This is a genomic window from Geminocystis sp. CENA526, assembly GCF_050753365.1.
Classification (GTDB): domain Bacteria; phylum Cyanobacteriota; class Cyanobacteriia; order Cyanobacteriales; family Cyanobacteriaceae; genus Geminocystis.
In genome coordinates, this window is record NZ_JBLZFY010000011.1 from 1 (window position 1) to 57,671 (window position 57,671).

Sequence of the window (57,671 nt, forward strand, 5' to 3'; positions counted from 1 at the left end):
GAGAGGAGCTGTGTGAGGTGGAAACTCTCATGCACAGTTCTGAAGACGAGTTCAGATGGTGACATCTGAGCTTAGTTTAACTGTAAGTGAAAATCTTACCCGTTATTGTCAACGTGACAGCATAGCCCTTACTGACTTGGCTTTGGTAAACCATACGGTAAAGCAGGGTTAAAAGGTGGTAACTCCTAGCCTAAAAGGGGAATCCCATCGAGCCAATTAACTATGACTACGCAAGGAATCCTTGTTTGAACCATCGTAAACCGCAACTAGCTAAATAAGGCTGATAAGCTAGACCAAAAGGTAATACTCTAACGTACCAGCAGATTGCTAACTCTGAACTGGAGGCAAATACACAGAGTCGATGGAGAGAGGAGGTCTAAGGTTAAGTAATACCGCAATCAAATGATTGACGGAAGGATATAGGGAACGGGATAACCTCTCATAATCTCTCAAAGAGGTCGAAAACTTTGAGTAGTAACCAGCGTAAGGTTATGGGAGGCGGGATTGTGTAAGAAGCCAACGCTTTTATGTAATGTAAGAGATATGCTGACGTACACACTTTGATAAACAATGTAAAGTCAATAAAGTAATAAAATTATGACAACGAGAAAATCGATTGATAAAGCAAATAACTGGAACACATGGTCTTCTATTCAATGGAAGATTGTGGAAAAACAGGTGTTTCGATTACAGAAGCGAATTTACAGAGCGAGTCAGAATGGCAATGTCAAGTTGGTTCACAGCTTACAAAGATTACTCATAAAATCCTATTACGGCAAACTTCTAGCAACCAGAAAGGTAACTCAGGATAATCAAGGCAAGAAAACGGCTGGTGTGGATGGAGTTAAATCTCTAACCCCGAAGCGACGCCTAGAGATTACAGGTCGACTAAAACTAAGAGGGAAATGTAAACCGACTCGCAGAGTCAACATACCTAAACCTAACGGAGAAACAAGACCACTGGGAATACCTTGTATGGAAGACAGAATAAAACAATGTCTGGTCAAATTAGCCATTGAACCCCAATGGGAAGCAAAATTTGAATCAAACAGCTATGGATTTCGACCAGCAAGGTCATGTCAAGACGCAATAGAAGCCATATTCAACGCCATAAGGTATCAACCGAAATATGTATTAGACGCTGACATTGCTAAGTGCTTCGACAGAATAGACCACTATAAATTACTTGCAAAACTCGAAACTTATCCACAATTGAGACGTGAAATCAAATCATGGCTAAAAAGTGGATACATGGATGGTAAGCAACTATTCCCTACCAAAGAAGGTACACCACAAGGAGGTGTAATTTCCCCATTATTAGCAAATATAGCCTTACATGGTATGGAAATAGAAATCAAAAAATTTGCCAGAACATGGAAAGGTAATAAACGAGATAATGAAAATTCCCTTAGCATAATCCGATATGCAGATGACTTTGTGATATTACACAAAGACATCAAGAGAATCATCCAATGTAAGGAAATCATAGAAAACTGGTTAATGGATTTAGGTCTCGAATTAAAACCAAGTAAGACCCGTATCTCACACACACTCAATGAGTATGAAGGAAATATAGGTTTTGACTTCCTAGGATTCAATATCCAACAATATGAAGTGGGGAAAACACATACTGGAAAATGTGTCGGTATGCCACTTGGTTTCAAAACTATTATAAAACCATCAAAGGAAAAAATCAAATCTCACATCAAAAGAATTGGGGATATAATCAGGAAACACAAATCATCACCACAAATAGCATTAATTAAAGAGCTCAATCCCATCATCAGAGGTTGGGCAAACTATTATAGCTCAGTGTGTAGCAAAGAGACTTACTCGAAATGTGACCACCTACTATATCAACAACTCAAAAGATGGGCTGAAAGAAGACATCCTAATAAATCCAAATCGTGGGTAGCCCGTAAATACTGGCACACCTATGGATTAAGAAATTGGGTGTTCTCAACCAAAGATGAAGATGGAATAAGTCTCCTAAGCCATAGCGAAACGGAAATCAAAAGACATACCAAGGTCAGGGGAGAGAAATCACCGTTTGACGGGGACTGGATTTACTGGACATCCCGTATAGGAAAACATCCTGAAGTTTCAACCAGAATGGCTACTTTGCTTAAGAGACAGAAAGGGAAATGTAATCACTGTGGACTCAATTTCAAAAGTGATGACTTGTTAGAAATCGACCATATCATACCAAAGTCAAAAGGCGGAAAGGATATGTATAATAATCTACAGGTACTTCATAGACATTGCCACGATGATAAGACTGCTAAAGATGGTAGTCTGAATCGTACCCATGACAAGGGGTTTATCGGAGAGGAGCGGAATGAGGTGAAAGTCTCACGTTCCGTTCTGAAGACGAGTCAGAATCGTGAGGTTCTGGCTTAGTTTAACCCGTGCGACAAATTGCCTTTGGAGGGGATGTGACGGGGGGAGTGCAACTAAGTCTTTTTGACTCTAGGTTGTACTCCCTAGTTGGCACCCATTGAGAAAGGAATCCCCACCCTCAACGAAGTAGGGTGAGGTAATTCAACTTTAGGGTAAACTGATTTTAGAAAAATAGGAGAACTATATTAAGTTTTGTAAAAAATGAGTCAACATCAAGAGTCACAAATTCCTGATAGTATCGCCAATGAAGTTTTAGAAAAGGCTTCTGAATTATATGCTCAAACAAATACTGAAGGATATTCTTTAACGGAGTTACAAGAAATAGGGGAAAAGGTAGAAATTCCCCCCGAAATTATGTCTGAAGCCTTGAATCAGGTAAGAGAAAAACATCGTCAACTGCAAATTATTAAGGAAAAAAAAGAACAACAATTAAAAATTATTAAACTTAGTGGTTTTTTTCTGGCTCTATTAATTACTATAGCAACGATTTTTAGTTATAACACTCTTAATAGTCAAAGAGAAGAAGTCAAGGCAAGATGGGCGCAAGTAGAAAATCAATTACAAAGAAAAGCTAATTTAATTCCCACTTTAATTAATTTAACTCAAGCTCAGGCTAATCAAGAAAAACAACTAATATTATTGTTAGAAAATGCTCGTCAAGAATATTTAAAAGCTGATAATTTTGAGAACAAATTAGTTTCTACTGAAAAAATTAATGAGGCTATTAATCAGTTTAATCAATATGCTTTAAATAATCAAAATTTAGCATCTTCTCAGGCTTTTATTAATTTGCAATATGAAATTGCTGGAACTGAAAACAGAATCGCAACGGAAATAATGCGTTATAATCAATCTGTACAAAAATATAATCAAAGTGTTCGATCATTTCCTTTCTCAATTATTGCTAATTTAACTAATTTTCAAGAGGAATCTTTTTTTAAATAACTCAAAAAATTGGCTATTAAATTCAAGTTACCGTTGAGTCATGGCTTTATAATAATTTATTATACTCAAAGAACCGATATTTTTAATTTGTTTAAGTACCCTTAAGAAAGGAGTCTATTTCATCATAAACTCTTTGATCAAATAACATCCATTTATGAAATAAAACGGGAATATTAACTTCTTTTCCTATGGATAAAAGGGAACTATTTGCTGGAATAATCATGGCATCAAAAGGAGTCCATAAAATCAAGGATTTAATTTGTCCTAATGTTTCTTTTATATCTTTATTTAAGTCTTGTAAAAACTCGCTATTAGGGCGCATTTGCATAATCCCTTCTAAGGGTAAAGTATAGGCTAAATTAGTGCCATTATTGGGGGCTGAGATGCTAATATATCGATCGATCCTTTCTAATCCGTTGAGGCGTTGGAGATAATAACGAGTAACTAATCCTCCCATACTAAAACCGAGTAAAATTATCTTTTCTTGGGGTAAAAATTGAGTATCAATATAAGTTTTTAATTGTTGTGCTAAATCCCTTAAATCTGCTGTACCAAGATTGGGAATTAAATCAATAGTATAGATTTTATATCCTTTTTTTTCAAAATAAGATGCCATGTCATTAAAAATATTTCCTGTATCGGTAATGCCATGAACCATTAAAATAATATTTGAGGATTGCTTCATAATGATAATATTAAAAATTTTTTTGATGACAAATATACTTGATTTTTCGATTTTTGATTATATCTCTAGTGAGGATGCTTTGGTGGCGGGAGTTGATGAGGTGGGGAGAGGTTGTTTATGTGGTAGTGTGGTTGCCTGTGCGGTGGTGTTGCCTTATAACAAGGCTTATTTATTGGAAAATATAGGGGTGACGGATAGTAAAAAATTGACGGCAAAACAACGAGAAAACAAGGTTTCAGCCATTAAAGAGATTGTGACGGATTGGTGTATTGTTGAGGTTGATAATAGCACGATCGATAGGATCAATATTCATCAGGCTTCTTTGTTGGCAATGACTCAAGCGATTCAGGGGTTATCGGTGTCTCCTGCGGTGTGTTTGGTGGATGGAAAGTTTTGTTTACCTGATTTGCCTTATGCTCAAGTTAGTTTGATTAAGGGGGATGCTCGATCGAGTATCATTGGCAGTGCTAGTATTTTAGCTAAAGTCCATCGGGATGAAAAAATGATGATTTATGATGAACAATATCCCGAATATGATTGGAAAAATAATAAAGGCTACGGTACAAAAAAACATTTATTAGCCTTAGAAAAATATGGCGTGACTCCGTTACATCGTCTCTCTTTTTCTCCTTGTCATGGCTGAGTTTCTGTTTGTCGATCGATAATGTCCTTACAACCCCCCGGTATGGTCGATCGAGTGAACTCCCCCCCCCAAGTGCAACAGTAATAACGATTCTCCTCACTGAGATTTTTCACTCCTGTTAAGTTCGCTTTCTCAATCACTACTCCAGTAAACTCGCCCGTTGTGTAGTTTGGTTCATCGGTTTTCGTGCGAGGACTAGCGGTTTTGTAATCTCCATAAAATAATCGGACTGCTTTTAAATCCGCCCCTTGCAAATTAGCTTCATAAAGTATCGTGCGAGATAAATTAGTTTTGACTAAATCACAGCTAGACAAATCCGCTCTCACCATATTAGCTTCACTTAAGTCTATCCACCGTAAATCTTCCTTCTGAAAGTTACATCCTGCTAACACTACTCCTAAATTAATTACCCTCATACCGTTTTGACGATCTTCTTCATAACCGCCACTACCATCTAAAATTGGTCGTCCTAAATGAGTATCTCTGCGTAAAGGGGTAATAAGACGAGATCGAGATAAAAAACGTAATATTTTTGCTTTTCCAGATGGATCAACACTACCTAAAATAGCCGCCGTCCTACCTTCAGCGATAACCCTTTCTTGAGGCCAGTCTTCGAGTAATCCATCGGGTCCTAAAACTAAATCAGAGATACCTTGAAAGTAAGCATCAATGGTTTGTTGTTGGGTAATGCGATTTTGTTGAATTGTTAAATCTTTGGAAATAACGTATTGTTGCCACGCTACATAAACCGCTAAAACGGCGATCATAATTTGTCCTAATGCACCCACCCATTCTGCCCAAGAGCCAAATTCATCATATTTGAATTGATTTAACCATAAACCAATACGATGATAAACCCCTATATATTTGAATAAAATTCCCACACTCAAAATTAAACCCACAAAAGCGACTAAGGTTTTTCTTTCTTCGGGGGTGAGAAAAAAACGAATCCAACCAATGGCATAGGGAATTACTTGAATTAAGGCAAAGGTAAAGGCTAACAACGAGCCTGTTAATCCTAACCAAGTATTGTTCGAGAATACTCCAACAATGGCAATGATAAGGGCAATGATAATGTAGAGAGAATAGGATGTTTTCGATCGTTTGATATAGGTAAGTTGCTTCGGCGGAATTTCCGCTACTGTTAATTCTCCTTGAGGTGTTTTAGAGGTTCGATCGTTATTTTCATTCATAGAAAATTAATATGGTCTGCTGAGTAAGTCAAAAGGCTTGAAAAATAGTTAACATATCAATATTATCGTAATCGATCGATCTGCGCACATCATCTTAATTCCTAATTCCTATTAATTAATATATTCACTAATAATCTTCTGACATTCAGAAACAGATTGACGTTGTTTCATAGCTTCTACTAAGGCTAAATAAGCATTTTTATTTTGCTCAATAATGGTAGTTGCTTGTAAAATTGCTAGTCTTTTTTTCATTTCTAAATTACTAACTGTCATGGTAATATTGCGGTTAATTTCTTGGAATTTTTGATAGTCTTCTTCTCCTCCTTGACTATTGTTATAAATGATTTTTTCTCCTGCTATTCCAGCCATTAACACTACTCCAAATCGATCGATCTGTAAATTAAATTCTCTCATATCTTGACTTTTTTTCTCCAGAAAAGAGGTATTAAATATCACTCCTCCTAATCCCGAATTATTATTTTTGATTGCCTCCCATGCTGATAGGGTATAACCTTCTATGGGAATTTGATATAAATAAGCGGTGAGAAAATGTCCTGCTTCATGGTAAATAATGCGTTGTTTTTGTTCAGAAGAAGCAAAAATATTTAATAATAGGTTTACTCCTTGATTTTTCCATGATAAAGTATCGATCGTCACTAATCCCAACAAGATAAATGTTACTCCTGCGGGGATATAGGGAGAAAGATGTAAAAGAGGAGATAATAGTGCGGATAATGTAATAGTAAAAATGCTAACAGCGAGAATATTTAAACCTGTTTCTTGTTCCATAAATTGCAAGGTTAAGATAATTAAATTTGTAAAAAAAATTGATTAATAACTATTAGACTTCTCCAAAAATAAAGATATTTACACCATAGAATGGGCATCTTGTCCGTATTTCTGAAGATGTCTATTATATATTATCGTTTAATTTGCTCTGGAAAATCAGGTACTAAGATAGATTTTGCCAATAAACCTTGTTTATTATAAAAGGTTATATTCCCTTCCTCATCACATAACCATACTTCGATCGATCCTGCACAGAAATATAACTGTTTTTTAAACTGCATTTCTCCTTCTGTATTGCCACTTGATTTAACTTCTATACAAATTTCTGGGGCAATGGAAGCAGACACTTCTTCTTCAATTTGTTGAAATCGTTGTTCAGAACACCATACCACATTCGCAACTTTAACTCCATCGGATGTATTAATGGCACATTCTGGCATAACCTCACCAATTTTCAATAAAGACTCTAATAAAAGTAAAATTCTCCCCTGATAAAAAGAATGTTTAATTTTAACTGGACTCATAACAATTTGTCCCCATTTATTTAACTCTATTTTAAAAGGTAAATCTTGTAACTGTTTATTCTCGCAAACTTCTTTCCATTTCATAATTTATCAAGTAATTAATTTGTTGGATATTTTTGTACTTTTTTAAAATTTATTTTGAAGAAAAATATAGCCATTATTTATAACCTTTAGCCCATAAATCAAGGTTTTTTCCTTTTGTAACTTTTACATTTTGAAAACCTTGTTGTGTTATTTTTTCTGTTAAAGTTTCTTGGGTAAATCCAGTTTTATGAGCCATATAATAATTACCCCTAGCCAATGCCGTACCTAAACCATACAAAATATCAATAGCACAAATAGGACCAGCAGGAGAAATATAAAGAGGATTTTCTAAATTTCCTGAAGCAACATAATCAGCTACTTGTTGTATATCTGGTAACGTGATCATAATAAAACCATTTGGTTTCAAAACTCTTTTAAACTCAGCAAGGGCGATCGAAACTTCAAAATTATAAATATGCTCTAAATTATGGGAAGAATAAACTGCGTCCACACTATTATCCGGCACACCACTTAAATCTGTAATTGTACCAATAATATCAGGTTGTACGTTTGGATCAATATCTAAACGAATTTCCACCCAATCATCTCCTCGAAAATCTTGAGGTAAAGCATTGGGATTATAACCACCACAGCCAACATGAAGAAGGGTTTTTTTGTCATTTTCTGTGGCGTGATTAAGTTTAGTTAATCCTTGATTATTAATTCTTTTTATTTGTTTATTAATTATATTATTTTGCCATAATAAAATCACTAATTCTTGCTCCATAAAATCATAAGATTTTGTTTCTGGATTAACAATTAATAATTCCTGAACATTATTCCCATTATTAAAATTTTGAAAGTCAGCAATGGCATTTTTTGTTTCTTGATTTTCAGTATAAGAAATCATAATAAAGGCTTCTTCTGCTAAAAATGTCCTGATATTCATTAAAGCCAATAATATTTCTCTGTAAGATTTATTTCCGTTGAGGTAAAATAAGCCAATTTTTTCTTCTGTATTTAAGTAGGTTAACTCTTGATAAAAACTCTGAATATCTCCTTCGTAAAGACAAACTCGATCGAGACAATTAAATGAGTCTAAACTATTATTAACATCATTTAATACAATATTTTTATCATCAATAATTCCATAAGCCATTAATGAAGAATTATTTTGTAAACTAGAAATTAAACTAGCACAGGATTTTTCTACTATCTCGCAATATACTTCAGTATCTTCCAAGCAACTAACGGCGGTATTTAATAATAATAAAACATAAGGGTTGACGGTACTATTAAGATTCTTTAAAATTAAAGAGAAATCATTTTTTTTAGATTCGATCGATTCAAGACTATCAAAATCAAAGACATTAGGAATTAATTGTAAAAATTTTTGAACATCCATAGTTTTTTATTAAATTTATAAGAATTTAAGTTCACATTTTATTATAAGTTTAGGGCAACCAATTTTCATCTAAAATTTTCTCTAAAGGTTCGATCGAACTTTCTGGAAAAGTCTCAAGGGGTAGTAAAGAATGTTGAGAAGCAATTTTTCGTCCATCTTGATAGCATATATCAAATCGAGTTTTTAAGTGATTTTTAAGACTAGGACTATCTTCTAATAATCTTTTTATTTGCAGTCGAAAATTTAATATTTCTCTTTGCCAATGTCCTCTATTTCTTTCTTTTTCTGAATCCCAATATTGAAGAATTAGTAAATGTTCAATTAATCTCATTAAAAGACTTTCTAATTTTCTTTTATCTCTACGACTCAAATCTAAAACTTCCTCGATTAAATTGTCTAAATCTAAATCATTAAAGTTTTTATTTTCTAACTTTTTTACCGTTTCTAATACCCAAAGATTATAGTCAAGATCATACAAATTTTTGGGTTGAGTTTTTAATTGAGTTACCATTTATTTATTCCCCTAATGAATATTTGATTTTAGGTAATAACTGCACAAAATTATCTCGTTATTTAAGTGTTTAAAAAACAATTCTTTGATAAATTTGGGAAAAAGAAATAGAAAAATCTACACTAGCTAATTGAAGACGATTATTTTCCCCTTCTATGGCATTAAATAACCATTGTTGCTCAGTTTGCTTGATAAACTGTTCCACATAATAACTAGATTGAGAAATTAGGATATATTCCTGTAAACTGGGTAAAGAACGATAGGCTCTGAATTTTTCTGTTTTATCGTAGTTTTGAGTAGAATTAGATAAAACTTCAATAACTATCTTTGGATTCGTGACTATATAGCTATTTTCTGATTGATAAACTGGTTTACCTTCAATAATCATTAAATCAGGATAAGTATAAAAACGATAATCAGGAATCCAGAGTTTCACATCATTAATATAGATATAATAATCTTGATCATTAATGGTTAAGGGAAAAGCCCGACAAAAATTGATCGCAATTTGATTGTGATTAGTTGTGCCTCCAGCCATGGGGATTATTTCTCCATCAAGATATTCATTTTTTGTGTCTGATTTTTCCTCTAATTCCAGATATTTTTCAGGGGTATAGTATTTGAGTTGAAGTTGAGCAACCATAAATTATCCGTTTTTATTGATAAAAAATTAGTGTAGGGCGGTGCCTCCCTACCATCTTAAAATAAATTAAAGATTATCTAGCCAATTGGTGACATCATTAATTGAATTAAAATCAAATAAACTTTCTCCTAATAATTCCAATTGTTCCACAGATAAATCCTGCATTTGAAATTTAAGATTGTCGGCAACTTCCCCAAAACGTTTTTTGATTAAACGATTGACAAGGGTGATTGCTTCTGTTTTTTCTCCCTGTTGTAAGCCTAATTGTTCGCCTTGCACTAAACCTTCTTGTAAAATAGTTTGATACCAAGGAGATTCTCTTAATACTGTCATATCCCACCTCATTATTTTTTGTACGATCGGTATTTCTAACACAAAAGATGCAAAGAATGATAACAAAGGTTCTAAATCTTGAAGTTGATCATTCTTTCTTAATTCTACTAAAGCATTGGTGACGATTGCCTCATTTCCGCCTCCTTTCAATATCGGCACGAAAGGCAATAAACTAGAAATATTTTGTTTAAAGACTAAATTTGCTTCTACCTCCCAAAGATTAATGACATGATAATTCTGATAGCTTCTAATGCCTTCAAATTCTGACTCGTAAAAATTGGGAATAACCTCTTGGGCGGAATTAGGTAAGATATTGATTAATACGGGATAAACAGGTAAGCTGTATTTTTCCTCTGCTAAAGCAGTATAAGCCCTTATTCTTAAAGGCATTGCTTTTTTATACTTTAACTGTAGTTCATTAAGTATGAGAAAAGTTCCTTTGTCGGGGCTAGTAACTTTTAGGAGTACATCGTTATCTCTACCTATCCACTGAAATTCAGAGGAGAGAATTTCTTGTACTTCTAAGGTTTGATTTTTAGTAATCCAACGCACCCAGTTATTCGGTGCAAGACTAATTAATCTTTTACTGCCTAAATCGGCTTTTTTTGCCATAATTAATTCTTCGTTAAATATTTTCGTTTTTAAAGATTCTCTAGCCAGTTATAGACATCATTAATTGAACTAAAATCAAATAAACTTTCGCTTAATAATTCTAATTGTTCCACTGATAAATCTTGCACTTGAAATGTAAGATTCTCGGCAACTTCCCCAAAACGCTTTTTGATTAAACGATTAACAAGGGTAATTGCTTCTGTTTTTTCTCCCTGTTGTAAACCTTGCTGTAAACCTTGTTGTAAGCCTAATTGTTCGCCTTGCACTAAACCTTCTTGTAAAATAGTTTGATACCAAGGAGATTCTCTTAATACTGTCATATCCCACCTCATTATTTTTTGTACGATCGGTATTTCTAACACAAAAGATGCAAAGAATGATAACAAAGGTTCTAAATCTTGAAGTTGATCATTCTTCCTTAATTCTACTAAAGCATTGGTGACGATTGCCTCATTTCCCCCACCTTTTAATATCGGTACAAAAGGCAATAAACTAGCGATTTTTTGCTCAAATACTAAATCAGCATCTACCTCCCATAAATTTATGACATCATAGTTTTGATAGCTTCTAATGCCTTTAAATTCTGATTCGTAAAAATGCGGAATACTCTCATTTTGAGAATGGGGGAGAATGTTTATTAATACGGGATAAACAGGTAAGCTATATTTTTCCTCTGCTAAAGCAGTATAAGCTCTAATTCTTAAAGGCATTGCTTTTTTATACTTTAACTGTAGTTCGTTAAGTATGAGAAAAGTTCCTTTTTCGGGATTAGCAACTTTTAAGAGTACATCGTTATCTCTACCTATCCACTGAAATTCAGAGGAGAGAATTTCTTGTACTTCTAAGGTTTGATTTTTGGTAATCCAGCGTACCCAGTTATTAGGTGCGAGACTAATCAATCTTTTACTACCTAAATCGGCTTTTTTTACCATTGTTTACAATTTACCCTTTCTCTGTTTATGGGGGAAAAATAATACTCTAATTTTACCAAAAAATTTAATAAGTAATACTCCAATAAAAATTTTCTGCTGATTATTTAAGGCAACCAGTTTTCATCTAAAATTTTTTACAAGGGTTCGATCGAACTTTTGGGATTGCACCCTTTGATTTAAAGATGATATAGTTATCTTAAAATATCAGTCAATTTTCTACATTATTCCATGAGTGAATTTATTCTTGATTTGCGCGGTACACCCTGCCCCATCAATTTTGTCCGCAGTAAGTTACAGTTAGAAAAGATGCCCTCTGGGGAGTGGTTAGAGATTTGGTTAGATGGTGGTGAACCCATCGAGCAAGTGCCTAATAGTCTTAGTTTAGAAGGTTATCGACTAGGTTCGATCGAAGATTTGGGAGGTTATTTTTCCTTATCGGTGGAGGCAAAATAAATGAGTAATAATCAGTTAATTCTAAATTCTCCATTACTTATGAATGATCAACTATTATGAAGGGTACGGTAATTGCTGTTCAGGCGAATTTCTATCAGGTACGCCTCGATTCCCAAGAGACGCTATTATGTACTCGCCCCACTCGTCTCAAAAAAATTGGTCAATCTGTATTAGTGGGCGATCGAGTTATCATTAAATCTAGCGAATTTGAACGGGGCGCGATCGATTCTGTCTTACCGAGAGAAACAGAGTTGAAAAGACCACCGATTGCCAACGCACAACAGATATTATTAGTATTTGCTTTAGAAGAGCCTACTTTGGATACAGTACAATTAAGTCGTTTTCTGGTAAAAGCCGAGTCCACAAATTTAAGGCTTGTATTGGGATTAAATAAAGTAGATCTTATCACCCGTCAAGACAAGGAAACATGGCATCAAAGGCTCTTAAAATGGGGCTATGACCCCTATTTTTTCAGTGTCAATACTGGAGAAGGTATCGAATCCTTACAACAAATTCTTGAGAACAAAATTACTATTTTAGCTGGTCCAAGTGGGGTAGGAAAATCTAGCCTCACATCGGTATTAATACCAGAGTTAGATATTCGCATCGGAGAAATTTCGGGAAAATTACAAAAAGGTCGTCATACCACCCGTCATGTAGAATTATTTGAACTTTTAGAAGGAGGCTTTATTGCCGATAGTCCGGGGTTTAATCAGCCGAATTTTGATTTTCTCCCCGAATCTTTAATTAACTATTTTCCTGAAGCAAGACAAAGATTAATCAATAATAGTTGTCGGTTTCATAATTGTATCCATAAAGACGAACCTGACTGCGTTGTAAAGGGAAATTGGGAACGTTATTTATACTATCTTAAATTTTTAGAGGAAACGATCGAGCATAATCAAAAAATAGCCCATAGTAAAGATCAAGAATCCACCATCAAAACCAAATTTAAAGCAGATGGTAAAAAATATAGTGAGCCTAAATTGGAAACTAAAAAATATCGGCGAGTATCTCGTAAGGTAGTAAATCAAAAATTAGAAAATTTATCGATTAATTCTTCTGATGATGATACGGAAGATTGAAGAATAACGGCACTTTTTTAGCATAAAAAATACCTGTATTGCTTATAGATTATAGTTTTCAGTTATATAAAATTTTGAGAATAAAAATGCCTTGGTTTAAAAGGTGTTCTATGTCACTTAAGAGGCCACCATGACACTTTGTCTCTTGTCGAACTATAAACCTCTTTCAATTCTTCTGCATTGAGAATCTGAATAATATCGTCAGAGGTATCATTATCTTTGTCTAAGGCAATTAAGCCTTCTTTCTGCATTCCTTTTAATACTTGTTCAACGGTACGTTGATTGAGTTGACAGGCTTTGGCTATCACTTCTACAGATAAATCAAAGGTATAAATTCCCTTCGTATTGGGTTGATTTTGTAATTCTCTTTCCTGATAAATTAACCCTCTTAATAAAGAAGCAACCGCTTGAGGTGGATAACTACTACAGTTTAATAAATGATAAGTAAACTTTTCTCGTAGTTCAAATAATTTAGCATACCTAACCCGAACAATCTCAAATCGATCGAATATTTTTGTGAAGGTATCTAAAGGAATTTTAGTTACATAGGTAGTTTTATAAGCCTCCACTAAACTAGGAAAACTTTTTGTAGCTAAACCATAACTAAAGGGTAAACTACGCATCCCAAAACACCCTCCACCGTAGGTTATAGAGATAATTCGATCGAGGGGGTTACTACGGGCAATAATAGGTCCTCCTTCTAAAACTACATAAAGGCTATCTAAAGATTCATCAGGTAAAAAAGCCGTAAAAACTGGACGATTAGAAAATAATTTTTCCTTAGTGAGACTCTCGGAAGTAAAGAAACTGCTTAACTCCTCCTGATTTAACCCTTTAAATAAATAAGAATTTTCGATCAGGGAAGTCATAATGCTAATTTCACTAAGATTTTTCTTCTTTGCCATTATCAGGATAAATTGATTAATTTTCTTTCTGAACAATATTTTCCCATAGTTATTGAGATATTGCAATTTTCTCTAGGAGTTGTAATCTAACAATTAACGATATTTCCTGATTTTTAGTTTTTAATTCTTAATTCTTAATTCCTCATTCCTCATTAATCATTACTATTGCCTGTAACTTTTTTTCGTTTTTCCACCATCATTAATAAAATATAAATAACTAATAAATATAGTAAAACCAGTAAAGGAATTAACATCACCAGAAACCCTCCATTAAAAAATATTTTATAATTAAAAATAGTTCGATCGTCAAAGACGACGCTGCACGATCGAGGCAAAGCTAAAAAAGATGATTATATGACTATAAAAACAAAAAAATAATCATAATTTTTCTCATCATTACCCTTAGATAAAAAAGGTTAAATAACCTCAAATTATCGAAAAACCTAAAATTTTACTGTAAAAAGGAAATATTCTTAAAAAGAATCATCTAATATCTATCCTTTATCTAATATTTTGGTCAACTACCTAATTTATGAAGGTAATTATCATCAATTTAACAACATTTTTTACGAGAAAATTCAACCACAAAATCAATATATTTTATCTCAAATATTAGACTAATGAGCAAAACTACGATACAATATGATTCAAAATTATAATGGTTAATCTGTTGATAAACTATGATAAATTAATCCGACCAAAATTCTTTTGGTGATGATCTAAATATACTTATTTACAGTGCCAGAGAAAATACATTTTCTTTACTGACAAGTCTTGAAAAAATGTAAAATCCTCTTTATTTTATTCCTAAGAATCCATCGCCGAAAGTTTATAATCTAAAAACTATCGACTATATTTCACTTAGTAGCTTTAAGTATATGAAATTTTCTGTTTTCAAATCCAAAAATTATCTTTTAGCAACTGATAACAGAATATGTGAGAAAACATAATTACTCTGATTTTTGTTCGTTCTATCAGAAATTGCTACCCACATTTCTAAGATAACATACATTGACAGTAAATTAGAAAAATTTTTATTTTTTTTCTGACTCATAAACCTTGAGAACTAAGCATTTGTACCGTACCATCAAGATAATTCGGCAAAAAAAACTTTGAAGAGGATCTCAGGAAGGGAATCCATAGCTTAAAATAATAATAAGATATATGAACTTTCGTAAACTATTTTTATAAAAAATCACTACTTATCAATGACAACTGCAACCTCTATATTTGACCCCGTAGAAAATGATTTATCTATACTCATAGATAATCTCACTAGTTTAGTACAGGCACAACATCCCATTTTAGGGGCGGCGGCGGAACATTTATTTAGTGCCGGAGGCAAAAGAATTAGACCGGCGATCGTGCTATTATTATCCCGTGCTACCATGAAGGGATTGGATATTACATCTCGTCATAGACGATTAGCAGAAATAACGGAAATGATCCATACCGCTAGTTTAGTGCATGATGATGTAGTGGACGATGCAGAATTAAGAAGACAAGTACCCACCGTTAACACGTTATTCGGCAATCGCATCGCTGTTTTAGCAGGAGACTTTCTTTTTGCTCAGTCGTCATGGTATTTAGCAAATTTGGATAATCTACAAGTAGTTAAACTATTGTCTGAGGTGATTAGGGATTTTGCGGAGGGTGAAATTCAACAGGGTTTAAGTTGTTTTGATACAGATGTTACTTTAGAAAAATATTTACAGAAAAGTTATTTTAAAACTGCTTCTTTAATTGCCAATAGTGGTAAAGCCTCCGTGATTTTGAGTGACGCAGGAGAAGATGTTGCTAATAAAATTTATAGTTATGGGCGTAACTTGGGGTTAGCTTTTCAGATTGTGGATGACATCCTCGATTTTACAACTTCCACCGAAGTGTTAGGAAAACCTGCGGGTTCGGATTTAGCCAGTGGTAATTTAACTGCACCTGTATTATTTGCTATGGAGGAGAAACCTTCCTTAAAAATTTTGATAGAGAGAGAATTTAGTGAGGAGGGAGATTTACAACAGGCTTTAGATTTGGTTCATAATAGTAATGGTATCGAAAAAGCAAGGGCTTTGGCTTATCAACATAGTCAATTAGCTTTAGAAGATTTGCAATGTTTACCGAAATCTCCTTCTCAGGAATCTTTAATGGATTTAACCGATTATGTGTTGAGTCGCATTAAGTGAAGTCAGCAATTTAGAATTTAGAATCGACAAAAAGCATTTTCAAAATGTGAAGAAAATTTTGATTTTGTGTTTTATCACTCATTAAAAAACCCCTACCTGAATTAACAAGTAGAGGTTCAAGCATTAGATGAAACTAATTAATTTAGATTAGAAAGTAAAGGTAGTTCTTAAAGTACCGATAATTCCATCTTGGTTGCTACCTTGGTTAGTATTACTTACCCAAATAACACCAGGAGTAACAGAAATATTGTCAGTTAACTGATACTTGTAGAAGGCTTCCACATGGATGGGGATATTGTCAGAAGTGATACGAACTCGACGAGAATTACCACTAGGATCAGTTACAAAGTAGCGAGCGCTTCCATTGTAAGGTTGAACACCGGCAAAGATACCTAAAACGCTACCTTCTTTGAATAAGTCTGGGAAAGCAACACCACCACCATAACTCCAAACATCATCGTTACCACGTCCTAATCTGGTTACGTTGGTATAATTGAAGAAAGCACTTAAGCTAACAGCATCACTCAAACGCCATGCTACTTGAGTTCCATAAGAACTACTTGCTTTATCACCTTGGTCAACGGTAGTTCCAGCTCCGAAACGGCGTTCTAAAATGCTATTTAATTGGCTATTGCTTTGGTTAGCTAATTGAGTACCAACGATACCAAAACCGCTACCAGCACCGCCTCCGAAGATAGGACTATCTTCTTTGTGGAAACCATGAACGTAAGTGAAGCCTAATGCAAAGGTATCGCTCATGTTGAAATTAAGTTGACCTAACATAGAGTAGTCACCGTTGAACATACCAGCACCTCTTTCAGGAGAGTTAGGAGAACCACCAGCTAAGTAACTTACCGTTGCAGTACTAGGTCCAAGTAAACCTTCTAAGAAACCTAAACGGTAGCTGAAAGCAACCCCAGAACCACCACCAACACGATAGATAGGACTTTCAGAAGCGAAGGGACTTAACGCACCATTACCACCATCGTAGTCTTCAAAGAAGGGGTTGAGGGTAGGAGCGTAGTCACTGTGAATACCACCCCAAGCCGCTACATAGGTTTTAATTTCAGCATTTTCACCTAATTTAATAGGGGCATAGTAAGCCAACCAGTCAACTTCAACATTATTATCAGCACCGGGATAAAGGTTAAAGGTTTGATTTAACACAGCACTAGGTCCCGAAACATTTCTGTTTTGAACGGGTAAGCCAGGAGTACGAAATGTGTTGCGACCAGAAACATTGAATGCACCAGCATTACCTGCGGATAAACGAGTGATTAAGGTGTCTTCTCCAGTGAAACTGGTTTCTAAGGCTAAACGAACACGGTTAGCAAGGATTGCTTGGTTTCCATCTTCAAAGTTTTGGGTTAAAGCCATGATAACTTCCCCTTTTAACTTGGTAGTGGTGGAGAACTGATGATCTTCTAAGAATGCAACTCTACCTTCTAAGTTGTCAACTCTTGCACCTAATGCCGCTAATTCAGACTCAAACTCAGCCATTAAGCGTTTTAGTTTTTCGATGTCTTCTCTCATTACACCTTGACTAGAGGCAATTAAACGCTCCATTTGTTGCATACAAGCGTTTAAACCTGCGGCGAACTCGTAACGACTTAAGGCACGGTTTCCACGGAAGGTTCGATCGGGATAACCAACGATACAACCATAGTTTTCTACTAAGCTACGGAGAGCTTCAAAAGCCCAATCGGTAGGAGATACGTCTCTGAGTTGAGAAACACTGGTAACTTGATCTTGAGAAGATACACCACCTTCAGCGCTGTAGCTATCTAATTGATTGATAATTTGAGCATTTACTTCAGTATTAACCTGAGAGATTTCGTTCGCTTGAACTTGTCCAGTGGCTAATAAACTAGCACCCACTAATACGGGGGTTACTTTAACGGATTTCCAGAAATTCTTTTTCATAGTTTTAGTTTCCTCACACATTATTACTGCTATTAGTTTTAATCGAAAAACAAAGATTTAACAGTTTCATATTGTTATATTAACACGAAAATATAAATTGATCACTAATAAATCTTAAAACTTTGTTAAGGTATCTTAACTTTTAGTTAACTATTACCTTATGCCGTATGCTATGGCAATTTAAGGATTGTCATTGATAAATATACCAGTAAGGACACCCTTCTTCCGCAGAAGGGAAAAAAGGATGCCAAGTTATAGAAAAATGTGGGTTTTTAAGTTTTCCAAAACTCTGACTGCTGGAAGGAATAATGAGTCAAAGTTTGAAACTGTTTTTCACCCAGTCTGTAATCTTTTTCTGATTAAACAGCCCCAGCACACAGCCGAGTTTGAATCACCAGAAAACCCACAATCTTACTACTACTATCTATCATGGGCATCACCTCCTGTTCTTCCTGAACGGCTTTTAATTAATTTACTGAAAATATCTAACTTATAAATTTGAAAATGACCACAGTAAAATCGATCGTATCTGCGATGATATAATTACATAGTCACTCAAACACAAGGGGAATTTATCGGTGGTAAATACGATTAGTAAACCAAAAACAATATCAATAACGACACTTAATCAATGGTTAGAAGCATTAAGCGATCGAATTATTAAAGGAGACAAGATCGATCGAGAGGAAGCCTTAAAACTCACAGAAATAGAAGGAGAAGAGAATATCTTATTATTATGTGAATATGCCGATCGAATCCGTCAAGCCCGTTGCGGAAATATTGTGGACTTATGCAGTATCGTTAATATTAAATCTGGTAACTGTTCAGAAAACTGTAGTTTTTGTTCTCAATCAGTACATCATCAAGGCAAAGACTCTCCTGTTTACGGCTTAAAATCCAGGGAAGAAATATTGGAATATGCCAAAGCCGCCGATGAAGCAGGGGCGAAAAGATTTTGTTTAGTATCCCAAGGACGAGGATTAAAATATAATAGCCCTAAAAATAACGAATTTGAAGAAATTTTAGCCACTGTTAAACAAATTATCGCCGAAACAAACGTTAAACCCTGTTGCGCTTTAGGAGAAGTTACCCTCGAACAAGCTCAAGCCCTCAAGGAAGCTGGTGTTACCCGTTATAATCATAACTTGGAATCCTCTGCGAATTTTTATGATAAAATCGTCACTACCCACACATGGCTCGATCGAGTAGAAACAGTTAAAAACCTCAAGAAAGCAGGGATTCAAGCCTGTACGGGGGGGATCATGGGCATGGGAGAAACGTGGGCTGATAGAGTCGATTTAGCCCTCTCTCTGAGAGAATTAGAAGTAGAGTCTGTCCCTATTAACTTACTCAACCCCAGAGAAGGTACACCTTTAGGGCATGAAACAAAACTTACTCCCTTAGAAGCCGTAAAAACCATCGCTATTTTTCGTTTTATTTTACCTACGCAAATATTACGTTATGCTGGAGGTAGAGAAGCGGTATTAGGAGATTGGCAACGTCAGGGCTTAAAATCTGGCATCAACGCTATGTTAATCGGTAATTATCTTACCACTTTAGGGCAATCTCCCGAAGAAGATCATGCTATGTTAGCAGAATTAGGATTACAAGGAGGAGAAACTCCTGTTAATTAGGGGTTGCACCTGAGTTCGATATAAGATGATGAAGATAAGAGGGGGAAGAGGGGGAAGAGGGGGAAGAGGGGGAAGAAAATGCTTTCAAATCTTCTTATGATTCGATCGCGCAGCGCTGCTGAAGAGCGATCGATTTAATCTAATTTTTATATCGAACTGAAGTGGTTGCGAAGAAAGTATTTTGATGAAGGGGAATAATCTCTAATAGGTAATAGACATCTCTTATAATTAGGGTTTGCTTGAAGATAGGAAAGCTATTAGAATCAACGGTTTAGATGGGTTGAACACTGTTCAACCCCTACGTTTACAAAAAAGTGTGCATTTTTGGCAATTTTTACTTAAAAACTAGGCATAAAATATAAAGTTATAAACGTTACATTGAGAGATAATAACGTTAAAACTATTGCCTGTTGCCTTCCTTCACCAAAATACTTTTTCAGCAGACTCTAATTACTGATTACTTTTTTTGGTGGCTGTTTTTTTGGCGGTAGTTGTCTTTTTCGTTGTGGTTTTTTTAGCAGTAGTTGCTTTTTTAGTCGCTGTTTTTTTAGCTGGAGTTTTATCTTTTAAAAGCAATAACGCCTTATCTAAATTCATACTTTCTACGGTTTCCCCGTCAGGTAATTTGACATTGGTTTTACCATGTTTAAAATATACTCCATAAGGACCTTCATAAATGTTAATGGCTTCTTTGTCTTCGGGATGCAACCCTAACTCTTTTAAGGGTGGTTTTGTCGCCCCTCGTCTTCCCCGTGTTGCTTTTGGTTGTGCAAGTAATTCCAAAGCTCGATCGAGACTTATAGTCAACACATCGTCTTCTTTCTTCAAAGAGCGATAATCTTTTCCCTCTGTACCTTGATCATGGACGACATACGCACCAAAACGTCCTAAACTAGCTTTAATGGGTTTTCCTGTGTCGGGATGCTCTCCAAGAGTACGAGGAAGGGTTAAATATCCCAATGCCATGTCTAAGGTGATGTCTTCGGGTTGCACTCCTTTAGGAAAAGATGCCGTTTTCGGTTTCTTGGCTTTGCCTTGGGGCTTGTCGCCTAATTGTACATAAGGACCATAAGTGCCGATTAATAAGTATATAGGCTCTTGAGTTTCAGGATCATTACCTAAAATGGGAGGTCCTTCGACTTTTTGCTTCAAGAGTACTTCTATTTGTTTCGAGTCGAGATCAGAAGGAGTAAGATCGGCAGGAATAGAGGATTTTACGACTTCTTCCCCGTAATTTGCCTCAATATAAGCTCCAAACTTACCTATTTTGACAGTTACGTCTAAATTCTCTAATTCTATGGCTTTTGCAGTTTGGGGATCAATATCAGTTTCTCTGACTTTCACCTGATTTTGCAATCCCTTCTCTCCTCGATAGAATTTGTCAAGGTAAGGCAACCATTTTTCGTTACCCGATGCAATATCATCAAGGCTTTGCTCCATTTTTGAGGTGAATTTAGTATCCACTAATTCCTCAAAGTTTTTCTCTAACAAGGAGGTAACAGCAAAGGCGGTAAAGGTAGGAATCAGTGCCTTATTGCGTAACTGTGCATAACCTCGATCGACGATCGTACCGATTATACTAGCATAGGTACTAGGACGACCTACCCCTTCACTTTCCAATGTTTTCACTAAGGATGCTTCTGTATATCGAGCTGGAGGTTGGGTTTCGTGGTGAATCACCTCTAATTTTTTACAATCGGGCTTGTCTCCCTCCTTCAAATCTGGTAAGATAACCTCTTGATTCTCTAATGCACCTTCAGGATCGTCCGAACCTTCTACATAAGCCCTGAAAAATCCTGCAAAATCGATTCTTTTGCCTGTCGATCGAAATATCGCATCTTCCACCGCCATATTTACGGAAATTTGGGTTAATTGAGCATCCGCCATTTGACTGGCAACGGTGCGTTTCCAGATTAAATCATACAACCCTAACTCTTTGTCTCTCAATCCTGTTTCTTTGGGAATGCGAAAAGTACTACCAGCAGGACGGATGGCTTCGTGGGCTTCCTGTGCGCCTTTTGCCTTAGTTTTGTACTGTCTTGGTTTGGGGCTTAAATACTCTTTGCCATACATCGATTCTACACAACTACGCGCGGCGGTAATGGCTTGATCAGACAAATGTACTGAGTCTGTTCTCATGTAGGTAATATAACCATTTTCATAGAGACTTTGAGCAATACGCATGGTATCCTTTGCCCCTAAGCCCAATTTACGGTTCGCTTCCTGTTGCAAAGTGGAAGTAGTGAAAGGTGGAGAAGGGGAGCGTTTGGTAGCTTTTTCATCTGTCTCCGTTACTTCCCAAGTCTTTCCTGTTAAACGGGCTTTTAATTCTGTCGCTTCCTGTTCATTTAGTACAACTACTTTTTTATTCTTAGCTAGTTTTCCAGTCTTAGGGTCAAAATCGCTACCATTTGCCACTTTTTGCCCTTTTAAGGTCGTTAATTTTGCTTCAAAGTCTGTTTTGGCATAATTTAACAACGCCTTTAAATCCCAGTATTGAGCTTCTTTAAAAGCCCTTCTTTCTCGTTCTTTCTGTACTAATAGACGCACTGCGACAGATTGTACTCTCCCTGCCGATAACCCTGCCGCAATTTTTTTCCACAGCAAAGGAGATAGGGTATAGCCCACTAATCGATCGAGAATACGCCGTGTTTCTTGGGCGTGTACCAAATTTTCATCAATATCACGACAATTCTTTAAGGCTTGTTGAATGGCATCTTTAGTAATTTCATGGAAAACCATACGCTTGATAGGCACTTTAGGCTTAAGTAGCTGTAATAAATGCCAACTAATGCTTTCTCCTTCCCTGTCTTCATCCGTTGCCAGAATTAACTCATCGGCAGATTTTAAGGCTTGTTTTAATTGCTGTACGGTTTTATTCTTACCTTTAGGGATGACATAGATAGGCTCAAAATTATTATCAACATTTACCCCTAATCTTGCCCATTCATATTGTTTATATTCAGGGGGAATTTCCTCCGCAGAGGAGGGCAAATCTCGAATATGCCCCATAGATGCCTCTACCTGATAATCTTTAGGAAGGTAGTTGCGTATGGTTTTGGCTTTGGTGGGCGATTCAACAATGACTAATGTGGACATAGATTATTATTTCGGTTCTCTCTTTTGCTACTATACCTATAATTTAACTATTTAGCACATAACTGAGCAATGAGTAATGAGTAATGAGTAATGGGGAATGAGTCGCTTTAGCAGACGGTAGCTATTAGACGTGTAATTTATTACACGGCGTGTTATTAATTAACATCTTCAATTCCTAATTCTTAATTCTTAATTCTTAATTCTTAATTCTTAATTCTTAATTCTTAATTCTCCATTATGATCGAAGTTGAAAATTTAAGTAAAATTTACGGTGCAACTCAAGCGATAAAAGATGTCTCTTTTTCTGTGGAAAAGGGTACTATTTTAGGTTTTTTAGGACCAAATGGAGCAGGAAAAACTACAACTATGCGTATCCTGAGTGGTTATATTCCAGCCTCATCGGGAAAGGCGAAAATTGCTGGTTTTGAAGTCCATGATAACCCTATGGCGGTAAGGGAAAGAATTGGTTATCTACCCGAAACTCCTCCCCTTTATACGGATATGACGGTGACGGATTATCTTGGTTTCGTGACAAAAATTAAGGGGATTCCTAGTGGCGATCGAACCGAAAAGATCAAAAAGGCGTTACAATGTTGTCAACTAGAAGATCGATCGAATACCATTATCAGGAAGTTATCGAAGGGTTATCGTCAAAGAGTTGGTATCGCCCAAGCTATTGTCCATGAGCCTCCTGTTATCATATTAGATGAGCCTACCGTAGGTTTAGATCCTCGTCAAATTATCGAAGTCAGAAACTTGATTAAAAGTTTAGCAGGAGAAAGAACTGTTATTCTCTCTACTCATATTTTGCCCGAAGTGAGCATGACTTGTGATTTTGTAACAATTATTAACAAAGGTACGGTTGTGGCAACAGGGAAACCTGAAGAATTGTTACAGCAGATGCAGGGTAACGCAGGTTATGAGATAGAAGTGGAAGGAAACAGCGATAATTTATTAGATAAATTGCAAGAAATTTCTGGGGTTAAAAGTGTCAAAATAAACCCTATAACTGAGATAGAAAATCGTTTTTTAATCAATATTAATCTTGATAATAATTATGATTCAGGGAAAGATATTGCCTCATTAATTGTTTATGAAGGATTGGGAATTTATGAAATGAAAAGAAGTCATCCTTCCCTCGAAGATGTCTTTTTACAACTTACCACTAATGACGCTACTATTGAGGATAATTAACAAAAAACGGGTTAAAGGCTTGAATATTTTCAACCCCTACGAAGCAATTAAAAATTTTTTTTGAAGATACCTATTTAAGATTATGAATAATAAATATCATATAATTTACGATGGAAACTGTAATTTATGCGTGACTTTTACTCAACTATTAGAAAAGTTCGATCGAGGTAAATTATTCAATTATATTCCTATGCAAAATACAGAAGTTTTAGAACAATTAAACATTACTTTTAAAGATTGCGAATTAGGAATGATATTGATAGATAGTAAAAATCTTAATCAACGTTGGCAAGGCAGTTTAGCCGCCGAAAAAATCCTAGAATTGTTACCCAATGGTGAATTATTTATCAATGCTTATCGGGCAATTCCGGGGTTAAAATGGTTAGGAGATAACAGTTATTTACAAATTAGAGATAACCGTTATCAGTGGTTTGGTAGTAGAGAAAAAACCTATTATTCAGATTATAGTTTTAACTGTGAAAATAATCCTAATTGTACTGTCCAATAAAATTATAATAATTTAGTCATAATTTTCATAGTATTTCGATGACAAAATCAAGAGAATTTTAAATTTTTAATTACTTGAGATTGCTTCGTACCTCGCAATGACAATAAAAAAGTATTTTAAATCAATATACTTTGATTCTATATCTAATTTATTCGATCGATTCCATTTGCACAATAATCAATTCTTGTCTAGTTTTACCACAGGGTTCGCTACTTTGACAATCATTAATATTAGCTAATTCATAGGTTAAATAAACTTTTTTATCTAACAATTCTTGAGATTCTTCACAAATTTCAAAACTAGCACCTATAATATTTTCGTTGCCATTATCATCAATTAAAGTGACATAACACATTAAATCACCATTAACTAATTCTTTGACAATTCCAGTGGTTAAATTATTGTTTTCTTGACTTAATATAGGAGTAGAAGAACAACCCCATAATAGAGTTATTATTGTTAATAAAAAAGTGTTAATTTTGTTATTCATAATGTTATTTTTCTTTAGTAAAAAAATGATGGTGGATTATCCTTAATTTTTTTGTTGCTTCTTACACCTAATTCCTTGTGAGCTATAATACAATATAGTTTACTTCGATCGATCCTTTACCATGATAAACAACCATCAAGATAACCTCGAAAAATTTATTGTCTTTTATCAACAACACATTATAGGACAAGAAAGGAAAGAAGCGCAAATATTTCTCGATCGATTTTTTAAGGCTTTCGGTTATGATGGTGCATTGGAAGCAGGGGCAAAATACGAAGAAGCCATTAAAAAGGGTAGCAAAAAGAAAAATACAGGCTTTGCGGATTTAGTCTGGAAACCCAAGCTATTAATTGAGATGAAAAAACGAGGGGAAGACTTATCAAAACATTACCCCCAAGCCTTTGAATATTGGTCAAGATTAGTACCGAATCGACCTCGTTATGTGATATTATGCAACTTTGATGAATTTTGGATTTTTGATTTTGACTTACAGTTAGATGAACCTGTAGATATAGTTAAGTTAGAAGACTTAGGGAAACGCTACTCCGCCTTCAACTTCATGGCAAGGGTAGAAAGTAAACCCATCTTTAATAACAATCAAGTTGACGTTACCGAAAAGGCGGGAAGACGACTAGGGGAATTATTCCAAATCCTCCAACATCGCCTCAATTTACGCCCCCCTACCCCCAACTCTGGGGGAGTTACAGATGAAAAAGTCTCCAAAATTGGGGATAAACAGGCAAATCAAACTCTAAAAATCCAACGCTTTATCCTGCAATGCGTCTTGGCAATGTTTGCGGAAGATAGGGGATTATTGCCTAATGATTTATTTCTACGATGTGTAGAAGAATGCCTCGAAGGCGCTAACAGTTACGATGTCTTAGGCGGTTTATTCCGTGAAATGAATAATCAAGGAGTCACTCCTACAGGAAAATATCAAGGTGTGGAATACTTTAACGGTGGTTTATTCAGTATAGTGGATTCGATCGAACTCACCAAGCCAGAGTTAGAGATATTAGAAATTGTTGCCAAGCAAGACTGGAGTAAAATTCGCCCTGCTATTTTTGGTAACATTTTTGAAGGTACAGTTAACGCCAAAGAGAGACATAGTTACGGAATGCACTATACTTCTGAAGCGGATATTATGAAAATAGTGCGCCCCACCATTAGTAAGTATTGGGAAGATTTAATAGACAGTGCAAATACCGTTAAAGAATTGACTAATTTACAACTCCAATTACAGAATTATAAAGTATTAGACCCTGCTTGTGGTAGTGGAAATTTTCTCTACGTTGCCTATCAAGAATTAAAGAGAATTGAGCAATTATTATTAGACAAAATTAAGAGTAAAAATAAGGGTAAAAATCAACAAATTAATATCAGTTTTGTTACTCCTAATCAGTTTTATGGTATGGATATAAATCCCTTCGCTGTGGAGTTAGCAAAAGTTACTTTAATGATAGCCAGAAAAGTTGCTATTGATAAGTTTAATTTAACCGAACCTGCTTTACCTTTAGACAGTTTAGATAATAACATAATTTGTACAGATGCCTTATTTACTGATTGGATAAAAGCGGATGCAATTATCGGAAATCCTCCCTTTTTAGGCGGTAAAAAATTAAGACAAGAATTAGGAGATAATTATGTAGAAAAACTTTATAATCAATTTAAAGAAGTAAAAGGACAACCTGATTTTTGTATTTATTGGTTTAGGAAAACCCATGATAATTTAACGAAAAATGCAAGGGCTGGTTTAGTAGGAAGTAACTCTATTTCGCAAAATGTAAGCCGTAATGCTAGTTTAGATTATATTGTGGAAAATGATGGTTTTATTAATGAAGCAATCTCAACTCAAGTATGGACTGGAGAAGCAAATGTTCATGTTAGTATTGTTAATTGGAGTAAAGAAAAACCTAGTCAATTATTTTTAGATAATGAAATAGTTGAGCGTATTTCGTCTTCTTTAAAAACAGAAATTTCTGTTACTTCAGCAAAAAAGTTAAAAGTGAATAAAAATAAATCATTTGAGGCTTGTGCTTTAGGCGGAAAAGGTTTTATTATCTCAGAAGAAGAAGCAAAAGAGTGGATAAAAAAAGATAGTAAAAATCAAGAAGTTTTAAAACCGATGATTGACGGGAGAGGTTTAATTTATCCTTTTGAAAAATTAGATTGGGTAATCGATTTTAATGATATGAGTTTAGAAAATGCCTCTGATTATTATTTACCTTTTGCAAGAGTTAAGGAAAAAGTTAAGCCTGAAAGAGATAATAATAGAAGTTCTCTTGCCAGAAATTATTGGTGGAAACTTCGTAGATATAGCCCAGCAATGAGAAAAGAATTAAAAGGATTAAAGTATTATTTTGCTATTCCTAAAGTGGTTAAATATGTAATTTTTACACCTGTTGATATATCAATTTTACCCTGTGAAGCTAACATGGTAATTGCTTCCGATGATTTTTATATTTTGGGAATTTTAAACTCAAAAATTCATCGTATTTGGGTTAAGGCTAAAAGTTCAACTTTAGGGGAAACTTTAAGATATACTAATACCACTTGTTTTGAAACATTCCCGTTTCCGCAGTTAAAAAATGCCCCTTTTTCTGTAGGAGTAATAGGTGACAAGGCAAGGGGCTTTGATCAGGCAAGGGGCTTAAGCCCCTTGTTACCTGAAGCATTAGAGGCTGAAAAAATTATGCAACAAATAAGAGATAAAATGCTCGAATTACACGATTATAGAACAGAACAAATGAATAAAAAACAATGGGGGATTACTCAGTTATATAATGCCTTTTTTCATGAGCCTAGTAGTAAATTATATCAGCTTCATCAACAGTTAGATAAGTTAGTAATGAAAGCCTATAATTTCGATGAAAATGGAGATATTTTAGAGCAATTATTAACCTTAAATTTAGCTATTTATGAAAGAGAAAACTAAATACTTTTTTAGCAAATCTTACACAACTCACTTTAGTAGAGTTATGCTGTTAGCAATGAAATTTATTTCATTGTGAGATAAGGGTTTTCATCTATAAACCGCCTTGCAATAAATTGACAAGGAAACCAATAGCTAAAGTCTGCTAAAGCGACTAATCAAAAGACAATTTTAATGGTACTTTGAAACTGCCATACTCAGCACATAGTTATCTAAAATATACCATGTTTTAAAAAACCATTTGTTTTGTTTTTCTCCTTGATTATGGAGGATTTGATAATTAATATTTTCTCCTATTTCTTGGATATAAATACTATCTAAACCTCCCGATAAACCTTCCCCGATCGATTTTAAATAGGCTTCTTTAATAGTCCATAATGTAAAAAAATATCTATAACTATCTTCTTTATTTAATTGAATTAAATGTTGATATTCTTGAGAACAAAAAAAACGTTTAGCAATATTTTCTATCTTAACTTGATCGTCAATTTTTTCTAAATCAATACCTAAATTATGTTTAGCAATGCCATAAACTGTATAATTATTTTTATGGGAAAGATTAAAATAGATTTCTTGGTTATGAATTAAAAAATCAAGAGATGGTTTACCTTTATTACTATAATTAAAAGTTACTTCTTGAGGATTTATGTGTAAATATTTGGCTAAAATAAGTCTTAAATTTGCTCTATTAATTAAAAATCGATCGCGCTGTGATGTGAGCTTAAAATTATGATACTTTTTCCGTTCATCTTCTGATAAAATAGCTAAATAATTTTCATATTCTTTCAAATCACAATCTTCGATATTAATTAACCATATATCAACGTTATTTTCATTTATAATAAGATGGTTCGATCGAATTTCTGTCATTTAATTATTGTGCTATGAGCATTAAAATAAGAAAGTTTAGTGTAAGAGATTGCTTCAGATTGCTTCGTACCTCGCAACGCTACGCGCCTCGCAATGACAAGATAGAAGTTATTGTCTCTTATTTTTTATTTAATTTCTAATTTCTATAGGAGTAAAAATTTTCTTTAATATGCAAGTAAAAGATATAGGAGAACATCAACTATTAAAAATTATAAATCAATATTGCGATCGAACCAAAAATGGTGATGATGGTGCAATTTTTTCTATTGACAAAGATAAAAAATTAGTCGTCACCACGGATATTTTAGTGGAAGATGTCCACTTTAGCGACAAAACCACTCCCCCCCATGCTATTGGTTATCGTGCCGTCACCGCAAATCTTTCCGATGTCGTAGCTATGGGAGGCATCCCGAAAAGCATTACCGTCGGGTTATCCCTGAGAAAAGATACCCCAGTGAGTTGGGTAGAAAGTCTTTATCAAGGTATGTACGACTGTTTATCCCTTTTTAACTGTACCATTATTGGCGGTGACATTACCAGCTCCAAAGTCAATACCATTGCCATCACCGCATTAGGAGAAGTCTCAGAAAATCAAGCTATATATCGTCATACCGCCCAAGTCGGCGATTTAATTGTCATTACTGGTAATCATGGATTATCAAGGGCAGGGCTAGAAATCTTGCTCTATCCTGACAAATATCGTCATATAAACCCAGAAATAAGAGAAAAGGTCATTTTTGCTCACCAGTACCCTAAGCCCCGTTTAGATGTAATCAAAGCCCTTTCTGGGTTAGGATGTCAAGGTAAAATTACGGGTATGGATAGCAGTGATGGTTTAGGGGATGCTATTATACAAATATGTGAACAAAGTAAAGTAGGTTCGATCGTCAACCTGAGAAAAATTCCCCTAGATGATGCTATATTAGCCATGACAGACTTTGACACCGCCTTGCATTGGGCATTATACGGCGGAGAAGATTTTGAATTAGTGTTATGTGTCAATTCAGCTATTGCTTACAGTTTACAAGAGAAATTCCCCCAAGAATGTCATATTATCGGCGAAATAACCCCTTCTGATAAGATAGAATTGATAGACGAGCAAAAAGTTTATGCAAAACGTTTATTAAATCAAAAAAAAGCCTATCAACATTTTTCCCATTATCCCTCTTTTGTCGATCTTTGATTTTTACTATTATTGAAATATACTAAAGATAAAAGCGAATGAACTAATAGAGGAAGCAAAATGAACACAATAACCCTTAAAAATCGTTTGATAGAAAAGCTCAATAATCTTTCTGAAGCCCAACTTAATTCGGTTATATCTTTTGTGGAAGGATTACAAAATCAGTTTAAAGAAGCCCAAGAAATTCAACGTCCACAAACTGATGAGGAAAGAATGGCTTTAGCAGAAAAATTCAAACAACTATGTGCAGAAACTCAAGCACTGTTTACTGACAATCCGATAACAGAAGAAGAAATCCAAAGGGAAATAGACGCTTATCGGAGAGGCGAATGAAAATTATTTTTGATACCAATATCTTGATTTCTGCTGCTTTTAGGGGAGGTAAACCAAAGATGGCTATTGCCCATGTTATTGCTTCTTCGAGCTTTGAATGGATAGCATCATCAGAAATTATCAAGGAGTACAAAGAGGTTTTAAATCGTCCTAAGTTGAAATTATCCCAAATTACTAAGCAAGAATGGTTAAAACTAATTGATTTATCTGTTATTCTTATATATGTCAATCTAACGATCGACTTTCCTAGAGATAGAAAAGACGCTAAATTTTTAGCTTGTGCCATATCTTCTGGTGCTGATTATTTAATCACAGGTGATAAAGATTTTGAGGATATACCAGACTTAGGTGTCACTAAAGTCTTTAGTGTGTCTCAGTTTTTAGAAATTATCAACGATTAAAAATTCAGAATTTCTCGTTGTCGGTTGATTAATTCAAAAGATTATAGACGCTACATTTCAAAAAAACGTTACTTTTATGGTGTAAGAATACATCTACTCACTATTCACTATTCACTATCCTCATTAAAAAACTTTTCAGCAACGCCTAGAAGATATTTGATGAATTTGTGTCAATAAATAGGCTATAATCTAATAAGTTGGGATAACCTACTGTAAAGTTTATGCCGTAGCATTAACGTATAAAGTGTCAACATAAAATGTGTAGCTATTAAAAGCTAGACAAATATGATCCATAACTAAATTTACATCTATAATTATTTAAGTCCATCTACTCCCTATAATCTTTCAAGTGTTAATCAAATCATGATTAAAATTTTAGTTGTTGATGATAATCATACTCCCAGAGAAGTGATCTGCGAAGCACTAAAGCAGTTTAATATTCAAGTAACCGAAGCTGTCAATGGGGTAGAAGCGACAAAAATTATGGAAAAAGAGCAATTCAACCTCGTTATTACCGATGTGGTAATGCCAGAAATGAATGGTTATGAATTGTGTCGTTGGATAAAAACAAACCCTGCTACAGAAAAAGTTCCTGTAATTATTTGCTCGACAAAAGGAGAAGATTTTGATATTCATTGGGCGACAAAACAAGGCGCTGATGCTTATATTATCAAACCTTTTAAAACTATGGAGTTACTCAAAACTATCAAATATTTACTTAAGCATAATGTTTAATAACTTTTTTGTTTGTGGATTTGTGTAACGGTTTCGTTTCCTTTTTTCTGAGAATTTCAAGAAGTAATGATAGTTGGGTTTCGTTACCTCAACCCAACCTACAATCTCAAATTTACCAGTTTCGTTTATATTTTTTCTTCTGTTTCCTCTATGGCTGGATAAGTGACTAAGGCTGGTTGTAAACCTAAGAGAGATTTTAGTTTTAGCCATGCCCAATTTTGCCACCATCCAACAATACCATTTGGTAAAATTGTCACCACGATTAAGAATAACGCCCCTTGAAAGAATAACCATATATCGGGGAATTTCTCACTCAGAAAACTCTGCCCTAATCTGACTAGGATTGTACCAATAATCGCACCGATAAGTGTGCCTCTACCTCCTACCGCTACCCATATCACCATCTCGATCGAAAATGCCACTTCCATTATACTAGGAGTAATAATCGCCGTCTGCATGGTATATAATGCCCCCGCCACTCCAGCAATAGCACCCGATATAGCAAAGACTACCACTTTAAACCATGTGGGATCATAACCTGAAAATCTAACTCTATTTTCATCATCTCGAATCGCTATTAATAAACGTCCAAATCTACCACTGGTTAACCAACGACAAAGAAGATAAGACAAGACTAAGAAAAGAATGGTAAATTGATAAAAAGCATTTTGTGCTGTTTGTGAACTGGCTAAAACTCCAAAAATTTCTTCAGTATCAGTTTTCAGTCCATTTGTACCATTAATTAATTTTTGTTGCCCATTGAAGAAGTTAAAAAAGACAATCAATGCGGCTTGGGTAAGAATGGAAAAATATACCCCTTTGATGCGGTTACGAAAAACTAAATAACCTAATAATCCCGCTACAATAGCAGGAATCACGAAAACAGCTATAACCGTAAAGGGAAAAGAATAAAAGGGTTTCCAAAAGAAAGGTAATTCTGTCACCCCGTAGAGGTTAAAAAACTCTGGTAATTGCCCTTCTGGTAATTGTAGTTTTAAGTGCATAGCGAAGGCATAACCCCCCAAGGCAAAGAAAATGCCATGCCCTAAACTTAGCAACCCTGTGTAACCCCAAATCAAATCAATACCTAAAGCTACAATGGCTAAGGCTAAAATTCTCCCGAATAACTGTAATCGAAATTGACTCAAGGTAACGGGCAAAATTACTGATAAGAGAATGATAACCCCAACTATAACCCCTATTTCTATCCATAGCTTTTGTTTTTTGTTTTCTTTGATTTGAGATAAGGTACTACTTACCATTTTTTTGTTACCGTCTAATAAATTGTATTTACAGTTTGACTTTCACATTATGAGAAGATTTTGCTTTGTCTTTAGTAAAAAATGATACATTTATCTAGGTAGGGGTTGCTTAAAAAGTCTTTTGATGAAGGGAAGTAATAGGTAATATAGCATTCATGCCTTAAATGTACAGGCATATTGCCTAAAAGTTGAAGAAACAGTAATAAAACTACATTATCAAGGAATTAATGCTACCGAATTAAAGGTTTTTCAAATTCTATGTGAATCGGGCTATTTCAGAGACAAATGCAAGTTAAATGCCTCTTAGCTTAAAGTGCAAACTATTTTAAAAATGGGTCGCCCGAGATTCGAACTCGAGACCAATCGGTTAAAAGCCGAGTGCTCTACCGCTGAGCTAGCGACCCTTTCGTTACGCTTTAGTTTTTCGCAACGATACCTAGTATAACGAACCTTTTAAAAAAATGCAAGAAACATTTAGTTTTTTTTGCAAGTCTCGATCGAAAAGCATTAGACTTCTTACCAAGTCTGGAAATAAAATTTACTTTTTGAGAGATTTTTTCGTGCTTCGCAAGGATGAAGTTAAGCTAACTCACGAGAAGTTATTTTTTCTATTTGTACCTGAGTTTGATAAAGTAAATTATCACGACTATCCTTAACTTGATTTAAGTGAGGTAAGAGATTGCGAGATTGAAGGCTCATGTGTAATTGTAAATGAGCAACATAGTCACGAACATCCTCTTTCACGGGAGCAATTAAGCTATGGGAATTGACGGTCATTGTATTTCGGTTTAGTATTGCTGATTTTATCTCCTAAACCTTATCATGTTTATTTATTTTAGTCAATGACTATGTTATATAAGTTCATAAATCTATAAGTATGTTAAAAATTTTGGCTTGGCTGGAAGATTTTTTTAAAGATAGAAACTTTTTAAAAGTAATTCATATCACAGAAAATTTAGTTTCTAAAGTGCTTTCTTTAGCCTTAATTGTGGTTATTTTTGTTGCTTTATATGACTTAGTTTTGGTTTTAATAACAGATTTATTTAAAGAAGAACCTATCGGATTTTTTAACCGTACTTTAATTGAACTTTTTGGCTTTTTTCTTAATATTTTAATTGCCTTAGAACTATTGGAAAATATAACAGTTTATCTAAGAAAACATATTGTTCAACTAGAATTAGTTTTAACTACTGCTTTGATTGCCGTTGCTCGAAAAATTATCATTTTTGATCCGAGTAAATATCAAAAAGTGGATTTAATTTCGTTAGGTTTGGCTATTGTTTGTTTAGCTATTAGTTATGGAATAATCCGTTATGTTAATAATGATAAAAAATTTTAATTAGGGCAAAAATAGTTTGAGTAATAAAGGGGCAACGGAATTAACAATTTGCACAAATTGAGGGCTACCTTGACTTCCCCCATTTTTTTCCGATTCTGTGCGCGCTTTTACTGATTCGATAAAACGATTTGATAGCACATAACCTTCTGGGTTTTCTTGTTGTTTAAATAAATCTTGGGCTTTTTGAGCATCTTCTAGGGCGTTATTTGTGTCTCCATAACGGGATTTTATCACCGCTCGACTTAAATAGGGTTCGGCAAATTCTGGATTCAGTTCGATCGATCGATTATAATGATTCATCGCCCCTTGATAATTACCTTTTTTGTCTTCTGCTACCCCCCAGATATAAAATTGTTCAGCACTACCTGCGGTTTCAGGAATCCCTACAACTCCTTGAATATGGGCGCTCGAAATATCAGTATTATTTAAGATAACACCTTGAACATAAGCGGTTCTAAAATCAGTATTATTAACTATAGCTTCAGAAATATTTGCACCAGAAAGATTAGCACCGAAAAAGGAAGCCCCCGTTAAGTTTGCCCCCCTTAAATCCGCCCCAGTCAAATTGGCACGGCTTAAATTTGCCCCCACTAAGTTTGCACCCCGTAAATTTGCCCCTGTCAAGTTTGCCATGACTAAACCAGCGTTGCTTAAATCGCAATTCTCACATTGTTTTGTTCTTAATAATTGGTTCAAATGTTCTATATTTTCAGCTTTAACAGTAGTGGGTAAGGCAAAACTGGTTAACAAAGCGGAAATAATAATAATCGATTTATTCATGACATTTACAGAAATCTTATTATTGTCTAAGTCATGTTTATTTTAACTTAACTGATTTATTTTTATTTTCCTCGATCGAATTATTCTTTTTATACTTTCTATTTATTGGTAGGGATTGAATAATATTTCACCCTCCTACATGATCAATTTTTGCAAATGTCTATTAAAATTCTTCAATAATTATGATTTTCTCAGGGTAAAATAGGCATCTTGCCTGTATGTTTAAAGATATTTATTGGAAATTTTTAATATTACCAAAAAGACGGCTAAAGCCATGACTACAAACCAATTTATAATTATTTTTTCTAAAAGTTTATAATATAGCAATTCTCGTTTTGGTGAGGTACAAAAATTGTCGTTGAAAGGCAAGAGGCAAGAGGCAATTAAAAATGTACCTCATAATTTTAAAAACCGCTATAAATTAGGAAAAATAACGACTAATTTGTAATCGAAAAACAGGATTACTTTTCCAGAGAAAATATAGATAAGTGCCAATAATTACTAAAAAACAAATAAATCCTAAAGTATTGTAAGTATTAATAATCTGATTTGCACTCCAGCCCACTTCGTTATTTAAAACGTTTAAATCTCCTCCAGAATCTCCTCTACCGCCCCAAAATGTACCCCAAGGAATATCCGCTTTTCCTTTACTAATGCGATGCCATTTCGTAAAATTTCCCCAAAATGTTGTTGCCCCTATTACCAAAGCAAAAATACGCCAAAATTCCCAATAAAATTTTTCTGGTAAACGCCAGTAAAAAGCAATAATCAATAAGGTACTTAAATAAAATTCTCCGCCAATACCTCCAAAATATAATAACATTCTATAAGTAGAATAAGAGGTTTTCCATGTCAAAATAAACTGCATAATTGCCAAAATTATACAAACAATCATCGTTGTTTTTTTCTGTTCTTTCCAACCACTATAAAAGGTTAATCCTATTAAAATTAATATCCCAAAATAGACAAATAAAGATCGATCGAACGAGATAATTGTTCCAGCGAATGTTACCATAGCCCGATAACCCGAAAACCATGCAACAGTAGCGTGACCAAATTCATGAACCCACATACTAATAAACCACGCTAAAGGCTCAATAAAATTGATAGCAAAAGCAATTAAAAAAGCAATGGGTAAACCGTAGGTATTAGTTTTAATTTCCGCTTCTTTTAAGAGAATTTCTGTGTTATATTTTCCTGCATTATGGGCATAAATTCCCGTACAAATTTTAATTTTTTCCTGCCAAATTAAGTTATTTTTAGTACCAATACTAGAAATAATAACATCTTGTTCAGTATCCTTAAGAATGTGATTTAAACTATCATAAATCAACTTAGTTGTCAATAATTTTTTACTTATTTTAACATTTTTAATAATCACTTCTAAATGGTTAGGAAAAGATTGAACTTTGACTCGCATACCGATATTTTTTAAATCTTGATTAAGACTATTTGTCAGCGAATGTTGATATTTTTTTGTCTCTTTTTCTACTTGATTATCTTGTTTATTTTGGCAGTATTCTCTTAATTGACTATAGGCTAATTTTAAATTATTGATCTCATCTTTATTACCAGATTTTAATTTTTCACCAATGAGCTTATAATAATGATGGTCAAGTTCTTCTAAAGTAGGTTGTTCAGTCAAATTAAGAATTTGATAACATTGTTCAAGGGTTAAATTATCCATAATTTTTGATACTTTTAACGTTAACAACCATATCCATTGTAGGTTGGGTTGAAAAATGAAACCCAACATTTTTTAAAATTGAGAATTAATCCTCACAATAACGTTAATTTTTAGGATTTCGATCGAAATTGTGATAAAGTTCAATTTATATACTAGCTGTATAATGAATTACACAGTGATTTATGAATTAATATCTAAATCCTTATTGCATTTTACATTTTGAATGAGATTGCTTCGTTGTCTCGTAAGGATAAAAAAAGATTTTTGATGATTAATTAGAATTAGGAATCATCGAATTATCTAATTGATTAATAGTACCTATAAATAATATTGTCCCTGTTTTATTATCTTGAATAACGTATAAAAAAGGACGATTAACTATCATTTGAAAAGGAGAATTTATAGGCATAGAAGTTGCTCTAACACCTATAGATGTAACGGCAGCAGCCTCTGTGCCTTTTTCATCCACATTGACAAAAGTTTTATGTTTAACCTCGCTAACAACAACAGATTCATCCGTTAAATTACTAAAATTACCATCATTAAATGCAGTTTTCATACCTAAATTTATTAAAGTTTCGTTTAAAGTTTTTTCATATTCTAAAGTAAATTTAGGTAAAGCAATTAAGCCTTCTTTATTGCTCAAATTAGATAACCATTGTTGCCAAGTTTCTTCGTTTAATTTTTTCGTAATAGTGGCTAATTCTACATCTTTTTGAGGTAACAAAATATACATACTCATAGCCCCAGATTTACCATAGGGTAAGTTAATTAATTGAAAATTTTGGTTTTCATAATAATTAAAATTTCCTCTTTGAGACATTAAAGGATAATCGATAGTTTTATCTTTTGCTAAATAAAAAGGTTGTTTTTGGGTTAATTGAGGATTAAATTCATTTTGCCAATTACCGTTAAAATAAATGGCATTGATTAAAAATAAAACGTCATCAGGTTTTACCGAATCAATAATTTTTGATATTTTGCCCTTAGTGGCATTATTTACCCAATTATTAATAATGTTTGTTGTCTCAGGGTGTTTAAATTCTAATGTAGAAACTTCGGCTTGAAAATATCGTTTATTGGTATCAATAAATGTTTGCTTAATAGGAAAATCTTTTCTTATCCAGAGGGAATTTTCGATCGAAAGTTCTATATCATTAGTGTTAGTTAATAATTGTTGTAAATCTCGATAACCTTGATTCAACTCATTTAAACTTATGTCTTGAATTGCCAAAGTTTGAGCCATTTCGGTTTTAGTTACACCATCAGCACCATTGTACAAAAGACTTAAAGCGATGGCAACGCTCGTGGGAGAAATGAAAATATTTTCTTCCTCTTTATTATTACCTTGTAATTGATTAAATAACTTGAAAGCAAATTTTTGATTACTGGTTAATAATTGGTTATTAATTGTTTTTGGAGTATCCATATTATTGAAAATTTTTTCTTGATTATTAATCGATTGGGCAGTGGTTTTAAAATGTAAACTTAACCCGATTAAAGAAGCTAAAATTACACTAACAATAACAATTTTTTTTGCATTAATTTTCATAGTTTATCCCCCAAGTAAATATTGCATAATAAAAAGAATCTTATCGATTATAATTAAAACTAAATATATTATATCTGACAGAAACAAAAATGACTTTATTGGTATATGGCATTCCTAACTGTGGCACTTGCAAAAAAGCGATTCAATGGTTAGAAGATAACAAGGTAAATTATCAGTTTATTAATACGAAAGAAAATCCCCCTACTCAAGATTCGATCGAACTTTGGGTACAATCATTAGGAGTCAAATCCATGCGCAACACTTCGGGGTTATCTTATCGTGCATTGGGGGAAGAAAAAAAGACATGGACAGATGAACAATGGGTCGAAGCCTTCGCTAAGGATGCTATGCTCTTAAAAAGACCTTTATTTGTCAAAAATAATCAAGCTATTTTAGTAGGTTTTCGTGCCAATGAAACCGTCAAAAAAGAATTGTTATTGTAACGAAACAAATTAACTATTCCCTTTTCCTTTCATCCCATATTTTGGACTTCGTTTTATAATATGTAGCTCAAGAATAGATAAAATCATCCATCAGAGATATTAAAGGAATATAATCCTTATTAAGATTGAAAGGAGTATCATATCTTCTTTTCTTTATCGTAAATTCTGGTGTTAACATACCTTGAATATTACGAGCCACTTCTGGTTTAATTTTTAAAATACCAGCCATTCGTTCAAATAACTCAATTTCTTTTGGATGTATTATTCCGTCAACTTTAGCTAATTCCCATGCTTGGTATAGTAATAATGTATGTTGTATTTCTGCATTAGAATCTCCTGTTTTTAGGAATAAGTTATCCTTACAAACTTGGTTAAAAGATTTATATTTGTTTGTTTCTATGGCTTTATAAATACGATCATGGTCTTCTTGTATAATTCGGTTATTGTTAGTTAATTGATCAATGACATCTTTTTCCTTTTCACAAAAATATCCATCAGCATACCCCATAGGAATTGTAGCAATAATTGAATTAGCGAAAAATTGACTTTCTCTGTTTTTTTCATTATTACTCATATTTTTAAAACTCCAATACATCGCACCTCCTGCTGTGGTGACGGCTAAAGTAACGGGTAAACCGACTGTTAACATCGTGAAAGCAGAAGCTGACACAGCAACCCCTGTGTGAATGCCTAAAATCGAAGCTAATGAAGTCCATATAGTTGATGGTACAAATATTGAACTTGCCACCGAAGATACACCTAAGCCTACTGCACTACCAGCAACACTTCCTTGTAGGACAGATCGGAGACTTTTTTGCCACGCTTCTAAACTATTACCAATTTTTTTGAGACTGGATTTACTGAATACTATTTCTGTTCCTTGTGTAGTGTTTATATAAATGTATAAGTCCTGTAAGTTAGGTTTAAAATAGCTTTCAATTTCTTCTGAGATTGATTTAAACTCTTTTTCGATCGTTGGTAATAAAATTGTATATAGTGTTTCTAGTTGCTCTATTAATTTATTCCAAGCAGCTCCCAAAAGTTTTTCTATCTCTTGTATATCTTCCTTAATATTAATATCTTTAACACTTTTGAAATAGTCATCTCCACACTGTCGAATGATTATTTCCATAGTCGCTAATATTATACTCAATGTTACTAATAGTGATACCGCTACTGTGATCTCACGAATTATAGGAATACCGATGATTAAAAAATTCCCCGCAATGGAAGATAAAATTGTACTCAGTATTAGTAAAGTAATTGTAATTTGTTGATGGACTTTTGACTCTGGCTTTTCACTTGTATAGATATAAAGTAATAGTCTAATATAGCGAGGAATTTTGGTGATTCGAGATTGAACGAATTTCCAAAGAACAGCAGAAATTAATACTTCTGATAATAACTTGATAATTCCTATAATAAAATTCTGAATCAGGCTAATGATTGGAGATAATATTGATGGATGTAACATTTTTTGATTTATTATTATTGTTTAAGTAATATTTTCTCATTATCTATGATAATATCAATTATGTTATGAAGAGCCATAAATTTATTTCTAGCCAGAATTCGATCGAGATAGGGTACAAGAATTATTGAGCTTGATAGATTCATTTTAACAAGTAACCTATATTGTTATTTTTTGATTAATTTTTTTGCTTTTGGAAATTTTTGACGTGGTTTTTTTATCAATAAAACTTCTGTTGCTCGAAAATCTCCTTCTTCTTTTTTTAATTCTTCAGCCCTTGCTAAGATTTTTTTTTGACGTTCTTCTGGCATTTTTGCCATTATTTCTTCTAATGTTATAGCCATTGTTTTTTATAACTAAAGTTTATTCAAATATTGTTGATAGCGAGAATCAGCTTTTTTAATCAATGTTTTATAAAATAGTTTTTGGCTAATACCTGATTTATCCCCACCTACTAATAAAATAGCATTTCTTTGAGGATCGAAAGCAAAAGCTACTCGCCAAACACCATCATCAGTATTAAACCTTATTTCCTTCATGTTTTTGTATTTTGAGCCTTTCAATGTATCGACAAATGGTCTTTTTAATTGTGGTCTTTTTTCTTTTAAGCGATTGGCAATAGCTAACAGTTCATCTTGTACTTCTTGATTAAACTGATTAAATTCTGGTAAAAAATCATCATGAAATAATATTTGCCAATTCATAGATTAAATATAAAATCAACACACTTTTCGTGCATTTATCATTATCTATTACATCACATTATAGGTTGCCGATAAAGATGAGGAAGCTCAAACGCATTTAAGTTGCATTTTTTCTTAATTCTTAAAAATTCCTTTTCCCTTTTCCCTCTCTCAATCAGTAAACTTAAATGTCAACTAACTAAAAATGAGAAAAAAAAGATTAATATGAAGAAATGTAACAAATTTTTCTGAACTCCTCAGAAATGAACTGGGGATCAAGCATAATAAGCCTTAGAGTCCGAAAATTACCACAAAAATCATCGATCGAATGTAAAGAATCATTACAAAAACCCTCATTTCCGTTTTATCTTTCTTATACTGTCTATAAGGAAATAAACTAAATAGTTATTTCTACGGAGAGTTTATAAAAATTTTAAACTCGTTTATTGTCGTCAAAATCTTTAGGGAGTATCAAAAGCAATGCAAGTATCTAACAGAAGCGGTTGGGGAAATAGTTATCTATTATCTATGACAAAAAGTTTTCTCATCTGGACATTGACTTTAACAGTGTGCTTTTTGGTGGTAGGTTTTCCCTTAGTAGTCATTTTGATGACGGTGGGAGTCTTAGCCGCTATCGTCTTACAGTCGATTTTACCTGCTAGTGCGATCGTACTGGTATCAGGAGGATTTTTAGGAATAACAACGGTTATCATCTTAATTTCTTCTTTGTTGTTAAGCATCAAAGGTATTCGCCCTGATGAAGTACAGTGGTTAGGCTGGTTACATGAAACTGATAAAGATAAAATTAATCAAAATTCCATTTATGCTTCTTGTCCTTTAACCTGCGGTATAGAAAACATGTGAACTACCGTACACCAAATCAAAGATTATGGTGTAGGCTTCCTACCCAGAAACTAGCATAGTAGTAGATTTCTTACGTCCTCTATTACTATGACTTACAGTTTGACGATAGGCTTTATCCCCCGTTCCAGAGGTCTGTAACATTCGTAGTCCTTCATCTCGGATATTAATTGCCGCATTTATGTCTCTGTCATGTTTTGTACCGCATTTTAAACAAGTCCAATATCTTACATCTAGTGGTAAGCTACCTATTTTGTTTAAGCATACATGACAAGTTTTTGAACTTGGGAAAAATCTGTTCACTTCAATGTAAACTTTTCCTTCCTGTTCAGCCTTATATTTAAGCATAGTGCAGAATTGTCCCCAACCTACTTGTTGTATAGCTTTAGAAAGACAATAATTTTGCATCATACCTTTAACATTCAGATTCTCTACTGCAATCACTTGGTTTTCGTTTACTATCCTACGAGATAGTTTGTGCAGAAAATCCTCACGACAATTAGTGATTTTTTTATGAACTCTAGCAACTTTTAATCTTGACTTATTTCGGTTATTTGAACCTTTTTGTTTCCTAGATAACTGTTGCTGTTTTCTCTTTAAATTAGCTTCATGCTTTTTAAGTATTTTTGGGTTATCAAATTTACTACCATCACTTGTAATTGCAAAATGAGTTAAACCCAAATCAATCCCTATAGCTTTACCTTCAGAGTTTACTTCTGGTTTATCTTTACCATCATCCACTAAGATAGAAGCATAGTATTGATTACAGCAGTTTTTAGTAATAGTAACAGTCTTAATTGTTCCCTCAATAATACGATGAAATTTTGTATAAATTAAACCAATTTTAGGAACATTTAAACAGTCATTTTCTACCTTAACATTTGCAGGATATTGTAAAGATTGCTTACCATGCTTACATTTAAAATTAGGATATTTTGCTCTTTTCTCAAAGAAATTATTGAAAGCGACACCCAAATTCAAACAAACTTGTTGTAAACATTGAGAATAAGTTTCTGATAACCAAGCAGTGTCTTCCTGTTTCTTTAATTGAGGAAGTAACTTTTTGACATCATAACTAGATAATCCTTTACCTGTGGCTTTGTAAGTTTCATTGATCAAATTAAGAAAATGATTCCACACCCATCTGCAAGAGCCAAAAGCCTTAGCTAGAAGCACTTTTTGAGATGTATCTGGATAAATTCTCACTTTGACAACTTTAAGCATTTAGGACAAATTCTTTTTAATGTAATTTATGTTAACATGATAATATGATTTTATGCAATAAATCCAGACCGTGATTCATACTTCGACTACGCTAAAAAAATACTGACTAAGAAATTGAGCTTATCAAAACCTAGTCAGTTATTTTTTTATTCAGTAAAAATTACTATTTTAAACTCCCCGAGTAGGATTCGAACCTACGACCAATCGGTTAACAGCCGACCGCTCTACCACTGAGCTATCGAGGATTGCTCACATTAAATTATTATAGCGAAGGAGAAAAAAAAAAGCAAGGGGTTCACAAATTTTTTTTAAACAAGGTTATCAATATGGGCATTTTCGATCTATGCTGAATATAGCAAGTTTAGAGGTTGTACCATGTTAACGGATCATCGTTCCATATCCCTTTCTTATCTTTCTACTAATTTAGAGATTCTTGTGCATTTAGAAGCCATCGCTACATTATATCAAAGGGAAAATAATAGATTTCATTTAGTCTTAAATAATGTCGAGTTTAGTAAAATTACTGACGATACTAATTTTTATTTCCCCAAGGAAAACGAAGAAGAAAACGGCAAAAATTTAATTTGGTTGGAAATATCTCCTTTTCGGGTAATTATGACGCAACAAAACAAAAATGGTGTCAATTATCGTCATTATTGGGAAAGGGGTATCTATGGTAAAAGCCGTTATTGGTTGAATGAAAATGGAGAGAGTAATCAAGCAAAAGATAGTATCTACCTTCGCAATTTTACTCGCAATCTCACTTTTAAGGGAACTTCTACTCCTGAATCTTTACGCATTGAGTACGAGTTGTGGAGTAATCATCTTAATTTAGGTCATTATGTATTGCATCTTGAAGTTAACTAAATGAAGTTGACCAAAAAAGGTTATTATGCTGTAAAAGCCTTACTAGATATGAGTTTGCAAGGGGTCGATCGAGCTATATCCGTAAATTCGATCGCTACTCGCCAAAATTTACCTGCGCCGTATTTAGAGAAAATCTTAATTAAGATTCGCCATGCAGGTTTAATCAAGTCTATACGAGGAATGCAGGGAGGTTATATACTAGCTTTACCTCCAGAAGAAATTTCTTTAGGGGATATTTTAATCGCAGTGGGAGACAAAATTGATCCCCTATCACCCAATAGTTTAAATCAAGATTCGGCAGAAGATTGGGTGACAATGACTTTATGGAGTCGTTTAAATAAAAAGTTTAAAGAGGCTATTTTTAGTATTACTTTAGCGGATTTATATTATGATGCTCGTAGTCGTCAAGCATCTCAAGGTGAAGATAATAATTTCATTGTTTAACGGACAAGATCAGAACTTAGGCAATCATAACTAAATTATGTCAATCAAGTGCGACAGCGAAAGAATATCAAAACCTTGATTTTTCTTGTAAATGGATAATTTCAAAAGATTGTGGGAGTTTTGATGCACAAAAAGCATAGAAATAATGTGTTTTTTACAAATTTTTAAAATTTTGTGACGAAAAATACAAATTGAACCATAGTAAACCTTTTAAATATGTACATCAAACTTAACAAATATTAAAATAAATTAGGAACATCCGTTAATCTATGTCCCAAGTATCCAGAAGAAAATTCATTCTCACCGCAGGAGTTACCGCTTTAGGTAGTGCTATTTTACATGGTTGCACCACTGGAGGCAACGAACAACCCACCACTGAAACCCCTGTTACCACTCCCGTTAGTGGTGATGCCCCAGAAGTTACCTCCGCCAAGTTAGGTTTTATCGCTTTAACGGATTCTGCCCCCCTAATTATTGCTAAAGAAAAAGGATTTTTTGATAAATATGGCATGACTGGGGTAGAAGTATTAAAACAAGCATCTTGGCCTGTTACTAGAGATAATATCGAATTAGGTTCGGCTGGTGGTGGTATTGATGGAGCTCATATTCTTACCCCTATGCCTTATTTAATGACATTGGGTACAATTACCAAAAGTAATCAACCAGTACCTATGTATCTTTTGGCAAGATTAAACACCAATGGACAAGCTATTTCGATCGGTAATGCCTATAAAGAGGCAAATGTAGGACTTGATAGTTCTGTTATCAAAGACAAAATAAATAAGGATTCTAAATTTGCCATTACCTTCCCCGGTGGTACTCATGATTTATGGATGCGTTATTGGTTGGCGGCAGGAGGTATTAATCCCGATACCGATGTTTCTGTTATTCCCGTACCTCCTCCTCAAATGGTAGCGAATATGAAGGTAGGTAACATGGAGGCTTTTTGTGTGGGTGAACCTTGGAATGCTCAATTAATTAACCAAGATATTGGTTATAGTGCCTTAGTTACTGGTGAATTATGGAATGATCATCCTGAAAAAGCGTTTACCTTACGCAAGGATTGGGTGGACGCAAATCCCAAAGCGGCCAAAGCCTTATTAATGGCGGTTTTAGAAGCTCAAAGATGGTGTGATGATCCTAATAATGTGGAAGAAATGTGTCAAATTGTTTCTCAAGATAAATGGTTTAAAGTTCCCGTGGAGGATATTGTGGAACGATCGAAAGGTAATATCGACTTTGGTAATGGTAGAGTAGAGCAAAACTTCCCCTATGCCATGAAATTCTGGAGAGATAACGCTTCCTATCCTTTCAAGAGTCATGATTTATGGTTTTTAACGGAGGATATTCGTTGGGGCTATATTCCTGCGGATACCGATACAAAAGCACTGGTGGATCAAGTAAATCGTGAAGATTTGTGGAAAGAGGCGGCGAAAGCCATTGGCGTACCTGATGCGGAAATTCCCACCAGTACTTCTCGTGGTGTGGAAACTTTCTTTGATGGTGTGACATTTGATCCTGAAAATCCTCAAGCCTATTTAGATGGATTAAAAATCAAAAAAACTTAAAATAATTAACAATTAACAATTAACAATTAACAATTAAGGCTCAATGATAATGCTAAATTAATGAATTTTTTTCATTTATTAATTATTAACGATCGACTATTTATTATAAATTAAAATCATGATCTCAAGAACTCAAAAATCTTCAAAAAGTGCCAATATTTTAAGTAATATTTTTTATTCTCAAAACGCCCGACAAATTATTGCTCCCCTCGTTGCTTTATTCATATTATTAGCAATTTGGCAAATTTTATGTTCAGGAGAAAAACCAAATTTACCTTCTCCTATTACCGTAATTAAAGAAACATGGGATCCTTATATTATTAATCCCTTTTTTCATAATGGAGGTACAGATGTTGGCTTATTTTGGCAATTATTAGCTAGTTTACAAAGAGTCGCTATTGGCTTTTCTTTAGCCTCGATCGTGGGTATTGCATTAGGTATTTTAATCGGTGCAAATCGCCTAGTTTATCAAGCATTAGACCCTATTTTTCAGGTATTAAGAACCATTCCGCCTTTAGCATGGTTGCCCATATCCTTAGCGGCTTTAAGACAAGCTGATCCCTCCGCAATTTTTGTTATTTTTATCACCGCAATCTGGCCTATTATCATCAATACCACTGTGGGAGTGCAACAAATTCCTCAAGATTATAACAACGTTTCCAGAGTGCTTAAATTATCTAAAATTGAGTACTTTTTCAACATCTTATTTCCCTCCACAGTTCCTTATATTTTCACTGGTTTAAAAATCGGTATTGGTTTATCTTGGTTAGCGATTATTGCGGCAGAAATGTTAGTAGGTGGTGTAGGTATTGGCTTCTTTATTTGGGATGCTTATAACAGTTCACAAATGAGTCAAATTATTCTTGCTTTAATTTATGTTGGTTTAGTCGGTTTATTGTTAGATAGATTAGTTAGTTTTATTGCAACTTTAGTCGTTCCCTCAGAACAGAAATAGTTAAAAATGAACAATTAATAATGAACAATTAACAATGAATAATTATTGATTTTTATTGCTAACTCTTAACTCTTAATTCCTAATTCCTAATTATTTTAAAATAATGCAAAATTTTATTGAAATTGATCACGTTGATAAAATATTTCCTCTGGCAAATGGAGGAGAATATATCGCTTTACGCAACATTAATTTAAAAATCCAAAAAGGGGAATTTATCTCTTTAATTGGACATTCTGGTTGTGGTAAGTCCACTCTGCTTAATATGGTGGCAGGTTTATCTAATGCTACCCATGGGGGAGTTATTCTGGAGGGAAGGGAAATTACTGAACCGGGTCCCGATCGAATGGTAGTATTTCAAAATTATTCTTTGTTACCTTGGTTAACGGTACGTCAAAATATTGCTTTAGCAGTGAATCGGGTAATGAATCATTATCCCGTAGCCCAAAGAAAAGCCATTGTCGAAGAAAATATCTCGATCGTAGGCTTAAAACACGCCGCCAATAAAAAACCAGGGCAACTGTCAGGGGGGATGAAACAACGGGTTGCCATTGCCCGTGCTTTAGCGACAAAACCGAAAGTACTCCTTTTAGATGAACCTTTTGGAGCTTTGGATGCCCTCACTAGGGGAAATTTACAAGAAAGTTTGATGCGCATTGTCCAAGAAAACCACGTTACTTGTATCATGGTGACACACGATGTGGATGAAGCCTTGTTACTGTCCGATCGAGTCGTGATGTTAACCACAGGTCCAGAGGCTCATATTGGGCAAATATTAGAAGTACCGATCCCCCGTCCACGACAACGGTTAGAAGTGGTCAATCACCCTAGTTACTACGCTCTGCGTAACGAAATCGTTTACTTCCTCAACCAACAAAAACGATCGAAAAAAGTGGGAACAGTTATCCCTCAGAAAGAAGTTATTGCAGGTAACGGCTTAGAAAAAATTAACCTCGATCTTGGTTTTATCCCCTTAACCGACTGCGCCCCCTTAGTGGTAGCTAAAGAAAAAGGATTTTTCGCTAAACATGGACTAGAACAGGTGAACTTAGTCCGTGAACCTTCGTGGCAGGAGTTAGCAAGGGGTATTGCCGAAGGGCGTTTAGATGGGGCACAAATGGTGGCAGGAATGCCTTTGAGTATGACTTTAGGAGCAGGGGGTAAACCTTCTATTCCCATGATTACCTCCATGGTACTCAGTCGTAACGGTAACGCTATCACCCTAGCAAAACAGTTTCAAGAAATGGGAGTGACAAACCTTGAGGAATTGAAACAAGCCCTTGCACAAAGTCCTGATAAAGTCCATACCTTTGGGGTGGTACATCCAGCCTCTATGCACAATTTATTACTACGTTACTGGTTGGCTTCAGGGGGAATTGATCCCGATCGAGATGTCAGTTTAACAGTAATTCCTCCTGCTCAAATGGTGTCTAATCTCAAAGCAGGTAACATTGACGGTTACTGTGTGGGTGAACCCTGGAATACTCGATCGATCCTACAAGATTTAGGTTATGTCATTGCTACAGACTTAGATATTTGGGCAGGACATCCCGAAAAAGTATTAGGAGTTAAAGAAGAATGGGTAGAAAAACACCCCGAAACTCATATTGCTCTAGTTAAGGCTTTGATTGAGGCTTGTGAATATTGTGACGATAGACGTAACCGAGAAGAAATAGTCGAGTTATTAGCAAAAGAGCAGTATTTGAATATGTCTTCTGAGTATATCCGTCCCGGTTTTGTTGATCCTTATAATTTCGGTACAAAAACCGAGTTATTACTAAGGTTTAATCAATTCTCTGTGGATAATGCAAACTATCCTTCAAGGGTGGAGGCGTTATGGATTTTAACACAATTAGCTCGATGGGGTTATATACCCTTTCCTCGTAACTGGGTAGAAATTATCGAAAGAGTGCGCCGTCCAGACTTATTCGGGGAGGCTTGTCGTCAACTAGAACTATCGGATGCTGAACCCGATCGTCATAATTTACAACTGTTTGACAAAATGGTGTTTAATCCAGACGATCCCATTGGCTACCTAGAAAGATTTACCATTCGCCGTGATTATCAAGTATCAGAAATCTTAATTGATAACCTAGCAATGAATAATTAATAATGAACAATGAACAATGTTATTCTCCTTCAAAGATATTGAGTTCAATGTAATTTATTACACGGTGGGTTATTGATTAACGCCGAATATTATATATGCTCAATATACAAAACAACTTACATTATTTCGGAGATTGCTTCGTGCCTCGCAATGACATTTGGTTGATCATTTGCTAAACCTAAAACCCAACACTCAACACCTCATAGTTATTATGCAAAGTTTAATGAATACTGAAAATACTACCGCAACCTTAGAAAAAGCAGATTTTTTAACTATTCAAGATGTATCAAAAGTTTATCCTACCCCTAGCGGTGACTATACCGTTTTAGACGGAGTTAACCTCAACGTTAAAGAGGGTGAATTTGTTTGTGTTATTGGACACTCAGGCTGTGGTAAATCAACTCTTTTAAATATGATTTCGGGATTTAATCAACCCACTACTGGCACAGTAAAACTTAAAGATAAGATTATCGCAGAACCGGGACCCGATCGAATGATGGTATTTCAAAACTACTGTTTGTTACCTTGGAAAAATGTATGGGAAAACGTCTATTTAGCGGTTAACTCCGTTTTTCCCGACAAAAATAAACAGGAAAAAATTACCATTGTGGATGAACATTTAGCCATGGTAGGTTTAACCGAAGCCTCCAAGAAAAAACCAAATCAAATTTCTGGAGGAATGAAACAAAGAGTTGCCATTGCTCGTGCCTTAGCCATTCGCCCTGAAGTCTTGATTTTAGATGAACCTTTTGGTGCATTGGATGCTATCACTAAAGAGGAATTACAAGAAGAATTGCTGGAAATTTGGCGAAATCATAGATTAACAGTAATGATGATTACCCATGACATAGACGAAGCTCTATTTTTAGCCGATCGACTGGTAATGATGACTAACGGTCCTTCTGCTAAAATAGGGGAAGTATTAGAAATACCCTTTTCTCGTCCTCGTAACCGCGCTCAAATCACCGAAGATCCCCGTTACTACGAATTACGCAACTATGCTTTAGATTTCCTCTTTAATCGTTTTGCTCACTCTGAAGATCCTAGCGAAGATTCGATCGAACCAGAGCCAACCAATAATAAGTTAAAAATTGCGGGTATTGTCGGAGGATTAGTGGCAATTTCGATGGCAGGATTCGCCTTATTTCAATCCTTTAACGGTAACAATGGACAAACACCCCAAAATAATATTGAACGAGTTAATTAGGCTTAATTATCATGGGGAGGTAATCCCCCTTGAACATTATAGTCTTACGGGATAAACATTGACAAAAAAAATAAACTTAGATATAATAAGTAACTGTGTCATTCTCTGGAGAGGTGGCCGAGCGGTTGAAGGCGCAGCACTGGAAATGCTGTTTGGGGGTAACTTCAACGAGGGTTCGAATCCCTCCCTCTCCGTTTTAGAATCGTTTATTTTTCAATATTTTAATACTGAAAATAACATTCTTAATTTATATCTTTTATTCATAATACCTTGGTTTTGTAACGCTTCAAAACCTTTTTTTGTCATTACTTTAAGTGAGTAGGCAAAATTAATTATATATTTACCTATTACCTCCCCTCATCAGAATACTATGAGGCAACCCCTAATTACTCTTCATGGGATGTTAATTTGAGTTTTTCGATATGTAATTTTTGTTCTAACTCCTGTAACTCTTCACGGCGAGTTTCGATTTCGAGTCTGATTCTGGTTAAATCTTGACTTTGAGAGGTTAATTCCTGTCGCCATTTTTCAATTCGTAATTCTTCTTCAGAAATGTTAATATTAGCGTTGTAATGTCCTTCTACTAAATACTCTCTCAATATTTTAAGTACCCAATCTTTTGCATCTCTACATCTAATTATTTGTTCTCGATCGTCCAATTCTACCAATAATAATAGTCCTTCTGCAAAGATTTGATCATCCCTCAAAGAAATAAATTTTTCATAACAAAATGTCCATTGCAATTTAGACTCTTCTACGGCAAGTAAGTGTAATTCTAACTTTCCTGACATTATATTTTTAGTAACTTGGGCAAGATATAGCATTAAGAGTAATGAGTAATCAAGTGAAGTTTGAGGAGTTAATTTATAACTCGCTATGGGATAAATGAATTTTTGACTTGAAATATATACTAGCATAAAACTTGACAAAATCAATTATTTGTGGTTCTATTAATTAATTAATTTTTATAAAAACTTGAAAATAAACAAGAGCTAGAAACAACAGTTCATTAACTATTACATGAAAAAGATTTAGTAATTAATTAGACTAAAAAATGGAAGAATAAAGGGACATTAATTAATCCAAGTCAAATGAACTTTTGGGAAAATAATGAGCCTCTTTTATAGTAGTTATAATAAATTAGTATAAGAGAAAGCTATAACTGATTAAGATTGATTGCTTTTTCAATTATGAAAGATGTCTAATGCTTCGTACCAAAGTTACCAAAGTTACCAATTTCCTTTTTCTTGGTTATTGAGGGGGAATCACAATATAGAAGTGTTGAATAAATTGAAATTAAACAATTATAATAAACATAATCATTATTTATTGTTCAAGATTAAAATTATGTCAAAAAACTATTTTGTATATCGCAGTAGTCAAGATTTAGAAAGAATATATAAAGCAATTATTCTTTGGTTTAAAGAAAAACAATACGAGGTAGAAGGAATACAAAAACAAGATATTTATTTAATTCAAGCTAGAAAAACAGGCGCACTTAGAACATTTTTAGGTACTAATTTAGCTTTTAAAATTCAAATTTATACCTCTCAAGAACAATTTAGTAATCAAAAAGAATTAATCATTCAAACCAGTCGAGGAAGATGGATGCAAAATATTGCAGGGGCAGGTTTTGCTGGTATATTTACTGGTGGATTAACTATTTGGACGGGTATTGCTAATGCAGGTTGGGGATTAGTTTTAGAAAATGAGTTAATTTCTTATGTAGAAAATGACTTAAATTATCTTAGGGTTAAACCAGATATGTCAAACATTAACCCTCCTAGTGTTAACGTAGAAAATAATCCTGTTTCTTGCCCTATTAATGTGGTTAAAAATTCTGATCAAAAAAAGATTATTGAAGATTTAGAAAGAGAAATTAATCAATTAGAAATTGCTTTTACCGATGAAATTTTGACTGAAAGTGAATTTTTAAGAAAAAAAAGTATTTTAGAGAAAAAAATTGATGATTATGAGGTTAATTTTGTCATTGAAGAAAAGTTAAAAAAATTGCAAGATGCTTTTTCTCAAGGTATTTTAGATCAATATGAATACGAACAAAAACTTCAAGATTTAGAAGCGAATACTAGGGCAAAAATTTTACAAGAAAGACGTTTAGAAAGAAATAAAAATAAGGTAGCTAAATTAAAAGAGGCTTTGGATCATGGTATTATTACTAAAGAAGAATATCAAGCTAAAATTGCTCGTTTATAGGTTCAATTCAAGCTCAATTTTTAATTCTTCAGAATGATTTAATAATAAAGTTATTCTGTCATTGCGAGGTTACGAAGCAATCTCTAACATCAAACTTGTCTATTTTATTTAATCTTCATTCCTTAATAGTTAATGTCAAAAATTGATAATGTTTTTAAAGAAAATTAAGTTAAGTTATTTTCGTAATTACATCGAAGAAGAAATTATTTTTCATAGTAATAAAATTATTATATTGGGAGATAATGCCCAAGGAAAATCAAATTTGTTAGAATCGATCGAACTATTATCGAGTTTAAAAAGTCATCGTACCAGTAGAGATCAAGACTTAGTTTATAAAGAGCGAATTTATAGTAAAATTATCGCTGATATTAGTAGAAAATTTAGTGATTATAACTTAGGGATTTTATTACCCTTAAAAGGTAAAAGAGAATTAACGGTTAATCAGGAAAAAGTGAGTAAAAATTTAGACTTTTTAGGAGTAGTTAATACTGTTCTTTTTTCCAGTTTAGATATAGATTTAGTTAGAGGCTCACCAGAATATAGAAGAACTTGGGTTGATAATCTTTTAGTACAATTAGAACCAGTATATTGTTATATCATTAAACAATATAATTTAGTATTAAAACAAAGAAATGCACTATTAAAAAACTTTAAAAAATTAGGCATTAATCATTATAATGAATTATCATCTTTTCAAGAATTAGAATTAAAATTATGGGATGATAAATTAATCGAAAATGCCTGTCGAGTTATGAGAAGAAGGCGGAGAGTTTTAGAAAAATTAGAGCCTTTTGCTAAGTTTTGGCATACCCAAATTAGTGATAAAACAGAAAAATTAGAAATTATTTATCTCCCTAATATTACCTATAAAAAAGACGATATTGACGAAATACATCACAATATTAAACTCCAAATCGAAGCAAAACGTAATGGAGAAATTTCGATCGGCACTACTTTAGTAGGACCTCATCGAGACGAGATTGATTTTCTTATCAACGACTCTACCGCTAGAAATTATGGCTCACAAGGGCAACAGCGAACATTAGTATTAGCTCTCAAGTTAGCAGAATTGCAACTAATTGAGGAGGTCATAGGTGAACCGCCTTTGTTATTATTAGATGATGTAATGGCAGAATTAGATTTGAAACGACAACAGCAGTTATTAGACTCTTTAGGTAATCGTTTTCAAACTTTTATTACCACGACTCACCTTAATTATTTTGATGATAAATTGTTAGAAGAAGCTCAAATTATTCATATCGAAAAAGGAAGAATCATCCAGAATTGAGAATTAAGAATTGATAGCTTAATTTGTATTTTTTCCTTCTTACTTCCGAATCAATAATTTAAGATTTGTTAACTCAGGAATAAGCTATGATAGAATAAAAATTATCAATGTATTTTGAACACGAAATAGAGCAGTTCGATCGAATTTATGATTAAAAATAAGGGATCATTGAAAACTTAACTTTAATTGATAAATTATCAGAAATAATTGATGGATTTTTGAGAAATTCTTTTATATACTACCTAATAGCTAAAATCTTCTGTTTATGGATGAAACTAATAATAAGGGTAATATTCTGTTAATTGATGATTTATCAGACAATTTGCGACTATTTAGTGAATTACTGCTGTTAGGCTATAACGTCAATAGTGTCACCAGTGTCAAAATGACAAGAAAAACTCTCAAAGCAAAACCACCTGATGTTATTCTTTTTAATATTGATACTCCCGAAATAAATTATTATGATATTTGTAAATTTATCCAAAATCGTCAGCATTTAATCAATATACCTATTCTTGTTATTGTTAACTTAAATCATAATTTTGATAAAGTTAAAGCCTTTGAATGTGGTGTTATTGATTATATAACTAGACCGTTCCATCTGCAAGAAGTGATCAAAAAAATAGAGCTACAATTAACTATTCAAAGACAAAAATTTTTCCTAGAAAAAGAAATAAAAAAACGCAAAAAAATTGAGGATATTTTACAAAATTCTAGGGCATTAATTTTAAGTGTTCTTAATAGTTCCAAGGATGCGATCGCAGCGTTTCGTGCCGTCAGATATGCCAAAACCCAAAAGATAAAAGATTTTCGTTGTTTAGTGGTAAACCCCATTTTTGCCAAACTATTTAATCGCCGTCAAAGTGATATTATTGGCAAGTTAGGATTTAAAAATTTGATTGCTCAAATTAATGCCGACTTGTTTGAAGATTTTGTGGCAGTGGTAGAAACTGGGGAATCATTAGAGCAAGATTTGTACTATTCTCAAGGAGATGACAACTGCTGGTATCAATTTGTAGCAGTAAAATTAGAAGATGGATTTTCTCTCACGGTGAGAGATATTACGGTGACGAAAAAATTTGAGATTCAACTACAAGAGGGTAATCGTCAATTACAATTAATTGCTAACTTAGACGGGTTAACCCAAGTGGCGAATCGGCGTTGTTTCAATAACTATTTAAAGTCAGAGTGGGAAAAACATCTACAAAAGCAACACCCCCTAACTTTATTGATGATTGATATTGACTATTTTAAACTTTACAATGATCATTATGGACATCAACAAGGAGACGAGTGTATTTATCGAGTGGCTCAAGGTATCGCCATGATTACTAAACGCCCTACAGATTTAGTAGCCCGTTACGGGGGGGAGGAATTTGCCGTTATTTTACCCAATACCACCCTTGAAGTAGGGTTAGTGATAGCGGATTTAATTCAAAGTACTATTTCTTCCTTTGAAATGCCCCACGCAACCTCTAAAGTTAGCGAATACGTTACTTTAAGTATGGGGGTATCTTGTTTAATACCTGATAAAAATACCACTGCTAATGATTTAGTGGCTAATGCAGACAAGGCTTTATACGAAGCCAAAAATCAAGGGCGCGATCGAATTATCTTTTTGTAATTTTAGCTTTTACACAAGAAGCCTCACACCCTAACTATAAAGTGAGGGCAAAGTGGTACTTTCTGAAGGTCGATGCAATACTTCTGTTTGAGGTACACCAATTTTAATACCTGCTAAATCAAAGGCTTCTTTCACTCGCCAACGATATTCTCTCCCGACATCCCATTGTTGTATCGGTTTGGTTTTAATCAATACTCTAATCATTATACCCTCATAGTTAATTCGATCGAGCCCTAAAACTTCCGCAGAAGACAACATTTTTTCTTGCCATTGAGGCTCATCATACATTGCCTCTCCGATATTTTTTAAAATGGTGATGACAGTTTTTAAGTCAGTATCCCAACTTACCTCCACAGTAAAGTTAACCCTTGACCAATCTTTAGTCATATTAATTACCGTGTTAATTTTACCATTAGGAATCACTGTTAAGTTACCATCTAAGTCTCGCAAAGAAGTAGTATAAAGGTTCATTTTTTCCACTAAACCTCCTAAGCCATTGACATTAACAACATCCCCCACGGCATATCGATCGGTAGCGAAAATTAAGATACCATTAAGCATATCTTCGACTAAATTACGAGATAAAAATGCAAACACTACTGCGATAGCACCAGCACCAGTTAACACACTGGCATTAATACCGATAAAAGATAAATAGATAAAGATACCTAACATAGTAAATAAAACAGTAGTGGCGCCTCGAAGAGCGGGAGAATAAGTATTAATCCGTAATGTCGGGCGATTAGACTCTGGGTGTAACTCTTGTTTTTCCTTCGCCCATTCATTCAAGGCATAATCAATCCAAAAATCCACAAACTTATCCAAAAACGCCATCAACATCCAGATAATGGGGAATAATAACGCTTGGAGAAAGAAAAGATTGAATAAAAAACGAGTTTCTCTGTAGGTAAAGACGATCGAACCGATGGTAAACAGTACAATAGTAACTTGAGACAAAAAAGAAAGATTCATCATCAATTCAATCAAATTAATACGCTGTCGAAGAATATTCTGTTTTTTTCTGATACTTTTAGGCAACAGTTTTACTGAGAGTGACATCCCCTCATTAATTAACTTGATACCTTCATCGATACCCCTAGAAATAATATTCTGAAAACCATTATTCTCTTGAATAGGAGGATGCGACTTTTTCCGAGAATCAGGTTTTTTCTCATTATAAGAAATCGAACTATCAGTAACAATAGCTTCTGCATCCACAATCAAACTATTTTCTAAATCTTTCAATTCCAAAAGAATATTTTTTCGTTGTTTAAAAATAAATTTTTGAAAAATTCGGATAAGATAAATCAATAGTAAGGCTATAAAAACCGTTAGAATAGACACTTGAGTTCGTAATAAAGGTTGTTGTCTATCCATTTCTAAACCCCAAATGGCTTCACTTAAAGAATCTCTGACTTTGATTCGCCATTGTTGGGCTAAATCTTCCACCGTAGTATTATTCGCCCTAGCATCAACTCCCGTAACCGTCAGGATAGTTTGTTGAGTTAATCCTAACTGTGGTTTACCTGCAATAAAAATTACATTTTGATTATTTTCAAATCCCACATCCACAATGGGGGTAAGGGGATGAATTGGATTATCACGAGTCAGTAGCCAAAATTTCCAATCTTTAACTTCTGTTAGCTTCCCTAACTCATCGGAAGCACTAATATTTTCAAAAATCTGTCGAAAAATATATTGAACTAATCTAGCACGTTGTTCTACCTCGATGGCAACTTCTCGTATGGGGCGATTATCTCTAGCGGCGGCGAGGGTAATTAAATCTTTATACCACGATCGATTAGCATAAAAAAATACATCACTACATAAAAATCTACCACAGTTTCTGGCTCTGTTTAAATCCCAAGAGGGGGTTTCTGGTAACTGACTGGTAGGGCTTTCCAAATTAGGAAGAAAAGGGATTGTCGCCAAAACTTGAGGGCTAAAACCCACACAAAAAAGGAAACTCATTAAAAAGATGAGACAGTATTGAGTTATTTTACGAATCATTATTCTCCAATCTCGATAACTTCACCTGATATATTAACAGATGTTTGAAGAAGGAGGAGGAAAAAGCTCACAACTGTAATTTAGGCGAAATAATTTTCAAGATGAAGATGTTTATTTTACCTTCCCAATTTGTTCCTTAAACTGAGATAATAGGATCAGAAATTCAACCGTCAGAGAATGCCTAAAGTTATTATCATTGTGAATGCGCAAGTAAACGCAGGAAAAATAAGTCCGACTTCCCCTGTAACGGAAAAAATGGCGATGGCACTCCGAAACAGTATAATTAGTTGTAATCAAAATAATGAAGTAGAGATTATCGGCGGAGCGCAGTTGTGGTCAAAATCTTTCAATAAATTAAATTCCCAAGAAGATATTATTTATTGCCCTTTAACGATTAAGTTACCTGATTGGTTTAATTTTCCAGCTCAACATATCTATTCAGCTTGTAGGGATTTAGACAAGAGAAGAAAATGGGTTAATCAGCATTTCGGATACAAAACTACCACGGATAATTTATGGTT

Annotated in this window: 52 protein-coding genes and 3 tRNA genes (1 of these 55 running past the window's edge); 28 read left to right on the forward strand and 27 right to left on the reverse strand. The window is 34.1% G+C overall.

What is annotated here, in order from left to right:
• Positions 1–597: 597 nt before the first annotated feature.
• Both ltrA and ACN4EE_RS05030 read left to right on the forward strand, forming a co-directional pair.
• Positions 598–2,400, forward strand: coding sequence for a group II intron reverse transcriptase/maturase (gene ltrA / locus ACN4EE_RS05025; protein WP_431705316.1), 1,803 nt, complete (start codon positions 598–600; stop codon positions 2,398–2,400).
• 201 nt (positions 2,401–2,601) lie between these two features.
• Positions 2,602–3,345, forward strand: coding sequence for a LemA family protein (locus ACN4EE_RS05030; RefSeq protein WP_431705317.1), 744 nt, complete (start codon positions 2,602–2,604; stop codon positions 3,343–3,345).
• 91 nt (positions 3,346–3,436) lie between these two features.
• Here ACN4EE_RS05030 and ACN4EE_RS05035 read toward each other — a convergent pair whose 3' ends face one another.
• Positions 3,437–4,030: an esterase/lipase family protein gene (locus ACN4EE_RS05035; protein ID WP_431705318.1), complete on the reverse strand. Its 594-nt coding sequence runs from the start codon at positions 4,028–4,030 to the stop codon at positions 3,437–3,439.
• 25 nt (positions 4,031–4,055) lie between these two features.
• Here ACN4EE_RS05035 and ACN4EE_RS05040 point away from each other — a divergent pair, with 25 nt between their 5' ends.
• On the forward strand, positions 4,056–4,673 hold the full coding sequence (locus ACN4EE_RS05040; RefSeq protein ID WP_431705319.1) for a ribonuclease HII: 618 nt from the start codon (positions 4,056–4,058) through the stop codon (positions 4,671–4,673).
• Here ACN4EE_RS05040 and ACN4EE_RS05045 read toward each other — a convergent pair.
• The 8 genes from ACN4EE_RS05045 to ACN4EE_RS05080 form a co-directional block, all read right to left on the reverse strand.
• Positions 4,664–5,866, reverse strand: a complete 1,203-nt coding sequence (locus tag ACN4EE_RS05045) for a pentapeptide repeat-containing protein (RefSeq protein WP_431705320.1) — start codon at positions 5,864–5,866, stop codon at positions 4,664–4,666. The two genes, ACN4EE_RS05040 and ACN4EE_RS05045, sit on opposite strands and share 10 nt — an antisense overlap.
• Before the next feature lie 111 nt (positions 5,867–5,977).
• The gene (locus tag ACN4EE_RS05050) at positions 5,978–6,655 is read right to left on the reverse strand and encodes an FtsH/Yme1/Tma family ATP-dependent metallopeptidase (RefSeq protein WP_431705321.1); all 678 of its coding nucleotides are present in this window, start codon (positions 6,653–6,655) and stop codon (positions 5,978–5,980) included.
• A 131-nt stretch (positions 6,656–6,786) separates the two neighbouring features.
• The gene (locus ACN4EE_RS05055) at positions 6,787–7,263 is read right to left on the reverse strand and encodes a Uma2 family endonuclease (RefSeq protein ID WP_431705322.1); all 477 of its coding nucleotides are present in this window, start codon (positions 7,261–7,263) and stop codon (positions 6,787–6,789) included.
• A 73-nt stretch (positions 7,264–7,336) separates the two neighbouring features.
• Entirely contained in the window at positions 7,337–8,608 is a 1,272-nt protein-coding gene (locus tag ACN4EE_RS05060) for a class I SAM-dependent methyltransferase (protein ID WP_431705323.1), read from the reverse strand.
• A 49-nt stretch (positions 8,609–8,657) separates the two neighbouring features.
• On the reverse strand, positions 8,658–9,119 hold the full coding sequence (locus ACN4EE_RS05065; protein WP_431705324.1) for a DUF29 domain-containing protein: 462 nt from the start codon (positions 9,117–9,119) through the stop codon (positions 8,658–8,660).
• A gap of 70 nt (positions 9,120–9,189) precedes the next feature.
• Positions 9,190–9,762, reverse strand: coding sequence for a Uma2 family endonuclease (locus ACN4EE_RS05070; protein WP_431705325.1), 573 nt, complete (start codon positions 9,760–9,762; stop codon positions 9,190–9,192).
• Between the two features lie 66 nt (positions 9,763–9,828).
• A complete protein-coding gene (locus ACN4EE_RS05075) occupies positions 9,829–10,707 on the reverse strand; it encodes an Rpn family recombination-promoting nuclease/putative transposase (protein ID WP_431705326.1) in 879 nt (292 codons plus the stop codon).
• 29 nt (positions 10,708–10,736) lie between these two features.
• Positions 10,737–11,639 (reverse strand): Rpn family recombination-promoting nuclease/putative transposase, encoded by a 903-nt coding sequence (locus ACN4EE_RS05080; RefSeq protein ID WP_431705327.1) that lies wholly within the window; start codon positions 11,637–11,639, stop codon positions 10,737–10,739.
• Between the two features lie 228 nt (positions 11,640–11,867).
• On the opposite strand from ACN4EE_RS05080, the gene ACN4EE_RS05085 reads away from it, so the two are divergent.
• Entirely contained in the window at positions 11,868–12,092 is a 225-nt protein-coding gene (locus tag ACN4EE_RS05085) for a sulfurtransferase TusA family protein (RefSeq protein WP_431705328.1), read from the forward strand.
• A 56-nt stretch (positions 12,093–12,148) separates the two neighbouring features.
• Positions 12,149–13,177 (forward strand): small ribosomal subunit biogenesis GTPase RsgA, encoded by a 1,029-nt coding sequence (gene rsgA, locus ACN4EE_RS05090; protein WP_431705329.1) that lies wholly within the window; start codon positions 12,149–12,151, stop codon positions 13,175–13,177.
• 113 nt (positions 13,178–13,290) lie between these two features.
• Here rsgA and ACN4EE_RS05095 read toward each other — a convergent pair whose 3' ends face one another.
• Positions 13,291–14,082: a Crp/Fnr family transcriptional regulator gene (locus ACN4EE_RS05095; protein WP_431705330.1), complete on the reverse strand. Its 792-nt coding sequence runs from the start codon at positions 14,080–14,082 to the stop codon at positions 13,291–13,293.
• 1,208 nt (positions 14,083–15,290) lie between these two features.
• On the opposite strand from ACN4EE_RS05095, the gene sds reads away from it, so the two are divergent.
• Positions 15,291–16,262, forward strand: a complete 972-nt coding sequence (gene sds, locus ACN4EE_RS05100; RefSeq protein ID WP_431705331.1) for a solanesyl diphosphate synthase — start codon at positions 15,291–15,293, stop codon at positions 16,260–16,262.
• 147 nt (positions 16,263–16,409) lie between these two features.
• On the opposite strand, the gene ACN4EE_RS05105 is transcribed toward sds, so the two are convergent.
• Entirely contained in the window at positions 16,410–18,185 is a 1,776-nt protein-coding gene (locus ACN4EE_RS05105) for an iron uptake porin (RefSeq protein ID WP_431705332.1), read from the reverse strand.
• Between the two features lie 578 nt (positions 18,186–18,763).
• Between ACN4EE_RS05105 and bioB the strand changes: the two genes are divergently transcribed.
• Positions 18,764–19,819 carry a biotin synthase BioB gene (gene bioB, locus ACN4EE_RS05110; RefSeq protein WP_431705333.1) on the forward strand — a complete coding sequence of 352 codons (1,056 nt, stop codon included), beginning with the start codon at positions 18,764–18,766 and terminating at the stop codon, positions 19,817–19,819.
• Between the two features lie 450 nt (positions 19,820–20,269).
• On the opposite strand, the gene topA is transcribed toward bioB, so the two are convergent.
• Complete coding sequence (gene topA, locus ACN4EE_RS05115) at positions 20,270–22,918, reverse strand: type I DNA topoisomerase (RefSeq protein WP_431705334.1); 2,649 nt, start codon at positions 22,916–22,918, stop codon at positions 20,270–20,272.
• Positions 22,919–23,155: 237 nt separating this feature from the next.
• Between topA and ACN4EE_RS05120 the strand changes: the two genes are divergently transcribed.
• Positions 23,156–24,112: an ABC transporter ATP-binding protein gene (locus ACN4EE_RS05120; protein ID WP_431705335.1), complete on the forward strand. Its 957-nt coding sequence runs from the start codon at positions 23,156–23,158 to the stop codon at positions 24,110–24,112.
• A gap of 82 nt (positions 24,113–24,194) precedes the next feature.
• Complete coding sequence (locus ACN4EE_RS05125; RefSeq protein WP_431705336.1) at positions 24,195–24,620, forward strand: thiol-disulfide oxidoreductase DCC family protein; 426 nt, start codon at positions 24,195–24,197, stop codon at positions 24,618–24,620.
• Positions 24,621–24,768: 148 nt separating this feature from the next.
• Here ACN4EE_RS05125 and ACN4EE_RS05130 read toward each other — a convergent pair whose 3' ends face one another.
• Positions 24,769–25,110, reverse strand: coding sequence for a hypothetical protein (locus tag ACN4EE_RS05130; RefSeq protein WP_431705337.1), 342 nt, complete (start codon positions 25,108–25,110; stop codon positions 24,769–24,771).
• Positions 25,111–25,231: 121 nt separating this feature from the next.
• Here ACN4EE_RS05130 and ACN4EE_RS05135 point away from each other — a divergent pair, with 121 nt between their 5' ends.
• Positions 25,232–28,045: a DNA methyltransferase gene (locus tag ACN4EE_RS05135; RefSeq protein WP_431705338.1), complete on the forward strand. Its 2,814-nt coding sequence runs from the start codon at positions 25,232–25,234 to the stop codon at positions 28,043–28,045.
• Between the two features lie 168 nt (positions 28,046–28,213).
• On the opposite strand, the gene ACN4EE_RS05140 is transcribed toward ACN4EE_RS05135, so the two are convergent.
• A complete protein-coding gene (locus tag ACN4EE_RS05140) occupies positions 28,214–28,912 on the reverse strand; it encodes a 4'-phosphopantetheinyl transferase family protein (RefSeq protein ID WP_431705339.1) in 699 nt (232 codons plus the stop codon).
• Positions 28,913–29,081: 169 nt separating this feature from the next.
• Between ACN4EE_RS05140 and thiL the strand changes: the two genes are divergently transcribed.
• From thiL to ACN4EE_RS05160, 4 genes are all read left to right on the forward strand, one after another.
• Positions 29,082–30,095 carry a thiamine-phosphate kinase gene (gene thiL, locus ACN4EE_RS05145; RefSeq protein WP_431705340.1) on the forward strand — a complete coding sequence of 338 codons (1,014 nt, stop codon included), beginning with the start codon at positions 29,082–29,084 and terminating at the stop codon, positions 30,093–30,095.
• 60 nt (positions 30,096–30,155) lie between these two features.
• Positions 30,156–30,428 (forward strand): hypothetical protein, encoded by a 273-nt coding sequence (locus ACN4EE_RS05150; protein ID WP_431705341.1) that lies wholly within the window; start codon positions 30,156–30,158, stop codon positions 30,426–30,428.
• Positions 30,425–30,829: a putative toxin-antitoxin system toxin component, PIN family gene (locus tag ACN4EE_RS05155; protein WP_431705342.1), complete on the forward strand. Its 405-nt coding sequence runs from the start codon at positions 30,425–30,427 to the stop codon at positions 30,827–30,829. Before ACN4EE_RS05150 ends, ACN4EE_RS05155 begins: the two co-directional genes overlap by 4 nt.
• 363 nt (positions 30,830–31,192) lie before the next feature.
• Entirely contained in the window at positions 31,193–31,564 is a 372-nt protein-coding gene (locus tag ACN4EE_RS05160; protein WP_431705343.1) for a response regulator, read from the forward strand.
• A 125-nt stretch (positions 31,565–31,689) separates the two neighbouring features.
• Here ACN4EE_RS05160 and urtC read toward each other — a convergent pair whose 3' ends face one another.
• From urtC to ACN4EE_RS05175, 3 genes are all read right to left on the reverse strand, one after another.
• The gene (urtC, locus tag ACN4EE_RS05165) at positions 31,690–32,826 is read right to left on the reverse strand and encodes an urea ABC transporter permease subunit UrtC (RefSeq protein ID WP_431705344.1); all 1,137 of its coding nucleotides are present in this window, start codon (positions 32,824–32,826) and stop codon (positions 31,690–31,692) included.
• Positions 32,827–33,158: 332 nt separating this feature from the next.
• Positions 33,159–33,230 (reverse strand) — tRNA-Lys (locus ACN4EE_RS05170).
• A gap of 175 nt (positions 33,231–33,405) precedes the next feature.
• A complete protein-coding gene (locus tag ACN4EE_RS05175; RefSeq protein WP_431705345.1) occupies positions 33,406–33,603 on the reverse strand; it encodes a hypothetical protein in 198 nt (65 codons plus the stop codon).
• Between the two features lie 100 nt (positions 33,604–33,703).
• Here ACN4EE_RS05175 and ACN4EE_RS05180 point away from each other — a divergent pair, with 100 nt between their 5' ends.
• Positions 33,704–34,165: a phosphate-starvation-inducible PsiE family protein gene (locus ACN4EE_RS05180; RefSeq protein WP_431705346.1), complete on the forward strand. Its 462-nt coding sequence runs from the start codon at positions 33,704–33,706 to the stop codon at positions 34,163–34,165.
• On the opposite strand, the gene ACN4EE_RS05185 is transcribed toward ACN4EE_RS05180, so the two are convergent.
• The 3 genes from ACN4EE_RS05185 to ACN4EE_RS05195 all read right to left on the reverse strand — a co-directional run bounded on the left by ACN4EE_RS05185 (position 34,166) and on the right by ACN4EE_RS05195 (position 38,184).
• Complete coding sequence (locus ACN4EE_RS05185) at positions 34,166–34,945, reverse strand: pentapeptide repeat-containing protein (RefSeq protein WP_431705347.1); 780 nt, start codon at positions 34,943–34,945, stop codon at positions 34,166–34,168.
• A gap of 421 nt (positions 34,946–35,366) precedes the next feature.
• On the reverse strand, positions 35,367–36,632 hold the full coding sequence (locus ACN4EE_RS05190) for a zinc metalloprotease (protein WP_431705348.1): 1,266 nt from the start codon (positions 36,630–36,632) through the stop codon (positions 35,367–35,369).
• A 271-nt stretch (positions 36,633–36,903) separates the two neighbouring features.
• Positions 36,904–38,184, reverse strand: coding sequence for a serpin family protein (locus ACN4EE_RS05195; protein ID WP_431705349.1), 1,281 nt, complete (start codon positions 38,182–38,184; stop codon positions 36,904–36,906).
• Between the two features lie 89 nt (positions 38,185–38,273).
• Here ACN4EE_RS05195 and ACN4EE_RS05200 point away from each other — a divergent pair, with 89 nt between their 5' ends.
• Positions 38,274–38,627, forward strand: a complete 354-nt coding sequence (locus ACN4EE_RS05200) for a Spx/MgsR family RNA polymerase-binding regulatory protein (protein ID WP_431705350.1) — start codon at positions 38,274–38,276, stop codon at positions 38,625–38,627.
• Positions 38,628–38,694: 67 nt separating this feature from the next.
• On the opposite strand, the gene ACN4EE_RS05205 is transcribed toward ACN4EE_RS05200, so the two are convergent.
• The 3 genes from ACN4EE_RS05205 to ACN4EE_RS05215 all read right to left on the reverse strand — a co-directional run bounded on the left by ACN4EE_RS05205 (position 38,695) and on the right by ACN4EE_RS05215 (position 40,802).
• Positions 38,695–40,101, reverse strand: a complete 1,407-nt coding sequence (locus ACN4EE_RS05205) for a tellurite resistance TerB family protein (protein ID WP_431705351.1) — start codon at positions 40,099–40,101, stop codon at positions 38,695–38,697.
• 164 nt (positions 40,102–40,265) lie between these two features.
• Complete coding sequence (locus ACN4EE_RS05210) at positions 40,266–40,442, reverse strand: hypothetical protein (protein WP_431705352.1); 177 nt, start codon at positions 40,440–40,442, stop codon at positions 40,266–40,268.
• Positions 40,443–40,454: 12 nt separating this feature from the next.
• Positions 40,455–40,802, reverse strand: coding sequence for a type II toxin-antitoxin system RelE/ParE family toxin (locus ACN4EE_RS05215; protein WP_431705353.1), 348 nt, complete (start codon positions 40,800–40,802; stop codon positions 40,455–40,457).
• Between the two features lie 459 nt (positions 40,803–41,261).
• On the opposite strand from ACN4EE_RS05215, the gene ACN4EE_RS05220 reads away from it, so the two are divergent.
• On the forward strand, positions 41,262–41,645 hold the full coding sequence (locus tag ACN4EE_RS05220) for a hypothetical protein (RefSeq protein WP_431705354.1): 384 nt from the start codon (positions 41,262–41,264) through the stop codon (positions 41,643–41,645).
• 39 nt (positions 41,646–41,684) lie between these two features.
• Here the strand turns inward: ACN4EE_RS05220 and ACN4EE_RS05225 are convergent, their stop codons facing one another.
• Positions 41,685–42,866, reverse strand: a complete 1,182-nt coding sequence (locus ACN4EE_RS05225; RefSeq protein ID WP_431705355.1) for an RNA-guided endonuclease InsQ/TnpB family protein — start codon at positions 42,864–42,866, stop codon at positions 41,685–41,687.
• Between the two features lie 173 nt (positions 42,867–43,039).
• Positions 43,040–43,111, reverse strand: a tRNA-Asn gene (locus ACN4EE_RS05230).
• Positions 43,112–43,241: 130 nt separating this feature from the next.
• Between ACN4EE_RS05230 and ACN4EE_RS05235 the strand changes: the two genes are divergently transcribed.
• The 7 genes from ACN4EE_RS05235 (at position 43,242) to ACN4EE_RS05265 (ending at position 50,208) form a co-directional block, all read left to right on the forward strand.
• Complete coding sequence (locus tag ACN4EE_RS05235; RefSeq protein WP_431705356.1) at positions 43,242–43,733, forward strand: hypothetical protein; 492 nt, start codon at positions 43,242–43,244, stop codon at positions 43,731–43,733.
• The gene (locus ACN4EE_RS05240) at positions 43,734–44,177 is read left to right on the forward strand and encodes an Rrf2 family transcriptional regulator (protein ID WP_431705357.1); all 444 of its coding nucleotides are present in this window, start codon (positions 43,734–43,736) and stop codon (positions 44,175–44,177) included.
• Positions 44,178–44,446: 269 nt separating this feature from the next.
• Positions 44,447–45,745, forward strand: coding sequence for a CmpA/NrtA family ABC transporter substrate-binding protein (locus ACN4EE_RS05245; RefSeq protein ID WP_431705358.1), 1,299 nt, complete (start codon positions 44,447–44,449; stop codon positions 45,743–45,745).
• A gap of 118 nt (positions 45,746–45,863) precedes the next feature.
• Positions 45,864–46,700 carry a nitrate ABC transporter permease gene (gene ntrB / locus ACN4EE_RS05250; protein WP_431705359.1) on the forward strand — a complete coding sequence of 279 codons (837 nt, stop codon included), beginning with the start codon at positions 45,864–45,866 and terminating at the stop codon, positions 46,698–46,700.
• A gap of 103 nt (positions 46,701–46,803) precedes the next feature.
• On the forward strand, positions 46,804–48,807 hold the full coding sequence (locus tag ACN4EE_RS05255) for an ABC transporter ATP-binding/substrate-binding protein (protein WP_431705360.1): 2,004 nt from the start codon (positions 46,804–46,806) through the stop codon (positions 48,805–48,807).
• A 211-nt stretch (positions 48,808–49,018) separates the two neighbouring features.
• Positions 49,019–50,014, forward strand: coding sequence for a nitrate ABC transporter ATP-binding protein (locus ACN4EE_RS05260; RefSeq protein ID WP_431705361.1), 996 nt, complete (start codon positions 49,019–49,021; stop codon positions 50,012–50,014).
• 107 nt (positions 50,015–50,121) lie between these two features.
• A tRNA-Ser gene (locus tag ACN4EE_RS05265) sits at positions 50,122–50,208 on the forward strand.
• A 192-nt stretch (positions 50,209–50,400) separates the two neighbouring features.
• On the opposite strand, the gene ACN4EE_RS05270 is transcribed toward ACN4EE_RS05265, so the two are convergent.
• On the reverse strand, positions 50,401–50,931 hold the full coding sequence (locus ACN4EE_RS05270) for a hypothetical protein (RefSeq protein ID WP_431705362.1): 531 nt from the start codon (positions 50,929–50,931) through the stop codon (positions 50,401–50,403).
• Positions 50,932–51,361: 430 nt separating this feature from the next.
• On the opposite strand from ACN4EE_RS05270, the gene ACN4EE_RS05275 reads away from it, so the two are divergent.
• The 3 genes from ACN4EE_RS05275 to ACN4EE_RS05285 all read left to right on the forward strand — a co-directional run bounded on the left by ACN4EE_RS05275 (position 51,362) and on the right by ACN4EE_RS05285 (position 55,140).
• A complete protein-coding gene (locus tag ACN4EE_RS05275; RefSeq protein WP_431705363.1) occupies positions 51,362–52,228 on the forward strand; it encodes an SHOCT domain-containing protein in 867 nt (288 codons plus the stop codon).
• Between the two features lie 148 nt (positions 52,229–52,376).
• Positions 52,377–53,516, forward strand: a complete 1,140-nt coding sequence (gene recF, locus ACN4EE_RS05280; RefSeq protein WP_431705364.1) for a DNA replication/repair protein RecF — start codon at positions 52,377–52,379, stop codon at positions 53,514–53,516.
• Positions 53,517–53,781: 265 nt separating this feature from the next.
• On the forward strand, positions 53,782–55,140 hold the full coding sequence (locus tag ACN4EE_RS05285; protein ID WP_431705365.1) for a GGDEF domain-containing response regulator: 1,359 nt from the start codon (positions 53,782–53,784) through the stop codon (positions 55,138–55,140).
• Between the two features lie 30 nt (positions 55,141–55,170).
• Here the strand turns inward: ACN4EE_RS05285 and ACN4EE_RS05290 are convergent, their stop codons facing one another.
• Positions 55,171–57,150, reverse strand: a complete 1,980-nt coding sequence (locus ACN4EE_RS05290; protein WP_431705366.1) for a mechanosensitive ion channel family protein — start codon at positions 57,148–57,150, stop codon at positions 55,171–55,173.
• A 177-nt stretch (positions 57,151–57,327) separates the two neighbouring features.
• Here ACN4EE_RS05290 and ACN4EE_RS05295 point away from each other — a divergent pair, with 177 nt between their 5' ends.
• On the forward strand, positions 57,328–57,671 hold the 5' portion of the coding sequence (locus tag ACN4EE_RS05295; protein ID WP_431705367.1) for a hypothetical protein. It continues 325 nt past the right edge of the window; the window shows 344 of its 669 coding nt (coding positions 1–344); it begins with the start codon at positions 57,328–57,330; its stop codon lies beyond the right edge, outside the window.

Bases quoted from the DNA above. Each gene is read 5' to 3' on its own strand.
- ltrA (WP_431705316.1), top strand. From the start codon at position 598: ATGACAACGAGAAAATCGATTGATAAAGCAAATAACTGGAACACATGG.
- ACN4EE_RS05030 (WP_431705317.1), top strand. From the start codon at position 2,602: ATGAGTCAACATCAAGAGTCACAAATTCCTGATAGTATCGCCAATGAA.
- ACN4EE_RS05035 (WP_431705318.1), bottom strand. From the start codon at position 4,030: ATGAAGCAATCCTCAAATATTATTTTAATGGTTCATGGCATTACCGAT.
- ACN4EE_RS05040 (WP_431705319.1), top strand. From the start codon at position 4,056: ATGACAAATATACTTGATTTTTCGATTTTTGATTATATCTCTAGTGAG.
- ACN4EE_RS05045 (WP_431705320.1), bottom strand. From the start codon at position 5,866: ATGAATGAAAATAACGATCGAACCTCTAAAACACCTCAAGGAGAATTA.
- ACN4EE_RS05050 (WP_431705321.1), bottom strand. From the start codon at position 6,655: ATGGAACAAGAAACAGGTTTAAATATTCTCGCTGTTAGCATTTTTACT.
- ACN4EE_RS05055 (WP_431705322.1), bottom strand. From the start codon at position 7,263: ATGAAATGGAAAGAAGTTTGCGAGAATAAACAGTTACAAGATTTACCT.
- ACN4EE_RS05060 (WP_431705323.1), bottom strand. From the start codon at position 8,608: ATGGATGTTCAAAAATTTTTACAATTAATTCCTAATGTCTTTGATTTT.
- ACN4EE_RS05065 (WP_431705324.1), bottom strand. From the start codon at position 9,119: ATGGTAACTCAATTAAAAACTCAACCCAAAAATTTGTATGATCTTGAC.
- ACN4EE_RS05070 (WP_431705325.1), bottom strand. From the start codon at position 9,762: ATGGTTGCTCAACTTCAACTCAAATACTATACCCCTGAAAAATATCTG.
- ACN4EE_RS05075 (WP_431705326.1), bottom strand. From the start codon at position 10,707: ATGGCAAAAAAAGCCGATTTAGGCAGTAAAAGATTAATTAGTCTTGCA.
- ACN4EE_RS05080 (WP_431705327.1), bottom strand. From the start codon at position 11,639: ATGGTAAAAAAAGCCGATTTAGGTAGTAAAAGATTGATTAGTCTCGCA.
- ACN4EE_RS05085 (WP_431705328.1), top strand. From the start codon at position 11,868: ATGAGTGAATTTATTCTTGATTTGCGCGGTACACCCTGCCCCATCAAT.
- rsgA (WP_431705329.1), top strand. From the start codon at position 12,149: ATGAAGGGTACGGTAATTGCTGTTCAGGCGAATTTCTATCAGGTACGC.
- ACN4EE_RS05095 (WP_431705330.1), bottom strand. From the start codon at position 14,082: ATGGCAAAGAAGAAAAATCTTAGTGAAATTAGCATTATGACTTCCCTG.
- sds (WP_431705331.1), top strand. From the start codon at position 15,291: ATGACAACTGCAACCTCTATATTTGACCCCGTAGAAAATGATTTATCT.
- ACN4EE_RS05105 (WP_431705332.1), bottom strand. From the start codon at position 18,185: ATGAAAAAGAATTTCTGGAAATCCGTTAAAGTAACCCCCGTATTAGTG.
- topA (WP_431705334.1), bottom strand. From the start codon at position 22,918: ATGTCCACATTAGTCATTGTTGAATCGCCCACCAAAGCCAAAACCATA.
- ACN4EE_RS05120 (WP_431705335.1), top strand. From the start codon at position 23,156: ATGATCGAAGTTGAAAATTTAAGTAAAATTTACGGTGCAACTCAAGCG.
- ACN4EE_RS05125 (WP_431705336.1), top strand. From the start codon at position 24,195: ATGAATAATAAATATCATATAATTTACGATGGAAACTGTAATTTATGC.
- ACN4EE_RS05130 (WP_431705337.1), bottom strand. From the start codon at position 25,110: ATGAATAACAAAATTAACACTTTTTTATTAACAATAATAACTCTATTA.
- ACN4EE_RS05135 (WP_431705338.1), top strand. From the start codon at position 25,232: ATGATAAACAACCATCAAGATAACCTCGAAAAATTTATTGTCTTTTAT.
- ACN4EE_RS05140 (WP_431705339.1), bottom strand. From the start codon at position 28,912: ATGACAGAAATTCGATCGAACCATCTTATTATAAATGAAAATAACGTT.
- thiL (WP_431705340.1), top strand. From the start codon at position 29,082: ATGCAAGTAAAAGATATAGGAGAACATCAACTATTAAAAATTATAAAT.
- ACN4EE_RS05150 (WP_431705341.1), top strand. From the start codon at position 30,156: ATGAACACAATAACCCTTAAAAATCGTTTGATAGAAAAGCTCAATAAT.
- ACN4EE_RS05155 (WP_431705342.1), top strand. From the start codon at position 30,425: ATGAAAATTATTTTTGATACCAATATCTTGATTTCTGCTGCTTTTAGG.
- ACN4EE_RS05160 (WP_431705343.1), top strand. From the start codon at position 31,193: ATGATTAAAATTTTAGTTGTTGATGATAATCATACTCCCAGAGAAGTG.
- urtC (WP_431705344.1), bottom strand. From the start codon at position 32,826: ATGGTAAGTAGTACCTTATCTCAAATCAAAGAAAACAAAAAACAAAAG.
- ACN4EE_RS05175 (WP_431705345.1), bottom strand. From the start codon at position 33,603: ATGACCGTCAATTCCCATAGCTTAATTGCTCCCGTGAAAGAGGATGTT.
- ACN4EE_RS05180 (WP_431705346.1), top strand. From the start codon at position 33,704: ATGTTAAAAATTTTGGCTTGGCTGGAAGATTTTTTTAAAGATAGAAAC.
- ACN4EE_RS05185 (WP_431705347.1), bottom strand. From the start codon at position 34,945: ATGAATAAATCGATTATTATTATTTCCGCTTTGTTAACCAGTTTTGCC.
- ACN4EE_RS05190 (WP_431705348.1), bottom strand. From the start codon at position 36,632: ATGGATAATTTAACCCTTGAACAATGTTATCAAATTCTTAATTTGACT.
- ACN4EE_RS05195 (WP_431705349.1), bottom strand. From the start codon at position 38,184: ATGAAAATTAATGCAAAAAAAATTGTTATTGTTAGTGTAATTTTAGCT.
- ACN4EE_RS05200 (WP_431705350.1), top strand. From the start codon at position 38,274: ATGACTTTATTGGTATATGGCATTCCTAACTGTGGCACTTGCAAAAAA.
- ACN4EE_RS05205 (WP_431705351.1), bottom strand. From the start codon at position 40,101: ATGTTACATCCATCAATATTATCTCCAATCATTAGCCTGATTCAGAAT.
- ACN4EE_RS05210 (WP_431705352.1), bottom strand. From the start codon at position 40,442: ATGGCTATAACATTAGAAGAAATAATGGCAAAAATGCCAGAAGAACGT.
- ACN4EE_RS05215 (WP_431705353.1), bottom strand. From the start codon at position 40,802: ATGAATTGGCAAATATTATTTCATGATGATTTTTTACCAGAATTTAAT.
- ACN4EE_RS05220 (WP_431705354.1), top strand. From the start codon at position 41,262: ATGCAAGTATCTAACAGAAGCGGTTGGGGAAATAGTTATCTATTATCT.
- ACN4EE_RS05225 (WP_431705355.1), bottom strand. From the start codon at position 42,866: ATGCTTAAAGTTGTCAAAGTGAGAATTTATCCAGATACATCTCAAAAA.
- ACN4EE_RS05235 (WP_431705356.1), top strand. From the start codon at position 43,242: ATGTTAACGGATCATCGTTCCATATCCCTTTCTTATCTTTCTACTAAT.
- ACN4EE_RS05240 (WP_431705357.1), top strand. From the start codon at position 43,734: ATGAAGTTGACCAAAAAAGGTTATTATGCTGTAAAAGCCTTACTAGAT.
- ACN4EE_RS05245 (WP_431705358.1), top strand. From the start codon at position 44,447: ATGTCCCAAGTATCCAGAAGAAAATTCATTCTCACCGCAGGAGTTACC.
- ntrB (WP_431705359.1), top strand. From the start codon at position 45,864: ATGATCTCAAGAACTCAAAAATCTTCAAAAAGTGCCAATATTTTAAGT.
- ACN4EE_RS05255 (WP_431705360.1), top strand. From the start codon at position 46,804: ATGCAAAATTTTATTGAAATTGATCACGTTGATAAAATATTTCCTCTG.
- ACN4EE_RS05260 (WP_431705361.1), top strand. From the start codon at position 49,019: ATGCAAAGTTTAATGAATACTGAAAATACTACCGCAACCTTAGAAAAA.
- ACN4EE_RS05270 (WP_431705362.1), bottom strand. From the start codon at position 50,931: ATGCTAGTATATATTTCAAGTCAAAAATTCATTTATCCCATAGCGAGT.
- ACN4EE_RS05275 (WP_431705363.1), top strand. From the start codon at position 51,362: ATGTCAAAAAACTATTTTGTATATCGCAGTAGTCAAGATTTAGAAAGA.
- recF (WP_431705364.1), top strand. From the start codon at position 52,377: ATGTTTTTAAAGAAAATTAAGTTAAGTTATTTTCGTAATTACATCGAA.
- ACN4EE_RS05285 (WP_431705365.1), top strand. From the start codon at position 53,782: ATGGATGAAACTAATAATAAGGGTAATATTCTGTTAATTGATGATTTA.
- ACN4EE_RS05290 (WP_431705366.1), bottom strand. From the start codon at position 57,150: ATGATTCGTAAAATAACTCAATACTGTCTCATCTTTTTAATGAGTTTC.